Source organism: Pedobacter sp. Leaf41, from assembly GCF_001422545.1.
GTDB lineage: Bacteria > Bacteroidota > Bacteroidia > Sphingobacteriales > Sphingobacteriaceae > Pedobacter.
This window is the reverse complement of sequence record NZ_LMLE01000008.1, coordinates 230,970-288,640: the sequence shown is the minus strand read 5'-3', so window position 1 is coordinate 288,640 and position 57,671 is coordinate 230,970. Positions and strand designations below refer to the sequence as shown.

Genomic DNA, 57,671 nt, shown 5'->3' with positions numbered 1-57,671 from the left:
GCTGTCGGAACGGTACTTATTGGCATTATTTATTTCAATGAGCCTGCAACCTTCTGGCGAATATTTTTTATTTGTACCTTAATTGGATCTATCGCAGGGTTGAAGTTTTTCGCATCGCATTAATCGGTTACCTGTTACCTGTGTTACCGGGCTGGGTGTTTATCGGTTGAAAATTGAATGTTAAAAGTTAAATGGCTGGGTAAATAGTTGGGTGGGTATGCGTTGAGCGTTGAATGTTAAAAGTTATATGGCTGGATGCAAAGACTTTTAAAAGCAATAACCTTTGCGCCCAAACTTGCAACCCGCAACTTATAACTGGTAAATGATAACCGGTAACTGATAATTCATAACTTTTTCTGCAGCCCTGTAACCTCCGAATCACGAATGTAGTCTTACATTCAAATATGGAGCAAACACTTACAGATTTGGTGCTGATTCAAAATGTGTTGAACGGAGATTCCGCTCAATATGCTTTGTTGGTCAAAAGGCATCAACGATTCGTGTTTACGCTTGCTTTACGATTTGCAAAAAACAGGGAAGATGCAGAAGAAATTGCCCAGGATTGTTTTATTAAAGCCTATAAAGCACTGGGAACCTTTAAGCAAACAGCAAAGTTTAGCACCTGGCTGTACACTATTACTTATACCACAGCCATGACTTTCTTGCGCAAAAAGCGATTGGATACTTCGTCCATTAACGATGAAGAAACCTTTTTGCAACTCGAAAACCATACCTCGAGCTTCAATGCAAATGGATACGAAAAGCAAGACAGTCATAAATTTTTGAACCAGGCGATACAATTGCTGATGCCCGATGATGCGGCAATTATAACGATGTTTTACCAAGGAGAACAAAGTTTGGAGGAGATTGGCAAAGCTTTAAATAGGGAGTCTAATACAATCAAAGTGAAATTGCATCGGGCGAGGCAAAGGCTTAAAGAAAAATTACAATATTTGTTACATGATGAAGTAAAAGAGTTACTATGAACACAATAGAACAACAGCTTTGGGATTACATCGATGGTAATTTGGATGCTGCGGAAGCCAAATCCATTGAAGAAAAGATTAATACAAATGCCGAAATCAAACTTCAATATGAAGAATTATTAAGTTTGAATATAGCTTTTGGCAAAATAGAGCTTGACGAACCTTCCATGTCATTTACCAGGAATGTGATGGAAAGTATATCCTTAGCCCCGGCTCCGGTTGCCCTAAAAACGAAAGTGAACACCCGTATTATTTACGGTATTGGGGGGTTCTTTATTTTATCCTTGGTGACGCTATTGGGTTATGCGCTTTTTAATATAGACTTTACAACCACTGACTTCGACTTGAAATTAAATGCTGATTTTAACTGGGAGAAGTACATTAGTCCAACAGTCCTTTATAGTTTTCTTTTTGCTGACTTAGTAATTGGGTTGATTTTTATTGATTATTTGTTGAGGAAACAGATGACTCATAAATAATATCTGCTTCGCAGAAATCGAATGTTCTAAGCAGCAATATGCTGGCTGGATCTGTAGAACTCTGCGAGAGCTGCGTTAGGCTAATCTTTTCAAAATTTCTAGTCCTTCGGGCCATTCGCCAAAGCCAGAAACCGCATTGATATGACCTGCTTTTCCAATATTGATAAATTCGCTGTCCCATTGCGCCGCAAAAAACTGAGCCCTTTCCAGGCTTACCCATTCATCATTTGAACTGGCCACCACAATGGTTTTGAAATTTATTTTACCTAACGGAACACGATCAAAACCCACCGTTGGGAAATTGTAGCGTGATGCCTCAAGATCGCTCGGCGCAACCAGCAAAGCTCCTTTAATTACTTTTTTATACTCTTTGGCCCAATTGGCAATGGCGGTACAACCAAGACTATGACCAATTAAAACCACAGTAGATAAATCGTATTTTGATAGCGTTGATTCAATTTTTTCAATCCAGTCTTTCGCAGCCGGCGCATCCCATTCTTTCTGGTTAATCCGACAAAAATTACTGCCCGAATTTTCGAAATGCGTTTGCCAGTGATCAGGGCCAGAATTGCCCAAATCAGGGATAATAAAGTAATTCGTCATCATGTAGATTAGTCAGAAAGAAATCCTAAAGTTTCAAAATAAAAAAAGCCCCGATTTATGCAATCAGGGCTTCATTGTAAATATGATAGTTAATTAAATTACTTTCACATTAACGGCATTTAAGCCTTTTTTACCGTTAGCAACTTCGTACTGTACTTTGTCGTTTTCACGGATTTCGTCGATAAGACCTGTTGAATGAACAAAAATTTCGCTATCGCCATTCGCAGGTACGATAAAGCCAAAACCTTTAGTTACATTGAAGAATTTTACTGTGCCTTCTTGCATTGTATTAAATATTAAAATTAAGTCTGCAAGGTAAGTTTTAATTTTTAAAATCAAAATAAATTTTAACATTTTTTTAACGTTAAAATTTTGTAAACAGCAGATTACTAAGGCTTTTTAATTGCTTTCCCAACAATCATCACTGTAATTTCGCTATTGTGCGGAATTCCAAGCGTTGTTCCCGGAGCCACATCAAACAGATTTCTGATGTAGATATCTGCCACGCCCTGCATCATTCTTTTCTTAGGTTCTGCCGCTTCGGGTAGCACCCCGTTTACCGACAAAATTTTTAGGGTTCCGGTATAATCCACCAGTGCCAAACACTCATAAGCAAAATCCTTATAAGCCCGATTGATCTCTATCCTATACCTTGGAAAAATATAATCATAAGCAGAAGTCCTCTTTTGTAATTTATCTACGCTGCTAAACTTTTCTACCTTAACAATTTTACTTTTGGGCAGAAACTGAACCGGCTCTGTCGCCGCGAATGCAGTTGTATCAGTGCGGTTTACTTCTGCAGCTCTTTTTTCGATATATATTGTATCTGCCTTTGTAGGCCGTTGCAGAATTTCCGCGGTGGTTTTAAGCTTATTTTTGATGTAACTCTGCGCATAAAAAGTCATGTTTACATCTGATCGAATATCATCAGCGATTACCTTTCCATCTACCTGTACCCGTTGGAACACCAAACTATCTTTACTGATGTGTTTTACTTTGAAAAATTCTTCTGCGAAGTTGTACACATTGCCGTGATCGTATTGTAAGTAAAAGTTTTGCATCCGCTGTTTTTGCGGGCTCCAGGCCGACATCGTATCTTCAGAAACTACCTCAATAATCCAGGAAGGTTTTTGCATAAATCCCTGTTCATTAAACGATAATCCGTTACTAAAACGGCGTTTTACTTCCTCATAACGAATTCCCTTTACGGGCGCAAATTCAAAATCCCTCAAACTGGCATCATTTTTTTTGTTTCTATTGCTACAAGCAGATAGTATCAATATTAAAAAAAAGACTTGTATCGTGTTCTTAATCATGTAAAGGCTAAAATAACTATTTCTTTTTTACTAAAACCACGTTGGCTACTTTACGCTGGCCTTCATGGTCCCACTTCTTATTATCAGTTGGATAATTGATCACACCGCCATCTAGCATTCCAGCTACCCATAAAGTTGTAGATCCTCCACCATCAAAATTGATGGCACTTTTGCAACCCAACCATTTCATCAGTTTACGTAATTCAGGCAAACTCATGCCGGCCGATTTTTCGTTACGCCCATCTACTGTTAACAAAATTATTCTTCCGTTCGGTTTAACACCCAAACAGGTACGTGGGTGGCGCAAACGGGTAAACGAAGTCGTATCTAAAAGCTCATCAACATCATTATAAGTTAATAATGGTCCATTGAGCATGATGTTTTGTTCCATTAATTTTGTTTCCCAATCTGCGGTTCCATCCCATTTTTTAATTGAAATTTTCCCATTATCAATCACCACGGCTGCTTGCTGATGCCGTGCCCTATTCCCGTCTTTATCTAAACGATTGGTGTTGATAATATTACCGTTTACTTTAACAAAATCTACTGAACCTCCGTTTTTCACATCGAAAAAATTTCCATTTAATGCTGCAATCGCGGTATCACGAATGCCAAAATTACTGGTGGTAATCAATTCCTTTTCTTCAGCACCTAAAGCAAAAACGGCTTTTCTTCCTGTATTTTTAATCTCAAGAAATGAAATATTTTCATTTGCTGCAAACAGGTTTTTTTGATCAAAATGATGGCGAAACAATCGAACCTGTTTGGCAACCCGTGTTTTTTGCCATTTGGTTTTTACAACCGTTATCGAATCGAGATTTTGTGCGTAACTAAAAGATGCGATTGATGTGATCAGGATGAGAGGAAATAGTTTTTTAAGCATGGGTTTTGGATTTGCTATAAAATTAAAAAAAACGGAGTATACCTTAATAGGCTTACTCCGTTTTTAAATTTAGAGAATGGTTTGAATGACTAAGTGTTCAGATGATCGGCTTGAAGCCTTTTAACTTTTAAAGATCTTAACACTCCAACCCTTCTAATTATTTCTTGGGATCTAAAATATCTTTAATTCTAACCGTAAGGTCATCGTAATGCGCTTTTGCAATTGCATCTCCAGCTACTGAGCGAGCTTTTGTTGTAGCCTGCAAAGCTTTTAATTCTGCTCTCACTAAGGGGCGAATATCTGATAAACTCACATTGATTGGCGTTAACCCATAACTTGCAGCAGATTCAACTGGGAAACCTGGAGGCAATTCCGATTCAGTTGTCATTAAATAGCCTAAACGATCTACATATGCTCTTTGTAAGTTACGTTTAAATGCATCTGGTCTGCTTGGGGCGAAAACAGAAGTTTTAATATCTTTAAATAACTCAGGTAAAGTATAAGCTTTTGCAGTGCCGTTTTTAGTTTCGTTATCCAATAAACGGGCAATTCGTGGTGCCGCTAAAAGATTAACCAAAGTGTTGGCCTGCACTGCTTTGATTCTATTTAAAAGTGTACCGTTATCAAATTTACTCAATTGATCATTGTTAATTAACCAAAGCGGGGTAGTAAACAATTGTTGATTAAAAAATGAAACGGCTTCTTTTTGTTTTGCTTTTGATAAGTAACTATAAACCGGACCAGTTTGATCATAGGTTTTGAAGTTTTCGCTCATCCCACCAACATTGGTAAGTACGTGGCCCATGTAGCGGTTATATTGACCAACAATTTCAGTATAGATTTCTTTCAAATCGCTGTAGTCTTTACCTTTTTGGTAGGTCCATTTTTCTACGTTTGGAAGAATGCGCTTTAAGTTTGCAATACCATAAGTACTTGCTTTCATCGCATTATCACCCAAATCTTCGCTTTGCAAACGAGGATCTAGCGATGTACCTTGTCTTCCGTAAAAATAAAGTGGGTTACCAGCATTTTTTAAAGTCCATTGGTTTAAGATTTCCTTTTCCTGCTCGGCAGTTTTGTTCCCAGGAATCCAAGAGTAGCCCCATTTAACTGACCACTTATCGTATTCACCAATTTGTGGGTGCATTTTGGTTACGCCATCAATAGGTTGCGCAATGTAATTGAAACGGGCATAATCCATAATAGAAGGTGCAGTTCCATGTTTATCGGTAAATGCTTTCGAACGTAACGAATCTACAGGATAGGCATAGCTAGAACCGAAGTTATGTGGCAAACCTAGTGTATGGCCAATTTCATGTGAAGAAACGAAGCGAATTAATTCTCCCATTTGCACATCAGAAAACTTGGCTTTACGCACTTCAGGGTTAATGGCTGCAGTTTGAACGAAGTACCAGTTGCGCAATAAGCTCATTACGTTGTGATACCAACCAATGTGTGTTTCCAAAATTTGGCCAGTACGCGGATCGCTTACATGTGGCCCATAAGCGTTTGGAATATCAGAAGCAAAGTAACGAACTACCGAATAACGGGAATCTTCTACACTAAACTGTGGATCTTCTTGAGGTGTTGGGGCTTGTTTACCAAAAATGGCGTTTTTGAAACCTGCTGCTTCAAAAGCTACTTGCCAATCGTTAATTCCCTGGATTAAAAATGGAACCCATTTTTTCGGCGTAGCCGGATCAATATAAATGATAATAGGTTTAACAGGCTCCACTAATTCTCCTCTTTTATAAGCTGCGGTATCCTTCGGAACCAAATTCCAACGGTGAATGTAAGCCGTACGTTCTGCCTTTTGTGCATCGGTACCGTAGTCAATTTGAGATTGACCAAAGTAGCCCACCCGACTATCCATGATTCTAGCTTTCACAGGAATTTTCGGCAACAATAACATCGAAGTATTAAATTCGAAAGTTACCGCTCCGTTGCTGTTATCTGTTGGAGATTCTGCAGCACGATAAGTTTTCGCGGTCTTAACTTCGATATTTATCGGAAAAGTTTTTACGGTATCGATATAAGAACGAGTGGCATCATAAGTAATTACTTTGTAAGCTTTACGGATTTGATCGGTAGCACCAATCGCCATAATATCGCCGTTATAAAAGTCAGTTACATCGATTACGATACCCGAAGTATCTTTATTATATGCCTTGATTTCGAAGCTCGCAAGAATCTGCGCAAGATTAGAGTTTTGCACCGACTCGTACATATCACTAGTAGAATCTGCTTTAGTAGCATAACTTGGTACACGGATGTAAACCTGTTTGCCTCTACGTTCCCATTTCCAAACCTGCTCGTTTAATTCTTCACCACCATATTGCTGGTTGCCCACTTTAATACCTACAGGCGCTTTTGCCAATCGCGTAACTACCAGCATTTCACGGTTGATAATAGAATCTGGTATTTCGAAATACCATTTATCATCCACTTTGTGTGTTTTGAATAATCCGTTAGTCGTTTTGGCTTTTGATGTAATCACCTCTGAGTAGGGCTTAATTCCTTCTTTTTTTGGTGCCGCCGCTGCTGCTGTTGCTGGAGTTGCAGGACTAGTTGTGCCCTTTTTCGTTTTTTTTTGTGCTTGTGCTGAATCAATGCCAGCTAAACCAAGCACCATAATACCAGCTAATGCCAGTACTTTCACTTGTTTCTTCATTTATATGTTTATAAGATCTTTATGATAATAAGAGCCCGAAGTTATAGCCTTGTTACCTGATTAACATTGTGTAACTATAAAATTACTAATAGGTTAAATCCTTTTTTCAAGCCTGACTACTTTAAAGAAAACTTTGCTGTCGCGATAAACCTCCAATATAACTGTTTTATCAGCTTTTGATTTGAACATCTCCGTCAGATCATTTAAAGTATAGGCACTGATAGATTTAAAATTTACGCCAATAATTTCATCGTACGGGCATAGTCCTGCTTTTTCGGCTGGCGATCCTTCGTCAATTTCGCCAACGATTACCCTCTTATACTCTGCCTGATCCAGATAAATTACCATACCCACCATATCATGTTGGAAAGGAACTCTAGCCAGGCTATTTGGTTTCAGGTACATAACCTGATCCTGGTAATTTAGCTGTACATCAAATTTTCTTAGCATTTCGGCGCCCAGGTTTCCATTGCGAAAAGTTAAGTCAATCTTTTTTGCAATGGATTCAAAGTCCGGGAAACCCGATACTACGTCATTAAAAATATGTCCCCCCAAATAAAAAGTGCTAATCCTGCCCATATAACCCTTTATTTGTCCGCTCAGGCTCATCCCTAAATTCGCCCTGATAGTTTTCTCAGGAAGCGGGAAAGCATCTCCGTTTAACATTTCCATTGATAAAGCATGGCTGGCCCCTGTATCCATCAGTAACCGTGTGCTTACTTTCCCCTTATTAGGAATGTCTACTTGAACATCCACATAAGGCTTTAAGTTCTCAATAAATATCGGCACCTTGGTTCCTCGATATTTTATCCTCCTGCTTACATCGCTAAATATGATTCTATTCTCGCTGTAACGAATGTCAACGATAAAACTATTGAAGAAACTGAACCCAATTAAACCGTAAATTTTAATCCCTAAATGACCAGATAGATTGAACAAATCTTCTTTAAGTATAGCTGTGGGGATATGATTTACTTTGGCGCTTCCTATTTTAGCCGTAATATTTTGCGATACATAAGCGTCAACCGTTTCCAAACCCAAGCCCGACAATTTAATTTTTCGCATTAAACCAAAATTTAACGTATCAATAATTGATGGATCTGTGATGATCATTGGACCTACACCGGTATCCAGCACGAAATTATAGGGTCCTTTCTCATTTACAAAAACCGGAATGATCATTAAGTTTTTGATACACTTAAAATGAATAGATTGCTTTTGTTTATTTCCTGGAAAGGTAAATTCTTGCGCCTTTGAATACAAACCGAACAAAATAAATGCTACACAAATGGCGAATTTGCGGATATCAAAGTAGATAACAGAAGCATATTTGGTTAACATTAAATTAAATTTAATAAATTAGTTGGTAATTATCATTTCTAAACTTTCAGCATGCCTATTTATAAAATCCATTCTCAGCTTCTTACACTTTCTCTTGCATGTGTATTAGTAATTTCCAGTTGCTCTACCAATAAAATGATTTCCAAAAAGGTAGCTAAAGAATTCAAAAATTCGACGGTGATAAAGCAGTACCAAGTGGGCTTTGCGCTTTATAACATGGACGATAAAAAGATGATTTTTGAGAAAGACGCAGAAAAGTACTTCTCGCCAGCATCTAATACCAAGCTTTATACTTTTTTTGCCAGTTTAAAAATGTTGCCAGAGCAAATGCCAGCTTTGAAATACATCGAACGTAACGATTCTTTAATTTTCTGGGGCACCGGCGATCCGTCGTTTTTACAATTTGCAGTTAAAGATAAATCAGCCTATAATTTCCTTCACGCATCAAACAGAAAACTATTTTTTGCACCAGGAAGGTATTCAGGTGCGTTTTTTGGTGATGGCTGGAGTTGGGATGACTACGATTATTATTATCAGCCCGAGATTACCGAGATGCCTATAATGGATAATATGGTTACTTCCACCTATCAATCTCCAGGTAAAATTAATATTTCGCCAAAAGTTTTTGCACATTGCTTTGAGGTAGATTCGAGCAAAACAACTGGCGGCTTCCAGGTAACCAGAGATTTTTTAACCAATCATTTTCGCTATCCTTTAGTTGCAGTGAAGCCCAATTACAATCAGCAAAACCCTTACAAAACCAGCGTTCAAACAACTTTAGAAGTACTTTCAGATACACTACATAAAAGTGTTGGTGTTGTAAAAATGAAAATCCCTGTCAATGCTAAAACACTTCCAGGTGCCAAACGCGATTCCGTTTTAAAGCACATGATGTTGCCAAGCGATAATTTTATTGCCGAACATTTACTATTGGTTTGCTCCAATCAAATTAGTGACACGTTAAGCACCACAAAAGCCATTCAGCATATCACTAAAAATTATTTATCTTTTTTGCCCGATAAAGTAAAATGGGCTGATGGATCTGGCCTGTCCCGTCAGAATTTGTTTACCCCACGAGATAATATTTATTTACTTGATTCTATTTATCACCTGGTAAATAACAGAGAAAAACTTTTTGATATGCTCCCGGCTGGAGGAAAAAGCGGAACGCTCAGAAATGCCTATCCTAAAACGAATCAGCCTTTTGTCTATGGCAAAACCGGATCACTAGGTGGGGTTCACAATCAAAGTGGTTATGTGCTTACTAAAAAAGGCAAAACGTATATTTATTCTTTCATGAATAATAATTTCATTAACCCCACCAGCGAAGTAAGAGCCGAAATGGTAAGAATAATGACTTACATCCATGAAAACTTCTGATGAAAAGCCTAAAAAATTTAATTGGTGCTGAATACAAGCCTAAGTAAACCCTTAAATCTATGAGAAAAACCTACTTATTGCTAAGCATCGCATTGTTGCTTGGAATTAGCTCCTGCAAAAAAAGTGAGGGTGTTGTAGAACCGCCTCCACCTGTAGATCCCACCGTCCCTACAACACCTTATGTTGCTGACAACAGTTTTAAGGTTGTAGCCTATTTTCCAAGCTACCGCGATCCAAATGGAGTTGCCGATGCAAAATATAAAATGATTACGCATTTGTTTTATGCTTTCCTAAATCCAAATACGGATGGATCTCTAGCTAGCCTCGAACAACCCTCACGGTTTTCGGCGGTAATGCAGAAAGCAAAAGCAAATGGTGTTAAAACAGGCATTTCGGTATCGGGCACCCGCAGCATTTTCATTGAAATGGCTGCTTCAGCAACAGCAAGAAAGCTTTTTGTAAAGAATGTTGTAGCTTTTGCCCGAACCAATAATCTTGATGGCGTAGACATGGATTGGGAATATCCAAGTACCGCAGATGGATCGGCAGATAATTATGTGCTCCTGATGAAAGAACTTTCAGATTCGCTGCACAAATATAACAAGTTTTTAAGCGCTGCCATAACTCCCGGAGTTTATGCCGGCAGCATTCGGGATGGATTAAAAAGCGAAATTTTTCCTGCTGTTGATTTCTTTAATATCATGGTTTATGACGGCATAGGATGGGATAAGAATGAACCCATTCAACATGCTTCTTACAATATGGCGGTGGCCAGCTTAAATTATTGGATGGGCACACGTGGTATGCCAAAAGAAAAGGCAGTTTTAGGAATTCCTGCCTATGGAAAAAACGCTTCGAATGCTTCAAAAGCCTACCGGGATTTTGTAGCCGCCAATGCTGATGTTAATTTGGATTATGCAACAATTGACGGTGTTCAGTATTATTACAACGGCCTAATGACTACGAAGAAAAAAGCCAAACTTGCAAAAGAAACTGCCAATGGCATCATGTTTTGGGAATTCTATCATGATGATAACGGTAACAAATCAATCATTAGGGCAGCCAATGATGAACTAGGCAGAAATTACAATTAATAAATGAACACCAATTTCAGATCATATAAGGGGCCATTCTCTAATAAAATTACCATTGATGGAGAATCCTATCTTTATTTCGGTGGAACTGCTTATCTCGGCATTCCCCAAAATCAGGATTTTATCGATTTATATATCGAAGGAATTAAGAAATTCGGTTTGAATAACGGCACTAGCCGGAGTAATAATATTCAATTTGGCATTTATGAAGAAGGGGAATGTGAAGCTGCCCGGCGATTTTATGCTGAAGACGCCTTAATTACTTCCAGCGGTTATTTGGCTGCACAACTTACCGTTAAAACTTTAGCCACATTTGGAAAGGTGGTTTATGCTCCGTCCACTCATCCAGCATTGTGGATCAACGAATCGCCAGAGGTGTTGTCATCGTCTTTTTCGGAATGGAAAACAGCGGTTGTTGCGCTAATTAATATGGATGAGCAGCGAAACTGGGTGCTCATCAGCAATTCTATAAATAATCTTTTCCCTGAAATGTATGATTTTGATTTTCTGAGAGAAATCGCACCTGAGAAAAATATAATATTGATTGTTGATGATTCTCATGGAATTGGGGTAAACAACGCTGGCTTAGGCGCCTTTGCTAGCTTACCGAAACTTGAAAATTTAACTTGCGTAGTCGTTGCGTCTATGGCAAAAGCTCTTGGGGTAGATGCAGGAATAGTGCTCGGCGATAAAAAAATAATCAGGCAACTTAAAAACAGCAATATATTTGTTGGCGCCTCTCCGCCTGCCGCAGCTGGAATTTATGCATTTATCCATGCCGAAGAAATTTATCGTCACGCTTGGAAAAAGCTTCAGGAGAATATATACAGGTTTAGAAATTCCTTAAATCTAACTTGGAAGTTTGAGCAAGATTTTCCTGCTTACTTTCTCAATTACCCAACGTTAAGCGATGATTTGTTAAGAAAAAAAATCCTGATCTCTTCTTTTCCTTACCCAAACGCAGACAGTGACCCCATAAACAGGATTGTGCTGAGTAGCTGGCATGAGCTGGAGGATATTGAAACTTTAATAAGAGCAGTGGTTTAAGGCTAAGTAACACAAGTATGGCACAAACCAATAAATTTTCTAATCTTTATAAAATGAAACGATTGATTTTTTTCTTCTCGCTATGTCTGCTATTGTCAACTGCTGTTTTAGCGCAAAATACCGAAGTGTGGGTAGTTCGCCATGCTGAAAAAGACAAATCAAACCCTGAAGATAAAGATCCAAACCTTTCGGATGAAGGCAGAATTAGAGCGGGTGACTTAGCTACGTTTTTGAAGAATGTGAAGTTTGATGTAGGATACAGCACAGCATATAAAAGAACGCATCAAACATTAGATTCGTTAATTATCCCAAAGGTTATTAATTACACTGACCCGAAATCGTTGGCAGACTCCGTTAAAAAAAATTATAGCGGTAAAACCGTAATTGTTGCCGCTCACTCGAACACCGTTTTAGAAATTATTGAAGCTTTTGGTGGAAAACGACCAATGGAAATGCTTACTGATGACGATTACGATTATATTTTTCGATTGACCGTGAAAGATGATAAGGCCAAGGTGAAAAAAGATCAGTACGGAAGACCTCACCATCTGTAGTTGGGAGTTGTCGGTTTGGAATTGAAAGCTTGTTTACAAACATTTTAAAACGAATGGCAATCGCATAAATGACTAATGAACAAATGAACTAACCGGCCTTTTAAAGTTTCTCAAACGGAATATCCATCAGATCATATTGTTGCCAGCCAGAAAAATCATAATGCCACCATTCGTTATCTAACACATTCAATTGAAATTTCTTCATGGTGGTAATTAACAAATCACGGTTTTTTTTAACTGCTGCCGGCACCTGCTCGTAGTTGGCTGCAGCTGCTGCCGAAAAACTATCGTAAGGGGTTGCCATTGCCACCTCTTTTCCCGTTTTTAAATCAATTAACGTCAAATCTACGGCACAACCCCTATTGTGTTTTGAACCTTTTGCAGGGTTCGCCACAAAGTTTTTATCGCTGGCCTTTTTATAAAACTCAACAGTGATAGCATAAGGGCGGTAACCATCGAAAATCTTTAGTCCGTAACCTTTTTTATTTAATTCCCTCTGGATTTTTTTTAGCGATTCTACAACCGGTTTGCGGGCAAAGGCTCTCGCCTGTTTGTACATCACCTGTTTCATAAAATTATTCTTCGTAGCATAACGAATGTCTAACTTGATGTTAGGGATTGCTTTTTTAATCTCTATCAATTCATTATTCGGATTGGTTTTTATAGATGCCAGATATTGGTTGTACGAACTCACTACAACCAGTTTCGAGGGCGAACTTTTTTGAGCGAAAGTTGCGAATGAAAAGGTCAGAAATAAGAAAAGGAGTTTGATTTTCATGTTAACGGGTATTATACTTAGGTCGTCATTGCGAGGCACGAAGCAATCTTACTTTCGAAATAGATCGCTTCGTGCCTCGCAATGATGGGTATATGATTATTGATTCGAAACCACTAGCAACTCCAAATCTTTAAATGGCAAATTAAACATATCGGCCAGATCTTTATTGGTACAATTTCCCTGGTAAATGTAAAGTGCTTCGCGGATTCCTGGGTTATTCCAAACCATATTCATCAATCCTCCAAACTCACCAATATCCAGTAAAATTGGAGCAAAAATATTCGTCAATGCGTAAGATGCAGTTCTCGGAACACGGGATGCGATATTCGGAACGCAATAATGAATCACATCATACTTTCTAAAAATGGGATTGGTGTGGTTAGTTACTTCCGAAGTTTCAAAACAACCGCCCTGATCAATGCTAATATCAATCACCACCGAATGTGGTTTCATTTTAGCCACTGTTTCTTCCATTACCACACAAGGACTTCTACCATGACTGGCACGGATGGCACCAATTACTACATCGCAAGTTACAATGGCTTTATTTAAAACAATCGGCTGCATCACTGATGTAAAAACACGACTCCCTAAATTGTTTTGTAAACGGCGTAAACGATAAATCGAGCTATCGAAAACCTTTACTTCGGCACCAAGTGCCAATGCTGTTCTGGCGGCATATTCTCCTACCGTTCCAGCGCCTAAAATTACGATCTCTGTCGGCGGAACCCCTGTAAAACCACCTAACATCAACCCTTTTCCACCGGTAACATTGCTTAAATATTCTGCAGCAATTAAAATTGAAGTAGAGCCTACAATTTCACTCATTGCCCGCACTACACTCAACACATTCCCCTCATCACGCAAGTTTTCGAAACACAAAGCATTAATCTTTTTCTGCATTAATGCTTTCAAATAATCTTGCTTTAAAGTTCCGGTTTGCAATGAAGAAATCAAGGTCTGCCCTTTGTGCATCATCTCAATTTCTTCCAGCATGGGTGGTGCAATTTTCACCAGGATATCAGAATCGAAAACTTCTTTTTTATCATAAGCGATTTTTGCTCCTTGCTCAGCATATTCTGAATCAGAAAAATTTGCAGCTGTTCCTGCGCCACTTTCTAATATTACCCTATGGCCATTGTTAACCAGCAACGCAACCGAAAGTGGTGTTAGTGCAATTCGATTTTCCTGAAAAGAGATTTCTTTTGGTATTCCAATGTTCAGGCTATTTTTCCTGTTTCTGGTTTCTAGTGTCGCCTCTTGTGTTTGCAATAAACCCTGACGAGCGATATCGGCCATTCCTTCGCGTAATCCTGTAGCCATGATGCTTAAAAATATGTTAGTTTTAGGTTGTTCAAGGTACGGAAATTCTATTAATTATTGGAAAACTAAATGTTATACCTTACTGAAACTGAATACTCTCCGATTCTCATCAACAATAGCTATCTCAACTTTTAAAAGATGATCTGGCAATAACTCGGCTACTCTTTCAGGCCATTCAATCAAACAAATGCCTCCACCATAAAAGTACTCTTCGTAGCCTAAATCGTATGCTTCCTGAATATCTTTGATGCGGTAAAAATCAAAATGAAATACCGAACCGTTAGGACTTTCGTATTCATTGACGATAGAATAAGTTGGGCTCGAGACTACATCCTCTACGCCTAACGTTTTGCAAAAAGTTTTAATAAAAGTAGTTTTGCCTGCGCCCATTTCTCCATCGAAAATGAAAATTTTTTCCCCCCTAGAAAATTCTAAAAGTTGTTGCGCTACCTGAGGTAAATCTGATAAACGGTTAATTGCTATCTCCATTTTAAATTAATAAAGGCAAAAGTAATACATAAATGCATTGCTTTTGCCTCCTTGTAACGCTTTAGGATTTGGATATTATCTCGGCGAATACGTTACCACCGGAATAATCATTTCTTCCAACGAAATTCCTCCATGCTGGAAAGTTTCATTGTAATAATTTACAAATTGGTTATAGTTATTCGGATAAACGAAATAGCTATCCTCGCGGGCAAAAATATAACTGCTGCTAATGTTGATTTTTGGCAGCAAAGCATCATGAGGGTTTTTAATTAGAAAAACCTCTTTAGCATTAAAATTCAGGTTTCTACCTTGTTTGTATCTTAAATTTGTGTTTGTTGCCCTATCGCCGATAACCTTAACCGGTTTTTTAACACGAATAGTTCCATGATCGGTGGTGATGATTACTTTCACTTGCTTCTGCGAAATTTTCTTTAACAAATCCCAAAGTGGAGAGTGTTCAAACCATGATAATGTTAGCGAACGGTAAGCCGCATCATCGTTCGCCAATTCACGGATCATCTGCATGTCGGTACGGGCATGACTTAACATATCAACAAAATTGAAAACAATTGCATTGAAATCATTCTGAAGCAGGTTATTGGTTTGCTCAACCAAATCTTTCCCTTGCTCAAATGTTAAAATTTTATTGTAACTGAATTTGCAATCCTTTCTTAAGCTACGCTTGATGTTGTCGGCCAGGAAAGCCTCTTCATGCATATTTTTCCCGCCTTCATCATCATCATTTTGCCAAAGCTGCGGAAAACGCTTTTCCATATCTAAAGGCATTAAACCAGAAAAAATTGCATTACGGGCATATTGGGTTGCTGTTGGCAAAATACTGGTGTACATATCCTCCTCATCAATTCTAAAATATTCAGAAATTAAAGGGTTAATAATTTTCCATTGATCATAACGCAAATTATCAATCAGAATAAAAAATACAGGCGTGGTATCATTAATATGTGGGAAAGCTTTTTTCTTCAACAACTCATTAGAAAGTAACGGCGCCTGGTCCTTGTTTTTAATCCAGTCGAGATAGTTTTCCTCAATAAATTTGGTAAACTGAGTATTCGCTTCCTGTTTCTGCATGGTTAAAATCTCATGCATCTGCGGGTCGTCAAGCTTCTCCAGTTCCAGTTCCCAGAAAACTATTTTTTTGTAAACATCTACCCACTCTTCATAATTCAATCTATCGCCAAGGGTCATCCCCAAACGGCGAAAATCCTGCTGGTAAGCCATTGATGTTTTCTCGCTTACTAAACGCTTGTTATCAATCAGCTTTTTAATCGTTAATAGAACCTGTTTTGGGTTTACCGGTTTAATTAAATAGTCATCAATTTTACTTCCAATTGCATCCTCCATCAGGTTTTCTTCTTCACTTTTGGTGATGAGTACAACAGGCACATCTGGATTAAGATTTTTGATAGCAGAAAGGGTTTCAATGCCACTCATTCCGGGCATATTTTCATCTAAAAAAACAAGGTCGAAATGGGTTTTACCGAAAGCTTCGAGCGCATCGTTACCATTGGTAAAAGTGGTTACTGCGTAACCTTTATCATTTAATAAAAGTATATGTGGTTTTAACAGGTCGATTTCGTCATCGGCCCACAATATTTTAGTTTCTTGCATGTTTTTGTAAAAATAGGTACGTATTGCCTTTTTATTTTGGCGGGTAAATCAATCTATAAATAAAAATAGCAATTTTTGTACCGTATCTATCTATTTAACTATTTTTAACGATTGAATAAGAAGAAAATAATAAACGATCCGGTTTACGGTTTCATCAACATTCCCTCAGAACTGGTTTACGATGTCATTTCGCATCCCTATTTCCAGCGTTTACGTTATATAAAACAACTTGGAATGACGCATTTGGTATATCCAGGTGCTTTACATACCCGTTTTCATCATGCTTTAGGCGCAATGCACCTCATGGGCTTAGCTATCGAAGTTTTAAGAAGTAAAGGCCATACGATAACCGAGGGCGAGGAAGAAGCGGCTATACTGGCTATTTTACTACACGATATTGGTCACGGACCATTTTCGCATGCCTTAGAACACTCGCTGGTTACAGGCATTAAGCACGAAGATATTTCAGCAAAGCTGATGCATGACTTGAATGATCATTTTGGCGGCAAACTAACACATGCAATTGAGGTATTCAACGGAACTTACCCGAAAAGATTTCTTCATCAATTAATTTCCGGGCAACTGGATTTAGACAGGATGGATTACCTGAACCGCGATAGCTTTTTTACCGGAGTGAGTGAAGGGGTAATTAGTTTTGATCGGATTATCAAAATGTTTAATGTATTTGATGATGATTTAGTGATCGAAGAAAAAGGAATTTATTCAATTGAAAAATTTCTGATTGCCCGCCGTTTAATGTATTGGCAGGTTTATTTGCACAAAACGGTTATCGCCGGGGAGATGATTCTGGTGAAATTGCTGGAACGGGCAAAGGAATTATCCGCCGCAGGCGAAGATTTATTCGCAGCACCTTCATTAAAATATTTTTTCGATCACGATATCAGCGAAACTAACTTCTTTTCGCAACACGAAAATCTCGAGCATTTTACCAATCTGGATGATCAGGATATATATGCGGCAGTGAAGGTTTGGGTAAAACATCATGATAAAATACTATCAACGCTTTGCCAGATGCTTACCTCAAGAAATTTATATAAAGTAGAAATGAGCAATGAAAGGGCGCCTTTAGATCGGGTAAATTTTTTAAAAGACGCCACCGTTGCTTTACTTGGAATTAAGCCTGAAGAAGCCAGATATTTTGTGTTTACCGATGCCATACAAAACCGGGCTTACAATGCTGGGGTTGGAAACATCAAGATTTTAATGAAAAATAACGATATTGTTGATATTGCCAAAGCTTCGGATTTATCGAACCTGGAATCCTTGCAGAAAACAGTAGAGAAATATATTCTCTGCTACCCAAGAGGGATTTAAGATTAATTAACAAAATATTTAACTTTTACTGCCGTTTTAAGTCTTACTATTGTGTAAAATATACACGGTTTAACCTTGATAGGTTTTTTTGTTCATATCAATTTAACATTTACCTTTGTACGATGCAATTTACTGCAAAGCAGATAAGCGAGTTTTTAAACGGTTCCATCGATGGTAACCCCGATGCAGCTGTTACCGAACTTTCTAAAATAGAAGATGGTAAAGAAGGCTCCTTGTCTTTTCTTTCTAACCCGAAGTATGAAAACTTCCTGTATTCTACACAGGCTTCGGTAGTGATCGTATCAAAGGATTTCGCCCCTACACAACCCTATACAAGCACATTAATTCGTGTTGATAATCCATATAGTTCATTTACGGTTTTATTGGATAAATACAACGAAGCGGTAAACGCACAAGCGACTCAATCTGGTATTGATAAGTTAGCTTTTGTACATCCAACGGCTAAAATTGGTAAAGATGTTTTTATTGATGCCTTTGCCTATGTTGCCGAAAATGTGGTAATAGGCGATGGAACTAGATTAAATGCACAAACATTTGTTGGAGCAAATTCAAAGGTTGGCGAAAACAGCACTTTTTTCCCCGGTGTAAAAATTTATCACAACTCTATTGTTGGCAATCGGGTAATCATTCATTCCAATACCGTAATTGGAAGTGATGGTTTTGGATTCGCTCCGCAAAAAGACGGAACGTACAACAAGATTCCTCAGATTGGAAATGTTATTATAGAAGATGATGTCGAAATCGGTGCAAATACAACTGTAGATCGTGCTACAATGGGTTCGACTATTGTAAAAAAAGGCGCAAAAATCGATAACCTGATTCAGATTGCCCACAATGTGGAAATTGGCGAAAACACCGTTTTAGCGGCTCAATCTGGCATATCTGGAAGCACGAAAATCGGCCCGAACAGTGTTGTTGGCGGTCAGGTTGGTATTGCAGGGCATTTAACTTTAGCTAAAGGTACCCAAATTGGAGCACAGGCCGGAATTAATTTTAACATCACCGAAGAAAATAAACAATGGCATGGTAGTCCGGCTCAACCCTTACGTAACTGGATGCGTGCCTCGGTAATTTTTAAGCATCTACCCGATGTGGAAAAAAGAATAAACGCTCTAGAAAAAGAATTGGAAAGGCTTACCGCCGAATTGGAAAAGAATACAATACACAATGAACGTTAGACAAAAGACGATTAAACAAGAAATATCAGCTGCAGGTGTTGGTTTACACACAGGCGCTAATGTTACCCTTACTTTTTGCCCTGCGCCTGAAAATCATGGCTTCAAATTTCAACGTATTGATTTAGATGGACAACCGATTATTGATGCTGATGCAGATAATGTAACCGATACTTCTCGTGGAACAACCATTACACAAAATGGTGCAAGCGTGAGTACTGTTGAACATGTAATGGCCTCGCTTGTAGGAATGGACTTAGACAACGTTTTAATTAAACTTGACGGGCCGGAAACTCCAATTATGGATGGTAGTTCCATCCAATTCATTGATTTATTGGAAGAAGTAGGCTTGGTTGAACAAAATGCCGACCGTGAATATTTTACCATTCCTCATAACATCACCTATACAGAAGAAGATAGAAAAGTAGAAATCGTGGCTATGCCTTTAGATGACTACCGTTTTACTTGTATGATTGATTATAACTCGCCGGTTTTGGGCAGCCAACACGCTGGGATCAACACCATTGCCGAGTTTAAAAAAGAAATTGCTTCTTGCCGTACTTTCTGTTTCTTACATGAATTAGAATATCAACTTTCTCATAACTTGATTAAGGGAGGAGATTTAAATAACGCCATAGTCATTGTTGATAAAGAAGTTACGAAAGACGAGTTAAGCCATTTAGCTAAACTTTTTAACCGTGCCGATATTGATGTGGCTCCACAAGGTATTTTAAATAATATGGAGTTGCGCTATCAAAACGAGCCTGCCCGCCATAAATTATTGGATATGATTGGCGATTTAGCTTTGGTAGGTATGCACCTAAAAGGCCACATTATGGCAGCTCGCCCAGGCCATGCCGCTAACGTTGCTTTTGCTAAAAAAATAAAAGCCGCTATTAAAAAGGAAAAGAACAAAAAAATTCAGAAAGTGTACGATCCAAGTGCTAAGCCGTTGTACGATGTTGTACAGATTATGGAAATTTTGCCTCATCGGCAGCCATTTTTATTTGTAGATAAAATTCTGGAGCTTTCTAAAAACCATGTTGTGGGCGTTAAAAACGTAACCATGAATGAAGAGTTTTTTAAAGGGCATTTCCCTGGCGCACCGGTATTTCCTGGTGTAATTCAAATTGAGGCGATGGCACAAGTGGGTGGGATTTTAGTTTTAAGTACCGTTCCGGATCCAAGTAATTACCTTACCTATTTTTTAAAAATCGATAACGTTCGCTTTAGAGCTCAGGTTCTTCCAGGCGATACGATAATTTTCCGCTGCGACTTGCTTGAACCAATCAGAAGAGGTATTGCTCAGATGAAAGGTGTTGGTATGGTTGGCGAAAAAATCGTTGTAGAAGCCGAGATGATGGCTCAAATTTCAAAAGTTAAACAAGCAGAACCAACCCAATAATGATACAACCTTTAGCATACATACATCCTCAAGCCAAAATTGCTGAAAATGTGGTAATTGAACCTTTTGTAGTGATACATAAAGACGTTGTTATTGGAGAAGGAACCTGGATCGGCTCGAATGTAACGATTATGGACGGTGCTCGTATTGGCAAAAACTGCCGAATTTTTCCAGGAGCAGTAATTTCCGGAGAACCGCAGGATTTGAAATTCGCGGGTGAGGTTACTACGGCGGAAATTGGTGATAACACTACTATTCGTGAGTGCGTAACTATAAACCGTGGTACAAAAGATAAATGGAAAACAACCATTGGCAGCAACTGCTTAATCCAGGCTTATTCGCATATCGCACATGATTGCGAGGTAGGCAACAATTGTATTTTCTCAAACAGCACCACTCTTGCCGGGCACATTACTATTGGAAACAATGTTGTTCTCGCTGGCTTGGTGGCTATTCACCAATTTGTTAAAGTGGGTTCTTACGCATTTGTAACTGGCGGTTCATTGGTTCGTAAAGATGTCCCTCCTTATGTTAAGGCTGCTCGTGAGCCGCTTTCTTATGCTGGCATTAACTCTGTTGGCTTGCGTAGAAGAGGTTTTACCAACGAACAGATTGATGAGATTCAGGAAATTTACCGTGTTCTTTTTGTAAAACACAATAACGTAACCAAGGCCTTAGATATGATCGAGGCGGAATTCAAACCAACAGAAATTCGTGATGAAATTGTAGATTTCATTCGCAATTCTAACCGTGGTGTGATGAAAGGTTTCGGAATGGGCAGCTAAGCCTCAAGAAAAAAGACCAAAGCTTAAAGCAATTATTCATGAGTAAGCTAACACTAATCAGAACCAATTCAGACAACCCTGATTTTCGAGAACTGGTTATTTTGTTAGATAAAGATTTAGCCATTAGAGATGGTGATGAACATGCCTTTTACGCTCAATTTAATAAAGTAGATGCGATTAAGGAAGTTGTTGTTGCTTTTGAAAACGAAACCCCTGTTGCTTGCGGCGCAATAAAACCCTTCTCTGGAACAGCAGCCGAAGTCAAACGCATGTTTGTTCATCCTGATTATAGAAAGCAAGGTATTGCAGCCAAAGTTTTATCTGAACTGGAAAATTGGGCTGCAGAATTAGGTTTTAGCCAAGCGGTTTTAGAAACAGGCAAAAAGCAACCAGAAGCCATTGCTTTATACCAGAAAAGTAACTACAAGGTTACACCGAACTATGGTCAGTATATTGGTGTAGACAATAGTATTTGCATGTCCAAATCGCTAAATGTTTAATCCTAATCGCAAAACGCTTAATGAAAATCGTTTTAAATAATGTTGGCAGAAGATTTAATAAGGAATGGATTTTTAGAAATCTCAGCACCGAATTTAGCACTGGTAACAGTTATGCTATTTTAGGCCCCAATGGTTCAGGGAAATCTACTTTATTGAGTGTTTTAACTGGAAGTTTAACACTATCGGAGGGAACGCTCTTGTTTTCGGATGATAGAGAAATTGCCGTAGAGGATATTTACACACACATCAGTTTAGCTGCGCCTTACTTGGAACTGGTAGAAACTTTTACTCTGAAAGAGATAATTAATTTCCATTTCAAGTTTAAAAATTTCGCAGCCGGAGTTGATGCTAAATCTTTGATTTCCATTTTGGGTTTAGAAAAATCAGCTAACAAAGAAATCAAGTACTTTTCATCGGGAATGAAACAACGAACTAAATTGGCTTTGGCCTGCTGTTCTAATTCGCCAATATTATTTTTGGATGAACCCACGAGTAATTTAGACGTTCAGGGGATAACCTGGTACCGAGAATTAATTGAAAACTTCACAAAAGATAGGCTGACAATAATTGGTTCAAACCAAATTCAGGAATATGATTTCTGCACAAAACAGATTCAAATAGCTGATTTTAAATAGCTTACACTCGAAATTCATTCGGAAGAAATTCCTTCTTTTGTCATCATTTTGTATTATAAATTAATTTTAATAAAAATGTTTTGTAATTGATAAATAGTTTCTACCTTTGCACCACCAAAAAGAGAAATAATTATTAATTTATCTCTTCGAGGAAAATGATCATATTCTCCGTAATACGGAAACAAAATATAAGGCTTTAAAAAGCGAAAAATTTTTTCATAGTTTAGTTTGAGGTTTAGGTTGATTATGCCTTTGGAGTGGTTCCCAAAGGCATTTCTTTTACACGAAGGCTTTCTTTTCCGTTGGCTAAGGCAAAACGGGAATGAATGCCAATGGATGTTTTTATTTAGCAAACATTACGGGAACAAGCTTTTGTTTCTCTCTCATGCCCGGCTTGTCTAAATCCGATTCCATGAAAATACGCTTATGGGAAACTTCGTTGGTTTAAAAATCCACAAGGTTTATTTTCCAAAAATATTTAATGATAAATGGGAATGCAGTACCTATAATCAGAGGTTTTGTTCGGAAGGAATTCCTTTGGAACTTTCCAAATCAAAATTGGTTTTTTTAACTTTGATATTCAAAAATTAGCAAAACAAGATTTCATTATAAAATGGCAAAGGCATCAGAAGTAAAAAGCGGAAACGTGCTTCGTTTTAACGGGGAGTTAACAAGTGTAGAAGAATATATTCATCGTACGCCAGGCAATTTGAGGGCGTTTTATCAAGCCCGCATGCGCAACATTAAAACCGGAAAGATTGTTGAATATCGCTTCCGCACCGATGAAGAAGTGACCATTTGCCGTGTTGAAACCAATGATTATCAGTATTTATACGAAGATGGCGATTATCTTGTAGTAATGGATAATAATACTTTTGAGCAGTATAACATCCCGAAATTACTTTTCGGAAGCTCAATTAAATTTCTGAAAGAAGGTATGAATGTAACCATTGCTTTTGAAAGTGACGAGCCGATTGTTGCGCAATTGCCGAACAGTGTGGAGCTGGAAATAACCTACACAGAGCCAGCCGTTAAAGGCGACACATCTACAAGTGCTCAGAAATATGCTACTGTAGAAACTGGCGCCGAAATAAGGGTTCCATTATTTATTAACCAGGGCGACAAAGTAAAAGTAGACACCAAAACAGGCGACTACATGGAGCGGGTGAAGTAGAAAATTTAAGCTCGAAATTTCGCTAAACCTTAAGCCTTATCCCTTAATCGTTTATAGGTTTTTACTAAAATAATTTTACCTTTGCCGACACAAAAAACTGAAACATAAATCCAATTAGGATCACATCATATGGCTAAAGCATCAGAAATTAAAAACGGTAACATCTTACGTGTAAATGGCGAGTTAGTTACTGTTGACGAATGGAATCACCGTACACCAGGTAAAGGCGGTGCTTTTTACACCGGTAAATTCCGTAATATTAAATCGGGCAGAATTGTTGAGGCTCGTATGGGTACAGACGAGGCTGTTGAAATTTGCCGTGTTGAAACTAGCGATTATCAATATCTTTACGAAGATGGAGATTATTTGGTAGTGATGGACAATAATACTTACGAGCAATACAACGTAGAGAAAACTTTGTTTGGTTCTGCAATCAAATTTTTAAAAGAAGGCATGAGCGTTATCGTTTCAATGGAAAGCGATGAAGCGATTATGGGTCAATTGCCAAACTTTGCAGAGTTCGAAATTACCTATTCTGAGCCTGCAGTTAAAGGCGATACTTCTACTAACGCATTAAAAGCGGCAACACTTGAAAATGGTGTGGAGGTTAAAGTACCTATGTTCGTAAATCAAGGTGATAAAATTAAAGTTGATACGCGTACAGGTGAGTATGTAGAGCGTGTAAAATAGATCATAAAATATTAAAACGAGCCCTTGGATTTATTTTCAAGGGCTTTTTTGTTTTAAAAAGACATCGATGAAAAGAAGTTAAATATTTTGAATGTGTGTTTTTCTTTTGCTTTAAGATCCCCAGTCAAGCTGAGGATGACGACGGTTCATAGTTGGTGTTTTATATAGGATCTCATACATGATATTTTAGCATATCTCCTTACAAATCCGTCATTCCCACGCAGGTGGGAATCTTAAAGCGTTCGCTAATTCAACTCGTGTATCTTTGCTTTTTATCGAAAACACCCGAAATTTCAAATGTTTATATTTATCTAAATTTGAACTATGTTAAAATCCGAAATCAGAAAACAAGCTTTAAAAGATAGATTAGCGATTAGCGATATGGAATATGAATCGCTAAATATTGGATTGCTAAATCAATTCATTAAGCTGGATCTTAGAGAAGTGAAGACGCTGCATATATTTTTACCCATCATCGAAAAAAGAGAACCCAATACTTTCTTGATCGTTGAATGGCTGGCGGAAAAACATCCTGAAATCAAAATCATTGTTCCGAAGGCTGATTTTGAAAACGCTTTAATGACCAATCATGAATATCTGGGTGTGGATGATTTACAGAAAAATTTGTATAACATTTTAGAACCGCAAAAAGGCATCGTCCATAACGGTGAAATAGATATGGTTCTAATCCCACTATTGGCTTTTGATAGGTGGGGATATCGCGTAGGGTATGGCAAAGGCTTTTATGACCGTTTTCTCCAAAATATAAATGCTCAAAAAATAGGGCTATCTTTGTTGTCTGCAATTGATAAAATTGATGATGTGAATGAACACGACATCGCTTTAGATTTTTGCATCACACCAACAGAAACTATCAAATTTTAAGCTTTTAATCATGGCACAGGAAATCGTTATCAAAACCGAAAAACAGTATGAAGAGAACATGGTTGCGGTATTTGAATTGCAGGAAAAAGAAGAGCTTACCGCTGAGGATTTGGAGCAAATTGAGCTGATGTTGAAAGCTGGCGAGAAATACGAGGAAGAGCATTTATAGGAATTTTTCTATTTAAATCTTGGTCAATTATTTGTCCGCTTCGGACGATTTAACCTTTCTACTTAGCTATTCATATCAGGGTAAATTCCCGAAACCCGCGGGAATGATTTCAACTCACGACAGCTTTATAGCAGGCCGATCGTTTATTGCCTTTTAAGCTCCTGCAGATTACGCTGATTTTCGCAGAAACAAATTTCTCGAAAATTGACAAACATGGTCCCTTAAATTTCAAATTGACCGAGTATAAAAACATCTTCTCCCTCTAAAAGCGATTCCGCTAGATATTTAAGGAGTTGGTTACCTGTTCTTCAAGCTGTGATGAGTTAAGCGAATTAAAATCCTGACTTGTTACCGACAGATTTATTCCAATTCCAATAAAACAGGGCAGTGATCAGAGTGGATGGCATCAGGCAAAATCCTCACATTTTTCAGCCTACTTTCGAGAGACTTTGTGGCCAGGTGATAATCGATGCGCCAACCCAGGTTCTTCCCTCTCGAACCCGCACGATAGCTCCACCAGGTGTAATGGTGTGGATCTTTATTAAAATGACGGAAAGTATCTATGAAACCATTTTCGAGAAATAACTGCATCCATTCACGTTCTTCGGGCAAAAATCCTGATGAATTGGCATTCGATTTTGGATTATGAATATCAATGGAAGTATGGCAAATGTTATAATCCCCACTTACAATTAAATTAGGTATTTCGTTCCGCAATTCGCCAATGTATCCATCGAAAAAGCGCATGAACTCGTATTTTTTTACTTGCCGTTCGTCGCCGCTCGAACCTGACGGCATGTACAAACTCATGAGGGAAAAATCATCAAAATCAGCTCTTATAACTCGACCTTCTTTATCAATCCATTCCTCTCCACATCCATACTCTACATGACTAGGCTTTATTTTGGTTAGAATCGCCACACCACTATATCCCTTTTTTTCAGCTGGATACCAATAATGATGGTAACCGAGTTGCTCAATTAAAGCTATAATTTCTGGAATTTGTACAGGCAATGCTTTCACTTCCTGCAGGCAAACTATATCAGCATTGGTAGCTTGCAACCAGCCGAAAAAGTTTTTGGTACTTGCTGCTCGAATTCCGTTAACGTTATAAGAGATGATTTTCATCAATGCTTTGTTATCATTTTATCTTTTAAAGAATCCTGCAACAGTTTTTTTTCCAATTTCTTCGCTTCCCTCTTTTTCAAAATGCTAATATCCATTTTAACATCTTGTTTAGGGCGATTATTTTTATCGGTTTGTAGCATAGCGATTTTATCAACCATATCTAAGCCAACCACAATTTCGCCAAAAACGGTGTAATTTCTATCTAAATGCGGTGTACCGCCGATGGTTTTATAAACCTGCCTCTGATATTCCGGTAATTTAAACTTCAATCGTTTTTCTTCGAGAGCATTCAACTGCTCATCAGTAAAAACCTTGCCTTGCACTAAATAAAACTGACTTCCGCTAGATTCTTTTTTGGGGTTAACCATATCGCCCTCTCTTGCAGCAGCCAGAACGCCTTTCTTATGAAATAAACTGTCTCTAAATTCGGCTGGAATGGTATACTTCGGGCCGCCTTCTCCAAGTAAAGAGTCTGGCTTAGCATTTCTCGAATCCGGATCACCGCCCTGAATCATGAAATCCTTTATCACTCTGTGAAATAACGTTCCGTTGTAATAACCATCTTTTGCAAGTTTCAAAAAATTTTCCCGATGTAAAGGGGTTTCATTATAAAGTTTTACAATGCATTCTCCAAACTCCGTTTTTATTCTGATATATTGATTTTTAGGCTTCGCAGCAAAGGCCGAAAACATCGAAAAAGCGCAAACGAATAATAATAATTTCTTCATTTATTTGTGTTTAAGGCTAAATTAAACTAAAAAATGAATTTCAATAAATAATGAGTGTCATTATTCAATTTTTTTTGCCATATCTTTGTATAAATGAAGTTGAAACAAAAAATAGCACTTTCTTTGGCCGTATTCTATGCGGTTAGTGTTATGGGTTTGGCTTTAAGTTTGCATTTTTGCGGCGGCAAACTAGAGAATGTTAAACTGTTTAGCAACGAAATTTCTTGTAAGTTTTGTGCAGATATTCCTGCTGAAAAAATTAAGGATGATGGTTGTTGTAAAAACACGCAGGTAACTGTTAAAGTTAAGGACAGTCACCAAACTGAGGCACAAACACAAATGCCAAAGTTATTTTCTATTCAACTGTTTCTACATCCGCCAGTTTTAGAATTTCTTTCAAATATTACCCCCCCATATTTTAGCAAAATCAGCAATAAAGCACCTCCACTTTCTTTAGGGGTTGCTTTGCATGTTTTCAATTGCATTTTCAGGAATTAGGATTTTTCTTCACGTCTGTTACCTCGAAAGAAGTATAACGGAGTGAGAGAGATCTATATGAATTAGATTTCTCCGTCGTGAATCACTCAGTCGAAATGGCGAGTAATTAAAAATTCTAATTTCAAAAATCATGAAAACAATAAAATTATTCAGCATTATTATGCTAATCTTCGCCGCACAGGTTTCGGCACAACAAATATCAACAGCCGATTTACAGGTAACTGGTTTAACCTGTTCAATGTGTTCCAACGCCACTCAAAAATCTTTAGAAACTTTGGGTTTCATCAACTCTGTTAAACCAGATTTAAACAAAAACATCTTCGTTTTAAATTTCAAGAAAGGCGCTGATATCAACTTAGATATGGTGCGCAAAAAAGTACAGGATGCTGGCTTTTCGGTTGGTGGTTTAACCGCGGACTTCACTTTTAATCAGGTAAAAATAGATGATAAAGGTCAGGCAATTGTTGACGGTAATGTTTATCGTTTTGTAAATGCCAAAAACAAAACTTTAAACGGAACGGTCAAAGCCTCGGTTATTGATAAGAATTTCATTTCTGGTTCTGCATTTAAAAAACAATCGGCTACCGTAAATTCTGATGCGTATGCAAACGGAACCGCTGTTGTAAACGGTAAAAAAATGCGTGTTTATCACCTGGTTCTTTCTTAAAATGAAAAGGATTTTTTTAACGGCGCTGATTTTGATTGGCGCTGCTGGTATGGCTTTTAGTCAGGAGTTGTACGTTTTCACTGAGCCAGCAAGCAATATGTCTACCAAATCAATTGGTGTTCGTATTACCAATGAGGGCATGTTTAACAATCCTGGTTTTGTGAGCAGAACTATTCCAGAAGTCATGTTTGGTTTCAACAAAAACCTGATGATGCATGCACAAGGTTTTCTGTCAGATTTTGACGGTCGTTTTCGTGTGGAGGGTGGAAGTTTATATGCGAAATATCGTTTTTTATCAATTGATGAAAGCCAAAGTCATTTCAGGGCTGCTGCGTTTGGTAGAATAAGTACAAGCAAAAGGCCGGGATTTAGCAGGGATATTAATTTAGAAGGGGATAATAGTGGTTGGCAAGCGGGGTTAATATTTACGCAGCTGTTGCATAAACTGGCAATTTCAGCAACATTAGGTTATTCGAATGCTTTTGAAAAAAACGATAAGGTGCTAAGATTGAATACGCCACAACCTGATCAGATGCTTTCTTATAGTTTATCCTCCGGATATCTGGTTTTGCCTTTCGTGTACAAAGATTACAAGCAACCTAATTTTAATTTGTATTTTGAAATATTGGGCAAGACAGATCCAAACTCAGGCGAATCGTATTTGGATTTAGCCCCTGCCTTTCAGGTTATTTTGAATAGCACAACCAGAATCGATTTGGGCTACCGGTTTCAGGCGACAGGAAATATGGCCAATAGATATACCAAAAACATGTATCTGCTGAGAGCAGAATTTAACTTTTTTAATGCTTTAAAATAAATTAAAGTTGAACGTGAATTAAGCAACTAAAATTAATTTGTTGATTATACAAGCTTCAGCGCAAACAAAACAATATACTCAAGATGAAAAAAATAATGATCATGATGGCTATTATCGCCATTGCAACAACGAAATTAACTTTCGCACAAAGTAAAACTGATGCTGCTTTTAACCAAGCCTTAACGGCTTATTATGATGTGAAGAATGCGCTAGCAACCGATAAGAAAGATGTAGCAGCAGAAAAAGTGAAAGCATTATCAGCAAAAGTAGAGGCCATCCCCCACAACGATTTGCCGGCCACACAACACACATTGTGGATGGAACAGGCAAAAATAATTAAGGCAAAAGCAACTGAATTGGCTACAGGGAAAGATATCAAAGCACAAAGAAAATCTTTTGAAGGAATTTCTTCAGCGATGATTAAAACCGTACGTAACATCAAATTTAACAATGCTACGGTTTACGTTCAACACTGCCCAATGGCGAAAGCAAGCTGGTTAAATGAAAAAGAAAGCATCGAAAACCCGTATTATGGAAGCATGATGTTTGAGTGTGGCGATGTTTCTGAAACGATAAAATCAAACTAGTGAAACTGCATATCGTAAACATGATGTGCAACCCTTGAAAAATCAAAGTAAAAGCCGACCTCAAAAAGCCCGGCTTTTACTTTTAAATAGGAATTTTTATCTCTCGCTTACACCATTCGGCCACCATCAACCACAGTAGCTTATCAGGCACCTTTGTTTTCATTGTCTCTAACTTAGTTTACGGATCAAATGCAAGAAGTTGGCTAACCCTTTTTCCTAACATACATCAAGCTGTAGGAAGATGGAATAAAGTAACTTTAAAGATAATTTAAACATCATGTCAACATTATCACAATTTAGAAGCTTTACCCAACGTTTGCCGCAAACCGATTTAATGCCAACGATTTTTATTGGCCATGGCTCGCCGATGAACGGCATTGAAAACAATGAGTTTAGCCAAAGTTGGGCAGATTTGGCAAAAAACATTCCGGTACCAAAAGCGGTATTGGTGGTTTCTGCACATTGGTATACCCATGGAACTTTTGTTACCGCGATGGATTTTCCTTCAACCATTCATGATTTTGGGGGATTTCCGCAAGCACTTTTCGATGTTCAATATCCTGCACCGGGTGATGCCAAACTGGCCACTGAAATTCCAACATTAGTTCATTCTACACCAATTGGCTTAGACCACGATTGGGGTTTGGATCATGGTACCTGGACTGTTGTAAAACACATGTATCCCGAAGCTAACATTCCAGTTCTTCAGTTGAGTATAGATTATACAAAATCTCCAGAGCAACATTATGAAATTGCTAAAGAGATTTATGCGCTACGCAAGAAGGGTGTTCTGGTTATCGGCAGCGGAAACATGGTGCATAATCTCCGCATGATAAGTTGGGAAATGATTAATGGAGGCGGATACGATTGGGCAAATGAAATGAATGAGAAATTCAAAAATCTTATCGCAAATGGCGATCACCAACCACTCATTAATTACAGGAATTTAGGCACCGATGCCATGTTGGCTATTCCTACGCCAGAGCATTATCTGCCATTGATCTATAATTTAGGATTGAAAAATGATAAAGAAGAGGTGTCTTTCTTTAACGATAAAGCGGTTGGTGGTTCATTAACCATGACATCGCTTTTGGTGGGATAAGAAACCACTGTCATACCGAGGCACGAAGCGTCTGCTGCCGCTTAAAAAAATTCTTCGCTGCGTTCAGAATAGCAAATTAAAATACTGCTCTAAAATTCTATACCATTCAATTATTACTCGCATGCTTGCCGCATGGCTTGTGCTATGTAGATGGCAATTTATCATAGAAGATTAGGGGTTATGTTTTGGAACATGGTATTTGTAATATGTGCTAAATGGTGTTTTCCATGCCATGCGTACATGCCCAACATATTGCCCAAAGTAAATTCTTCCCCATGTTCCGGGTGAATGTATTTTCGCTGATAATCTTCCAATTTTAGCGTTTTTAAAAAAGCCGCCCAGCGCTGATGCAAACCTTTCAAAAGAATAATGGACATCTCAATATCGTCATTTTTCGCCTCTTCTGTTTCTGCCCAGCGTTCTTCATAATAAGGCCTGATGATTGGTATATCCTCTGTTATAATTTGTTTGAAACGAATGTAGGCATTCATGTGGCTATCCGGAAGGTGATGAACAACTTGCCTTAATGTCCATCCTTCGGGGCGATAAGCTTGGTTTAGTTGCTCTTTGCTTAAATTGTCAGTTGCTTTTTTGATTATTTCTGGCAAAGCCTCGATTTCAGCAATCCAGATTTTAGCCTGCCTATCATCAAAAATTTCAGGCATATTAAACTGCCCGACTGGGTATTTAAGTTGTTCTAAATCCATAAAAGCAAATTGTGCTTTTTCAATGAATTTTATAAAATGTTTAGAAATTTACCATTTAAGGTAGGCAAGAAAATGTAAGTTTATTGAACGATATGAAATCTTCGTGTCTTATATGGTCAATCGGATGTATTGTCTTTCTGTTTAAATTTAGTTATAATCAATTCATTTAATTAAAAATTCATTCATTTAAAGCATATTGCAATTAATTTTAGACACCACCAATGAAGAAGTTGTTTTTTACCTTTGCATTTTTAATTCCCTTAATTATTCATGCTCAAACCATTAAAACAGATGTGCTTATTTTAGGTAATTCCAATGCCGCTTTTGCCGCAGGCGTTCAGGCTACGGAGTCGGGTGTAAATGCAATTGTTTTAACACAGCGTGATGGTTTCAACTTAAGCGGTTTCAAAAATTTATCTCAAAATGGCGTTGTGAGGGCCCTCGAAAAGAGAGCCAGAAAATCCTTAAAACTTGCCGATAGTGTTTCGTTACCTGAAATGACCACCCAAATCGTAAACGCAGTAATCAAAAACTGGGCTGATAGCTCAAAACTTCTTGATATCATTAACAATACGCCATACTATGATATTAAACGTTCTGGAAGTGGTTGGGAAGCGAAATTAACCAAAGAAAAAAGTATTAAAGCAAAGGTATTGGTGATAACTGACCAGGTGGAAAAGATACTTCCAGCGTTGAAAATGGAAGCTTTAAAACCAGCAGAAACAAATACTATTAATTATGCGGAAAACTTATATCGTACAACAATTGCTGGCATAAATGTAACATCAGACTATCTTTCACTTTATAATTTGCTGATTCCAAACCAGGAAAACATTTTGTACATCAAACCTGATAATTTTGAAATCGGACAGGCGGCTGGTGCCACCGCAGCGTATGCAGCATTTTACAAAACCAAAACAAGCTTATCAAACTTAAAAAGAGTTCAAGGTGAATTATTAGCTTACAAATTGTCGTTAATGCCTTTTGATGATGTTAAAATTGTTGATTCAAACTGGCTGGCAATCCAAAAAGTGGGCATTACCGGAATTTTAAAAGCGGATATAGAAAAGGGAAAGGTTTATTTTGAACCTGAAAAAGCAGTTACTTACGATGAAATAAAGCAGCCCCTAAAAGATTACTATTACAAAGCTCAAATTTGGTTTGATGATCATCAAAACATTCCAATCGATCTAGATAATACCATTTCAATGGTCTGTTATGTTGGGAATAAAGCCGTTGATGCCACCAGAACTGAAATTGAGAAGAAGTGGAACAAGACTTATAAATTTTCTTCAAAATACGATCTGAAAAAGGTTTTAACACGACGGGAGTTTTCAGTGATCATCAACGAGTATTTAAAGCCTTTTGATTTGATTAACGTGGATAGAACAGGGCGAGTGATTCGATAAGCCTCACGCTGTGAAAGTTTGTGGCTGTAGCCTAGGCACTGCATCCCTCTCCTGAAAGAGAGGGAAAGTTCGTTTGTGTTTTAAACCCATCGATTTTACTCATATTATGAAAATCCCTCTCTTTCAGGAGAGGGGGCGCACAATAGAAGCCAAAGCAAAAAACGTTAACAGGGTGAGGTTGTAACATTTCCATTTCCTTAACACTTTAATTCGAGCATTATCTAAATTGCAGCATCCAAACAAAAATTCATGAAGAAATATATACTTTTCCTATTGCTTTGCTCAAGCGAGTACACTTTCGCACAACAAATTGGTCCATTAACGGTAGAAAAAATTATGCGAGACCCAAAATGGATGGGAAGTTCGCCTACAAATTTCCGCTGGACGGCAGATAGCAAAACTTTATACTTTAACTGGAATCCTGAAAACAAAGCAAAAGAAGCATTATATAAAATATCAACTTCAAATTCAAAACCAGTTAAAGCCGTTGATCAGGAAGATGAAAAATTACTCCACGTAAATTATGTTTACAACAAAGATAAATCGTTGGGTTTGGTAGAAAAGAGCGGCGATATTTATCTTCAAAATTTAAAAACAAAGAAAGAAACTCGGTTAACCAATACGCTGGAGAGGGAAAGTAGCCCTGTTTTTTTAAGCAATGGAGATGTAGTTTACCAATTAGGTGAAAATTTATTTCAGCTTAATCGGGCTACAGCTGAAACTAAACAAATAACCAATTTCGTTAAGGGTAAAGCTCCTGTAAAAACAGGTTCCAAGCCTGCTACGGAACAAGATGGCTGGCTAAAGGCTCAGCAAACAGAGCTATTCGATATCATTAAAAAAAGAAATACAGAAACTCGTGGTGGTACAGGTCGTGGAGGCAGAATTCGCTTCGGAGTACAATCTGGCGATACAAAATCTTTAAAACCGCTTTACACTGATGATCGGTTTTTGAACAACGTCGTCATTAGCCCTAATGGTCGTTTTGTAACCTACAAATTAACGGCACCGGCTCAAAATAACCATAACACCATCGTACCAAATTATGTAACGGCATCTGGTTATACGGAAGATATTCCCGGCAGAACCAAAGTTGGTGAAAACGAAAGTGTATCTCAAGGTTTTATTTACGATAAGCAAAGGGATTCGATATATGCCATTCAAACCGCTACCATTCCAGGGATTAAAGATATTCCTGATTTTTATAAGGAATACCCAAAGGTACTGGATTCGTTAAAAAAGAAAAATGCTGACAGGTTGGTTAATTTTTTCGGTCCGTTGTGGAATGAGAATGGAAGTGCTGCAGTTATGGTAGCAACTTCTACCGACAATAAGGACCGCTGGATTTTAAACTTAGATGCTTCGACAGGCAAATTTAATTTAATAGATCGTCAGCATGATGAGGCTTGGATTGGTGGCCCTGGCATTAGCGGTTTTTTTCAAGGAAGCACGGGTTGGGTAGATAACAACCATTTCTATTATCAAAGCGAGGCCACCGGTTATTCACACCTGTATGTTGCGGATATTTCAACCGGCGCTAAAAAGCAACTCACCTCTGGTAAATGGGAAGTTCAGTCGGTTCAGTTAGCGAAAGACAAACGAAACTTTTATTTTAAATCGAATAAGGAACATCCAGGCATTACAAATTTCTTTAGCATTGGTGTAAACGGTGGTGAGTTAGTTCAAATTACAACCATGAAAGGTTTGAATGACATCACACTCTCGCCCGATGAAAAGTATCTTGCCATCAATTATTCTTATCTAAATAAACCTGGAGAGCTATATATTCAACCGAACAAAATTGGGGCAAAAGCAGTAAAAGTTACGGAGTCTACAACCCAAGAATTTAACTCTTATAAATGGCGTGAACCTGATATGGTTTCGTTTAAAAATCGCTATGGTGCCGATGTTTACGCAAGAGTTTATAAGTCTGATAAGCCGCATCCAAACCATCCGGCAGTCGTTTTCGTTCATGGAGCTGGTTATCTACAAAATGTACACTTCGGTTGGAGTACCTATTTTAGGGAGTTTATGTTCAACAATTTGCTGGCCGACAACGGCTACACGGTAATCGACATAGATTACACTGCAAGTTCAGGTTACGGTCGTGATCACAGAACAGGCATTTACCGCCACATGGGTGGAAAAGATTTAACAGACCAGGTTGATGGTGTGAAGTTTTTGGCAGAAAATTATGGAGTTGATCTTAAACATGTGGGTTTATATGGTGGTTCTTACGGTGGCTTTATTACGCTAATGGCGATGTTTAATGAATCGAACGTTTTTACCAGCGGCGCTGCTTTGCGTTCGGTTACCGATTGGGCACATTACAATCATGGCTACACTTCCAATATTTTAAACGAACCTTTTAACGACCCAATTGCCTATAAACAAAGCTCGCCAATTTACTTTGCTGATAAATTAAAAGGCAATTTATTAATGGCACATGGAATGGTTGATGTGAATGTTCATTTTCAGGATATTGTTAGGATTACACAGCGCTTTATCGAACTTGGAAAAGACAATTGGGAACTGGCTGTTTATCCAGTTGAAGACCATGGCTTCATAGAGCCGAGCAGCTGGACTGATGAATATAAAAGGATATTCAAATTGTATGAAAATACATTGAAGAAATAGGCTTCGGACTATTAAATAAACCATCCCCAACCCCTTCTTGAAAATAAGGAGGGGAGCTGGATATTGCGCTATAAAAATGTTGCCTAATTTATTAGCGGTAGGTTTAACATATTGAACTAAAATTAACGGAAAATTTGCCTAAGCAGTAACAACTCCCCTCCTGTTTTAGAAGGGGCAAGGGGGTGGTAACTTAGCAACCTACATTAATGTTATCTCAAGACCTGCAGGTTTCTATTAGGTAAACCTAACAGAAGCGAAAACTCTTTTAATAAGCAGTGACCCTAAATGCCCTGTCATTGCAAGGTAAGAAGCGATCCTATAACAATCGCTATTAATCTGGCGCTTTAAGATCGCTTCGTTCCTCGCAATGACGTCTACATTAAAACCATATATTCAAAATTTATATTTATTTTAATCATTATAGTTTTTGACTATACCGTCATCGATAAATACAATTAACAAATACCAGATCCAGGTTGATTTGGAGTTGTTTTCGCCGTACCTTTGCGCTATAAAATTAAGACAAAAATTATGGCAATAGTAGGTAAAAAATTTCCGAGTGTTAGTATTGATGCAATGTCAGACATGGGTGATGACTTGAAAATCAATGTATTTGAAGAGGCTGTAAATAAGAATAGCAAGGTGTTATTGTTCTGGTATCCAAAAGATTTTACTTTTGTTTGCCCTACAGAATTACATGCTTTCCAAGCTGCTTTACCTGAGTTCGAAAAAAGAAATACAATTGTAATTGGTGCATCTTGCGATACTAACGAAGTTCACTTCGCATGGTTAAATACACCGAAAGATAACGGCGGAATTGAAGGTGTTACATACCCGATTTTAGCTGATACCCACAGACAATTATCAGGAATTTTAGATATTTTAGATCAGGAAGTTAACTACGATGAAGAAGGAAATGAATCATTCTCTGGCTCAAATGTTTCTTTCAGAGCAACTTACTTAATCGACGAAACTGGTAAAGTTTTCCACGAAAGTGTTAACGATATGCCATTAGGCAGAAACGTGAAAGAATATTTGCGTTTAATTGACGCTTATGCGCACGTTCAAAAACACGGCGAAGTTTGTCCTGCAAACTGGGAAGAAGGAAAAGAAGCAATGAACGCAAACAGAACCGGCGTTGCTGAATATTTAGCTGCTAACTAATTAAATAAAACGTTATGTTTTTAGAATTGACAGAAGATAATCTTCAACAGTATTTGTCCGATAACTCGAAAGTTATGGTTCAGTATGCTGCATCTTGGTGCGGTAACTGCAGAATCATGAAACCGAAGTTTAAAAAACTGGCTGCTGAAAATGAAGACGTAGCTTTCTTAATTGTTGATGCCGAAAAACTTCCAAATTCACGCAAATTTGCAAACGTTGATAATTTACCAACTTTTGCAGCTTTCGAAGGCGGTAATTTGGTAGATCAGGTACAAACCAACAAAGCGGAAGGTTTAATTGAACTTTTTAACAAGATTAAGTAATGAAAATTCCGGTTATAAGACAATTATTTCAAAATACCACTACTGCTCAATTGGAAACCACTTTAGAAGTTTTAGAGGCTTTCTGTGAGTTTAGAGGGGTTAGCGAGCACGAAGTTGATGTTGCTGGCGAAATGATTACCAATATTTGTGGTGCGCTTGAGGTACACCAGATGGTAAGCGATGGTGCGGCTGAAAAAGATGCACTTAACGCTTTCGGTCAAAAAGTAATGGGCTCGATTGATAGATAGTTTTCTAATCAGGCTCTTTAAAATATCAAACCCTTTGTGTTTTCGCAAAGGGTTTTTTTGTTTTTGGGCGCAACGCCCTTGCTTGATTTTCTTCACCTACTCCGTCATGCTTTCCCGGAAATTCGCGATCAGAATCTTCCCGGCTTTGCCGCTTTGCCATTAAGACCCCGAAAGAAGTTCAGGGTGACGACCGTTCATATTTATATCAATTTGAGTTGCATGGGGAATCTCTTACCATAATTGTGTGATCGCTGAACGTTACTTTTCTTCAACTATTTTAGGGATTCTTCACTGCGTTCAGAATGACAAGTTCAAAAAAAGGTCTGTGAAAGACACAGACCTTGCTAACTAAAACTTATATTTCCTTAAATGCCTTATATGTTAAGCAAATTTGCTTCAAAATCTACGAGGTTTACAAAATCTCTTAAGCCAAATTCCTACCGGCATTTACAATACCGAAAACCGTTCTAACCGCTAATTTTTCCAAAGCTGTTTGGTCCTTTTCATTTTGATCATGCTGCAATTTTTCCAAAGCGAAATGTTGAATTAAAACCAACGGTAAAATGATTTTCTCGCGGGTAGCGATAGATTTTTTATCCACAGGATAATTTGCCATTAAAGTTTCTTGCCCTGATAGTTTTAAAAGCATCTCTTTGGTTAATTCAAATTCATGATGTAGTTGAGCCCAGAAAGCGCCAAAAGTTTTATCATTGGCTAAATGAGCTGTAATAACGAAGTCTGATTTGCTCATGCTCATCATGCAGTTATCCACAATGGTTTTTAAATAATCAGAATCTTCGTAAACCTTAACTACTTTACTCCAATTGCCCGCTTTCTCCTGGTTTTTCATAGCTGTTCCCATTCCGTAAAAGCCAGGAACATTTTGCTTCAGCATACTCCAGGCGGTAACAAAACTAATCGCTCTCAAATCTTCGAGCTTCATTTCCCCGCCACCGTTTCTTTTAACTGGTCGGCTGCTAATATTTGCCTGTGAAAGTAGTTTCAAAGGGGAAAGTTTTTCGAGATAACTCACAAAAAGCGGATGCTCACGTAGATCGACGAAAGCCTTGTATCCATCATCGGCCATTTCATCAAGCAAGGCCTTATTTTCAGGATCTAACAAAACATTGTGTTTCTCTTTTAATCCAGACGAAATACCCGCATTGATTAATTGTTCGATATTAAATTCTGCACTTTCAATTGAACCATACTGCGAACTGATGGTTTGTCCCTGAACGGTTAACTGTATGTTTTTATTGGCAATTTCTTTTCCCATTGAAGCGTAGAAACGGTGCGTTTTACCCCCACCACGAGAAGGCGGACCACCGCGACCATCAAAGAATGCCAGCTGAATATTATGTTTTTTAGAAACCTCAGAAAGTGAAGTTTTACCATTGAAAATTGACCAATTTGCCATTAGATAACCACCGTCTTTGGTACTGTCAGAATAACCGAGCATAATGTCTTGCTTATTTCCACGGTTAGCCAAATGCGCTTTGTAAAACGGGTTGCTATACAGCGTATCCATAATTACTGCAGCACCTTTCAAATCGTTAACGGTTTCAAAGAGTGGCACAAAATCAATGGTGAGGTTGTCTTTGCTCCAGCCATTCCAAAGGAAAAGCTCAATCAACTGTAAAATGTCGCTGGCTTGCTGGCAATTACTAATGATAAATCGATGGCAAGCTTTTTCTCCATTCCGTCTCTGAATGCCCTTAATTTCTTTGATGGTTTGAATGGTATCTTCAATCAAAGCATCTCCTTCACTAGCATAAACAGGCTTTGCTTCTTTAAAAGAGATAAGTTTTAGTTTTTCGATCTCTGATAATTGATCGTAATTTTTAGGGTATAAAGATGATATTGGCTTATTTTGACGGCAATAAGCATGAACGCTTCTCAATACCCTGCTATCCTGACGAATGTCTAATGAGGCAAAATAATTACCGTATAAATCAATTTTGCGGATTAAATCGTTAACTAAATCAACAAATAAACCTTCGTGCTCTTGCAAAAGCGTATCCTTAATTTTATTTAGGTTTTCGCGTAACTCATCAGAAATATCATGCAGTTCGCAGCTTTGATCAAAAGCATTCTGATAAAGCACATCATGTAATTTCGAAATATTTTCTTCTACACCTCTAAAGGTAATGCGGCGTTTAATTACTCTAAAATCACGATAGTAACAACGGAACAGGATTTGCCGCAACATCTTGGAAACCTCCAGCGTCGTATCAGCATGGATGTTTGGATTGCCATCTCTATCCCCGCCTGGCCAGAACCCTAGCTCCAAAATCTTCTTAGTTTCAAGATTATATTCGTCTAAATTTTGGTCGATCTCCTCTTGAATGTTTGCCGCAGCGAAGTAAAAGGTATTTTCTAAAAACCAGGCAAGATTTAGAGCTTCATCAACCGGAGTTGGCGATTTCTTATTGAAAAATGGTGTCTTACCGAGTTGTTGCAGCAAAGAATTCATTGCCGTAATATCGTTATCACGAATAGCTTTGGTTAAGTCAGTAATAATTGCCAGAACATTACCAGGATAAAATTGAGTGGGGTGAGCCGTTAAAACCAAACGTAGCGATAACTCATCGATAAGCTTTTCAATTTTGGCCAACATGGGCTTATTGTCCGCATTCTTTTTTAAAATGAAAGCGAGCGTACTTTGCTCATCTGTAGTGTTTAACTTCGTAAATGAGGCATCTTCAACGGCATCAAAAAGCACAACCTGGCGCTCTATGTATTGAATAAAGCGGAATAGTAAATCGATAATGTCTTTCCTATCCGTATAACTTGTAAACTTGGCGAAAAACTCTTCGATAATTTGAGCTGGCTTCTGGCCGTTTTCTATCCCTTCTTCGCAACTTTTAAAAAATAGGGGCAATAATGTTCCGGTATCCTTTATTTTATAAAATGGAAGGGTTAAAAACAAACTATTAAAGAGTTCGAATTTTGAGATAACCTCATTATTAAAAATTGATTCTCGTTGTGTTGTTAAACGAAGTTTTGGCATAGCTTAAACAATAGTTTTGTATACGGTAATACTACAAAAAATGCATAAGGTATTAAAATTCTAGGGCTTACAATTTGGATAATTATAGAATAATTTTTAATTTTAGAATCTTATTTGGCTACTATGTAGCCATGTAAGAACATTTGCAATGTTTAAGGGCATTGCATTGATTGTTAATTTTTTGGGTTAAAACAGCCGATGTAATAAAATACACCGGCTGTTTTTGTTTTCTGACATTTTTTACGCCACTTGTTTGCCAATTTTAGTGTGCATCGGTAACAATATTTGCGTTTTTCTTAAATTTTTGCAGATATAAGAGTGGGATCGAGAACAACATAATTAATCCTGCAACCCAGTAAGCATCATTATAAGTGAGCAACATCGTCTGTTTAATCACGGTTCCTTCAATTGCTTTCATTGCCATCAATTTAGCATCAATGAAGGATGAGCCTTTGGCCATAAAACCACTCGTTAAGGCATTCAATTTTTGAATAAATGCAGGGTTATATTCGTTAATGTTGGCAAGTAAAGTACTTCTATGAAAACCAGAACGAATGTGGATTAATGTTGTTAAAGCAGCAATACCGAATGATCCACCTAATTGCCTGCTCATGTTATTCAAGCCCGATCCTTGTCCAATTTCAGCACCAGATAAATCCTGCATCGCCAGGGTGGTTAATGGAACGAATAACAAGGCCATTCCAAATCCTCTGATTACCAGTGGCCAGAAAAAATCTCCTGTTCCTGATGCCAGGGTAGAATTGCTCAACATCCAACAGAAAACGAAGAATAAAAACATTCCTCCTGTTGCCATAAATTGTGCTGGTACACCTTTTTTAAGCATAATACCAATAAAAGGCATCATGGCAATGGTACAAATACCGCCAGCAATGAAAAGCTTTCCGGTTTGTAAAGGGGTAAACCCTAACAAGTTTTGGGCAAAAACTGGAAACACGAAAACGGAACCATATAAACCAAATCCTAAAATAAAGGATGTGAACATCCCGATGGAGAAACTTCGCTTTTTCATAATCCGAAGATTCACAATAGGGTGATCGGTGGCAGTTTCACGCCAGATGAATAATAATAACCCAAAAACCGATACTACCGCTAATGCTGTTATGTATGGAGTAGAAAACCAATCTTCACTTTCGCCTTTTTCCAATACGGTTTGTAAACTACCTACCGCTACGGCGAGTAAGGCTATTCCCCACCAATCGACTGGTTTACCCTGCCCATCTTTCGGCGTCTCTCGAATAAATGTGTAGGTACAGTAGGCGGCGAGTATCCCGACAGGAATATTTACGTAGAAAATCCAAGGCCAATCGGCAATTTCTAAAATGTAACCACCAATGGTTGGGCCAACGGTTGGACCAACAACAGCTCCTAAGCCAAACAAGGCCGTTGCAATACCCACATCTTCGCGAGGCCAGGTTTCTATCAAAATGGCTTGTGCGGTTGAAATTAAACCTCCCCCGGCTACACCTTGTAAAATCCTAAATAAAATTAGCTCATTTAATGATGTGGCATTACCGCACAAAAATGAAACGAGTGTAAAAACAATGATAGAGGTTAAGAAATAATTTTTACGCCCAAAACGGCTTCCCAACCAACCCGACATGGGTAGGATGATTACATTCGCAACGGCGTAACCAGTAGATAGCCAGGCGATATCCTCCAGGGTAGCGCCCAAGTTTCCCTGTATTTGTGGGATGGCCACATTCACAATGGTTGTATCAATCAGCTCCAGTAAAGAAGCGGTGATCACTGTGAATGTGATAATCCATTTTTTTAAACCTACTTCGGCCATTTTGATATTAATTAGTAGAAACCGAAGCTTTAACGCTCATTCCTGGGCGTAGTTTAGCTAACATTTCTTTTGATGGATGAATTTTAATTTTTACCGGAATACGCTGAACAACTTTTACAAAGTTACCTGTAGCATTGTCAGGAGGCAATAACGAACCTTTTGCGCCAGTAATTGGTGAAAAATTATAAACCTCCCCTTCAATTTTCTCTTCTGGATAGGCATCAACTTCAATCTCAACTTTTGATCCTGTTTTAATTTTCTCCAACTGCGTTTCTTTAAAGTTTGCCGTTACATAAATACTTCCATCGTTTACTACAGCAAATAACGACTGCCCTGGCTGAATAAGCTGTCCTTTTTGAACATTCTTTTTAGATACAATACCGCTTGCAGGCGCTTTGATATCAGTATATGATAGTTGTAGTTTTGCAAAATCAATATCACTTTGGCGCTGACTAATTACATTGCTGCTTACCGCTAATTGCGATTGAGTAGTTCCAACCTGTTTAACCGCAGCCTGATATTGATCTACCGCAGCACGATAAGCTGCCTGAGCAGATTCTTGAGTCGCTTTAGCTTGATCAAATGCCTGTTGCGTAATGGAACCATCTTTTACCAAATTTGCATAACGGGCAAAATCTTTGTTTGCTAAGTTCAATTTCACTTTCGCTGCATCAACATTTGCTTTTGCAGTACTTGTATTTGCCTGTGTTGCGATAATTTGCGATTGAGCAACACCTACCCCGGCATTAGCGCCTTTCTGTCCCGCTTGTGCCTGTTCTAATTTAACTTTGTAATCGGCATCATCAAGTTTAACCAGAATTTGCCCTTCTGTAACATGAGTGTTTTCTTCAAAATTGATATCCTTTACATAACCGCCAACGCGGGCAACAACAGGACTGATATCTCCGTCTATTTGGGCATCGTCGGTATCAACGTGTTTGCTAAAATAAGTCCATTCTTTGATACCAAATATGATACCTATAACTAGTAAAACACCTAAAATAATAGGTACTACTAAATTCTTTTTTTTCTTCTCAGTTGTCATTGCTGTATTTATTGCGTTATTTTTCCTGTTGATTTTAGTAAAGTATAGTAAGCCAAGCCAGCGTCGGCTTTTGCTATTTCTAAGTTTATTTTTGCCTGATATAATAAAGTTTCAGCATCAATTCTATCGGTAACTGAAGCCACATTATTTTTATATTTCGAAGCCAATAACTTATCGTTTTCGGTAGCTTGAGCAATAGAGGTTTCCAACACCTGAATCTTGTTCATTGCTACCTGATAGTTTTGAAAGTTTTTATTGATGTCTGTTTTTACATTGTCTGATAAAATATCTTTCTGGATAGAAATTTCGCTCTGCTGAATTTTAGCTTCACTCACTTTATTTCTGTTTGTCCATAGGCTACCAATATTCCATGAAACGGTTGCACCCACAGTTACTGGTAACAAATATTGATTTACTGGCGGGATAAAACTGCCACTCGGATTGATGTAATACAAATTCGCACCTACGCCAACGGTTGGTAAAGTATTGGCTTTAATGGTTTTGATGTTATAATCGGCTACTTTATTCTGAACATCAAGTTGTTTTAACTCCTGGCGATTTGCCATAGCCAGATTAATGTAATCGGCCAGCGAACTTGCTGTTTTCAAACCTGCTGATGGATCTACAATTTTAACTTCAGTATCTTCAGGCAAGCCCAACAAAATATCGAGATTATAGTTAATTACCTTGCGATTGCTTTCTATGTCCATTTGCGTAAGCGTTACATTTGCCTGTTGCAACTGGAAACGCAATACATCGTTTTTAGTCACAATGCCCTGCTCAAAGAAACGTTGCGCCTGTTTAATTTGTGCTGCAATTGATTCTAAATTTTGCTGAACCACTTTTTTGCTTTGCTCAATTTTGTACAGGTTATAGTAAGTGTTAATTACCGCATAAGTAATCTCCTCTTTGCTTTTATCAGCATCCAAACGGGCAACATCGGCTAATAATTTGGTCGATTCTTTTGCGTATTTTAGCTTTCCGCCTCCATATACCAGCTCCTGTACGGCTGCAGTACCTACAAACGCATCGGCTCTGCGGGGTAAATTAAAGGCAGTTGTACCTTCTCCTAAACTAAAAGTATGCGTTGGTATTTCGGCATGATTGTACATAAAGCTGGCATTGGCCGTTGGAAGTACATTGTCTTTTACCACTTCCAATTGCGCTACCGCCTGGTCTATTTTGTTTTGGGAAAGTTTTAGGTTTTTACTATTGGCAATGCCAAGTTCAATAGCTTGATTGATGGTTAACTCCTTTGAGCTTTGAGCAAATAAGGCCGCAGGAATTAATGATGCCGCAAGCATTAATCTAATCGATTTGGGTATCATTTTTTTGATGTTAAATAAACTGTTACAAGGTTTTGCAAATGGGCGATTACTCGCTCTTTAATAATTTTGTTCTCTTTCGGGTTAGATAAGTCAATGGCTTTATCTTTAGAAATTTTATGTGGAGCAATAACAACGTTTGTTAAGGTTCCCATAATGGTGGCAATAATCATCCTTACATCAACATTGCCGAAACTTCCATCCTCAATTCCATCTATAATAATCCTGTCCAGAAGCGACATGTTTCTACTCATCGCATTTTTAATCTTATCATACATATCTGGCCGTTGAGTAAGGGAAAGCTCTCTATGCATCATTTTGTGAAATGCAATGTTCGAAAATATCCTGTTTGCATAACCTTCAATCACTTTGTGCAATTTTTCTAAGGCCGATATTTTATCTTCATTAATAATCTTTAATTGAGAGGCGAAACCCTCAATGCGATTATTCATTATTTCTATAAAAACTCCTTCTTTCGACCCGAAATAATAATTGATCATTGCCATGTTGGCTCCAGATTCCTTCGAAATCTGCCTGGTTGACGTGCCCTCATATCCTGTTTCGCAAAACAGTTTTTCGGCTGCATCCAGAATGGCTTGTTTTTTATCTACTTTTTCTGTCTTCATCTTTTGATGGCACAAAATTAATCAATCGTTTGATTAACTTCCAAATGTAATGCTACTTCTTTTACATTATCTTGATAAAAGCTTAATTTTAAGGCTATAAAAATGCGCTATGAGAAAAAAGACATCCCTGCTTGTTTTAATGTTGTTTATTATTTTTTCATTATTCTCCTTTCGGGATAAAAATCCGGAGCAAAGCTGGATCAGGATTAACCTGCTCGGTTATCCGGTAAACGGATCAAAGGTGGCGGTTTGGGCTAGTAAATCCGATCAAACTCCTGCCTTGTTTGAGTTGATAGATGAAAAAACTAAAAAGGTTGTTTACACCTCGCTTAACGTTAAACCGTTTGGCGCCTATGGTCCTTTCAAACAAACGGCACGAATTAATTTTTCTGGCTTTGATAAACCAGGGAGGTTTTACATCAAAGCCGATGGCGTTTTATCACCGCTAGTTATTATTAATGATGATGTTTACAAAGGGGCGGCCGATTTTTGTCTTCGTTACATGCGCCAGCAAAGGAGTGGCTTTAATCCCTATTTAAAAGATAGCTGCCATACCCACGATGGTTTTTCGCTATATGGCGCTAAAGCTGGAATAAAAGATAGTACCCATTTCGATGCTTCTGGCGGCTGGCATGATGCGAGTGATTATCTCCAATATTCCACCACTTCGGCCAATGCCACTTATCATTTACTGATGGCCTATCGGGATTTTCCTGCTGTTTTTACCGATGAAAAACAGGCCAATGGTTTAGATGGAAAAAACGGCAAAGCCGATGTTTTGGACGAGGCAAAATGGGGATTGGATTGGCTGTTAAAAATGCATCCAAAGAAAAAAGTAATGTTTAACCAGTTGGCTGATGACCGTGACCATATTTCGATGAGGATTCCGAAAGAAGATAGCCAATACGGAAAGGGCTTTGAACGCCCGCTATATTTCATCAATGGTGAACCGCAGCAACGTGGCAAATTTTTGAATGCCACAACGGGAACAAGTTCTACCGCAGCAAAGTTCGCCAGCGCTTTCAATTTAGGCGCAAAGTTATTCAAGGGTACCGATCAGAAATACTCGGTTCTGCTTGCCAGGAAGGCGAACTCGGCATTGAGTTTCGCATTGCAAAAACCTGGTGTTACACAAACTGCATCTGTTAAATCGCCTTATATTTATGCGGAAGACAATTGGGTTGACGATATGGAACTGGCTTTGGCTTCAGTTGGCTTTGCAAAGTCAGATTTAAAAGCATCTAAGTCGGCCTTAGCTTACGCCGACCGCGAAAAAGTAACACCCTGGTTAGCTAAAGATACTGCAGCACATTATCAATATTATCCTTTCGTCAACCTCGGTCATTATGAACTTGCGAAACAACTCACCGGTGCAGAAAGACAGAAAATTGAAAGCTATTATAAGGAAGGAATCGAGCAAGTTTGGGCAAGGGCAAAAACAAATGCCTTTTATCGGGGCGTCCCTTTTATCTGGTGTAGCAATAATTTAACCGTGGCCTTTGCCATGCAATGTAAATGGTATGAAGAATTAACGGGAGATAATGAGTTTACTACACTGGAACAAGCTAACTTCGATTGGATTTTTGGTTGTAATCCATGGGGAACAAGCATGGTTTATGGTTTACCCAACTGGGGTGATACACCAGCAGACCCACATTCGGCATTTACCCTTTTAAAAAATTATCCTATCGACGGAGGTTTAGTTGATGGCCCGGTTTACACCAACATCTATAATAGTTTAATTGGCATCAAATTATCAGAGGCTGATGAATATGCCGAATTTCAAAGCGACTTAGCTGTTTACCACGACGATTATGGTGATTACAGTACCAATGAACCCACCATGGATGGTACGGCTTCGTTAATTTACCTGCTGGCGGCAAAAGAAACTCAGGCGAAAACAGCCAGCAACAAAACCTATAGCTTAGGGGCTAATGTTCGCGGAGATTCGACTTTGAAAAAGGTTTCGCTGGTGTTTACAGGTGATGAATTTGCTGATGGAGGAGAGAAAATACTCCAAACGCTAAAGGATGAAAATATAAAAGCATCGTTCTTTCTGACCGGAAATTTTTATAGAAACCCGAAGTTTAAATCACTAATAAAAAGATTAAAGTCTGCCGGGCATTATCTGGGAGCGCATTCGGATAAACATTTGCTTTATTGCGATTGGAAAAATCGCGACAGCCTACTTGTTACCAAAAAACAATTTGATGAAGATTTGGATGCAAATTACGCAGCCATGGCTAGTTTTGGGATTAAGGAAAGGGATGCATTGTATTTTCTTCCTCCATACGAATGGTACAATGAAAAGATAACCAGCTGGACCCGTTTAAAAGGCTTGCAGCTTGTCAACTTTACACCAGGAACGCGATCCAATGCAGATTACACCTTTCCTGAAATGAACTCAAGTTATCGTACAACAGAAGAGATCTATAAATCCATTACCAACTTCAATGAACAAAAGGCCAATGGATTAAACGGATTTTATTTGTTGTTACACATTGGCACTGTTGCCAAAAGAAAGGATAAGTTTTACGACCGCCTGCCCGACTTAATCCGCTATTTGAAAAAAGATGGCTACCAGTTAAGTAGAATTGACAATTAATTATGAATATTGATAATCATAGAAGAACCAAATTTTAAAATAAATATTAACTTTGCCTCCAAATAACAAAAAACATGAGTGTACAAGAAAACAGCAGCAATAATTTCAACTGGTTATATTATGCTTTAGGTTTATTCTTCGGAATTTTAACTGGAGCTGTAATTACGCAGAACTATATTTTCGCATTATTAGGTGGCGTTTTGGGTTTGTTAACTGCAGGCTTATTTTTAAATGCTATAGTAAAAGGCAGAAAATACTAATCCATCCCGAATTAGTTTAACATTACTAACTCATACAGCAAATGAAAAGAATATTCATTGTTGTTTTCGCTCTTTTGTGCTTCGGAGTAAAAGCTCAAGAAAGTTCCTCAAATGAGGTTAAGTTTCCGGCGGCAGATCCGAGTCCGGCAGATATAGTTTACTTTCCTTTAAATGCTCCAAAAGCGAAGGATGCCACTAAACCGGTAATCAAAATCGTTTATTCTCGCCCACAACGAAAAGGTCGTGATATTTTTGGTGTTTTAGAGCAGTACGGAAAGGTTTGGCGTTTCGGGGCTAATGAAAATACCGAAGTTCAATTTTTCAAAAAAGTAACTATTGGAGGTAAAAAAATAAAAGCTGGCACATATAGTTTGTTTGCGATTCCAAATAAAGACAGCTGGACAATTATTGTAAACAGCCAAACCGATAAATGGGGCGCTTTTTCTTATGATGAAACAAAGGATGTTGTAAGGACAAATGTACCTGTTAAGGCATTAGCAAAACCAATAGAATACTTTTCGTTAACTTTTATTGCAAAGGAAGGTGGCGCAAATCTAATTATCGGCTGGGATAAAACCCAGGCAGAGCTGCCAATAACGTTTTGGAATAAATATTGATAAAATATCAAAGCCCCGACTAAGATCGGGGCTTTTTTTTCAATCCGAATGAAGCTTTAAAAATTTACTTTTTTGCTGCACATCTAACCAAAATGAATATAATTCCTTTCCAAAACCATCAACCCTAAATGGGCGCTGTTTTTACGCATTACCCATGTAAGGATCACTTGTAGTAATTTGCCCGGTTTCTATCTTCCCTGAATAACGATGTTTAAAAATCGAATTGCCTATGTTGATGATGCTGAGATCGTACCAATTGCCATTTTTTGAAAGGTTAGATACCAAATTGGTGGTGGCTTTTGGCTTAAGCAAAACAGTTCTGGTGGCGGTCTTGTATTTGTTATCGATAATTTGAATGCTTACTGCGCTTGAACTTCTGTTTTCGATAGAAAAAATCAAATTACCGGTTAACTTTTTGCTCACCAATCCACTTTGTTCAGGCATTGCTTTTATCACTATCTGCGGGTTTTGTTTATTACCTGTAAAGTGCCTGTAAAAACCATTCGGACCAGTAATTCGGAAATCGTATACACCATTATCAAAGTCTTCAATATTAATTTTTTCTGATAATTTATCTCCTGATTTAACGGCGTAAGCCCAGACTTTTCCTTTAACGCCTTTGAAACTTTCGCTAGTAATCATTGTAAAAGGTACACCAACAGTTTCGGTTTCATTTCCAAAAAGCGATTTTGCAGATTGAAAAGTGAGCTCTACCTCACTGTTTACCAAAGAAGCATCTGCATTTATTTGATAAGGAAGTGCGCAAGCAGGTTTTGTTCCCTGTTCTTGCTTCGGCGCATGTATGGAAGTTTGGCTTGAAAAAGCTTCGAACTTGTTAATTTTCGCGATATCATTTTTGTTTAAAGCAGTTGGGCCAACTTGTGCCGGTTTATTTTTTGCATTACCAATCTTTGCGACTACGGCTTCGCGATTTAATGGTTCTGGCGATTTAATTTCCTCTCCATTGTAGGGCCGAAAAGCCGATGTTAAATCGCCACAAATGTTTCGCCTCCAATCGCTAATATTATTGCTTTTGATGTTTTTCCCTGTCTTTTTACTTAACCACTTCTCCATAAACATTAAAGAAGAGGTATGATCAAAAACCTGCGAATTTACAAATCCGCCTTTACTCCAGGGTGAGGCAATAACCATGGGCACACGGTAGCCCAAGCCAATCGGACTGCTTTTTCTTCCCTCAAAATCTGTTGCGTAATTTATCCCTTCAGATACCTTTCCGGTTGACTTGTCATCTGGATTTGGCACCACGAATGGAGGTTGATGATCAAAATAACCATCATTCTCATCATAGGTTAAAACGAAAATAGTTTTCTTCCACACTTCAGGGTTTTTGGTTAAAATATCCAGCGCTTCACTTACATACCAGGTGCCATAAAGCGGCGAACTCGTATGGTCTGAAAAACGCTGAGGCGCCACCAACCAGGAAACCGCAGGAAGTTTTCCGCTATCAACATCTTTTCTAAATTGATGAAAAATATCGCCTTTCGGAATATTTATCGTTTCAGATTTTCCTTCATCGTTAGTGAATGTGAATGGCACTAATTCCAAATAATCTTTCTTGTTAATGTTTGTTTGGAAAGCCTTATCAATCAGGTTTTTTTCCCGCTGGGATAATTTATCATATTTTGCCTGCACTTCTTCGGGAGTTAATGCCGGTGTAACCGTCTTATCGCCATTTTTTCTGAAATATGCAGAAAGCTTAACATTGTGCCTTTTTACATATTCAACAGGGTTATCGCCATAGTTGCCCAACCAGTCATCAACCTCACCCTCCGGAAGTTTTGAAGTCCAAAGTTCATTTTGATAGATACGCCAATCAACACCGTTATCTTCTAAAGTTTCCTGAAAGGTTGGCCAGTCTACAAATACGTTATTATGCGATTCCGCCTGGTCATTATTTACTACCGCCACGCGGTTTGCGCTTTTCTCTCCCCTAATTGTCCCTGTAAAAAAGAATAATCTATTAGGTGTTGTTCCTGTTAGAGATGAACAAAAATGTTGGTCGCAAACGGTAAATGCATCAGCCAAAGCATAGTAAAAAGGGATGTCATTTCTATCATAATAAGATAACGTCATCGCCGATTTAACAGGAAACCACTTATCATAACGCCCTCCGTTTCGGGCTGCAACCTGATCGTTCCAGGAGTGAGGTAAACCACCCTGCCAGGTAATTTTCGTTTTGTTGATATCAACGTGAAAAGGCGCATAAGTGTAACCTTGCCCGTCCTTTTGCAGCCAGACTTTATTACCATCGGGCTGGATGTGCGGATGAGGATCATTAAAGCCACGTACCCCTTTCATTTTACCAAACATGTGGTCGAAGGAACGGTTTTCCTGCATTAAAAATACGATGTGCTCGGCATCGTAAAAAGTACTACCAGGTTCGGCATTTATTGCCATAGCCTTTAACACCGAGCTGGGCAAGGCATCAGCCATACCCGTAGCCCCAGCGAACAATGCCGCCTTTTTTAAAAATTCTCTACGTGAGCCCATAAATTATACCAATATAGCTTAGATACTGCAAGTTATGAATAAGTAGCGAGTCTGTTAGCGGGAGTCTTAATTCTTGATGTAAAAAACTTATGAACGCAATTTGTGTAAATATTATTTAAAACCCTATTTCTGGTAAACCCTCACATAATCCACTTTCATCGTTGCTGGAAAAATAGCATCATCAACTCCGTTTTTTCCTCCCCAATTTCCGCCAACAGCTAAATTCAAAATCACATGAAAGTTTTGATCAAATGGCCAATCGGCAGGACCTTTACCTGTATTTTTGAAGGTTAAATATTTTTGATCATCTACAAAAAATTCAATTCTGTCTTTAAACCACTCTACCGCGTAAATATGATAAGCATTGTAAGGATTTATCTTTACGCCTTTGCCTACCTGAGTTTTAAGTACGTGATTAAATTTCTCAGTGTGTACCGTTCCATAAACACTATCGGGCTCATAACCTACATGCTCCATAATGTCTATTTCCCCACTTTTAGGCCAACCACCGTATTTCCAATCGGTAGGAAGTGCCCAAATAGCCGGCCACAAACCCCTTCCTTTTGGCAACATTGCCCGCACCTCTACCCTGCCATATTTGAAATCAAATTTATTTTTACTCACCAATCTGGCTGATGTGTATTTATTGGTTTCTTTATCTGCTTTAACTGCAGTGATGTTCAAACTTCCTTTAACATTTTTGGCGTTGGCAGTATCAGCCTCGGTATAGTATTGAAGCTCGTTATTTCCCCATCCTTTTCCACCAACGTCATAACCCCAATTTTTGCTTAGCGGCAAGCCTTTGTCATCAAATTCATCTGCCCACTTTAACTTCCAACCTAATGCAACTGGTGCTTTTTTTATTTCTTCAAAAGTCAATTCTGGCTCGTTTGTAGTTATATAATCAACATTGTGCGCCAATAACCATTGCATTTCTGGAGCAGTGTTTACTGTCCAGGCATTTACTGTTAAGCCTAATTTGTGTGCATTTTCTATCCAGCCATCTTTTTGATAGATGCTATAGTGGTAATCAACGCCAGTCAGTTTGTCGGCCTTCATTTGTTCAGCGCTGATCTCTCCTCTCAGGTAAGCTACTTTTGCTTTTGGAAGAACCTCCAGAATGCGTTTGCAATAATCATAGTCGAAACTAATATATTCTGTCCAATCTAAAACTCCTACTTTTTTAACCATATCGATACAGGCATTAGTAAGCTCAATACCTCGTTCTTTGCTAACTAGCGATGGTTTTATTTCTAGAATCAATTTGGTTGTTTTTTGTTTCTTACCTTCTTTTAGGTAAGCTTCTAAAGTTGGGATTTTCTCGCCATTGCTCATGGTTTTGGTTAAAAGTTCTTCATATTTAACCTTCTCAATTGTCAAACCTTGAAATTCACCATCGTGGTTTACAACAAGTACTTTATCGGCGGTCATCCATACATCGAATTCCGAACCATAACAACCTAATCTCACTGCTTCATTCAGGGATGCAATGGAATTTTCGGGAAATTTATTTTTTTTCCATGCACCGCGATGTGCAATCACCTGATTTTTATTCCAGTTAAATTTTTGGGCAAAAGAGGTGGTAAAAATAAATACCATGCTTGTTAAAATAAGTGCTCGTTTCATATTTGGGGTGATTGTACAAAAAATCAAAAGTAGATTTTTATTGGAATACCAGTTTAAAATCTATGTAACCTTTGTATTAATTATCCAAGATAAATATTTTTAGATTAATCGTGCCGATGGCTAAAGCCGAACGGAAATGAAAAACCACCCCTTCCCGCTCCTTGAAATAAGGAAGGGATTGAATTGTTCTTGTTAAATATTGAAACCAATATTTAAGTGGGTGGGTTAACCCATAAGGCCAATGATAGATTTAAAAATTGCCTTTGCAGATACCGCTCTCTTTCTAAAATAGAAGGGGTTTTGGGTGGATGTTACGCCAAAAGCAACAAACTTTATTAAATAAACCCGATTGCCGCGAATCCCGATTCTTCATCGAGAGCAGCAAAAAGCGGGACTGAAAACCTCCATGAAACACTACACATTGTTTTCCAAACCTTTATTATATCTTTCAAATAAACAATTTGAAATAAACGCGTTACCTTAATGGGGTTTCTTTTAATTGATGGGAACAATTTTTACATTTACGTTGATATGGTAAGCAATAATTACAACGATTTGTTGAGGAAGATAGATGAATTTATCCGTAAATTTTATTTAAATAAGATTTTACGTGGTGCCATTTATGCCGCCGCAATATTGCTCGGTTTGTATTTGCTTGTTTTCTTAAGTCTATATTATCTAAACCCAACTGCAGGCTTAAAAACTTTTATTTTCTTCGCTTACTTATTACTGGGCTTACTATTGATAGGTTTTTTAATTATAAAACCTCTGCTCTCGATGTTGAAATTAGGCAAACATCTGTCTTTCGACGAAGCTTCAGTAATTATTGGGAACCACTTTTCCGATATTAAGGACAAGCTTTTAAATACTTTACAACTCCATAAACTTTCCGAAAATTTGCCAGAAAATAATCAGTTAATTATGGCGAGCATCGATCAGAAAATTCTGGAGTTGAAACCCGTACCATTTTATACCGCCGTTCGGATAAACGATAATCGGAAATACTTGAAATACCTGTTCGTTCCGCTTTCTATTATTTTATTAATTGCCCTGATTGCACCTGCCATTCTTCGCGAGGGAACCAATAGTTTCTTCAAATATGATGAATACATTGCTCCGAATGCACCTTTTAGTTTCACGGTTTTGAACAAAAATCTAGCTGTTACGCAGGGCGATGATGTAACGATAAATTTGAAATTGGCTGGTAATGAATTGCCTGCCGAAGTCTATGTTGAAGATGGAAAAAACACTTATAAACTTAAGAAGGAAACCCTCAGCCAGTTCAATTACAACATTAAAAATATTCAGAGTGATAAAAAACTGATTTTTAAAGGCGGCGGATTTAGTTCTTCAGTTTTTATGGTGACCGTGAAGCCTCGTCCGGAGTTATTGAATGCATCGGCAACTTTAAATTATCCATCTTACTTAGGCAAAAAAGCTGAGGTGATTGCTAACGTTGGCGATATCCTTCTACCCGAAGGAACTCGTGTGACCTGGAGTTTCAAAACCGGCCAAAGCAATTCGCTGCTATTTACGCTAAATGGTAAAGAAATTGTGTTGAAGGTGGATGATGATGAATCAGCATTTAATGCCACGATCCGCAATAATTCAAAATATAGCATTAGCCCAAAAAATGATTTTGTAACGCTTTCGGATTCTCTATCTCATCAAATTACGGTAATTAAAGATCAATCTCCAGCTATTCAAATCGAGGAAAAGCCCGATTCAATTAGCAATAAAGCCATTTATTTCAGTGGACAGGTTACGGATGACTATGGTTTTAGTAGATTGAGTTTTAAGTATAACATTAGGGAAAACAATAAGGTAATTAGTACGGTCAGCAAAAATATCTCTATCAAAACCAATATAACTGAAAATAGATTTTTCTTCTTCTGGGATTTAAAATCGGCATTGGCAAAGCCTGGCCAAGAAATAGAATATTATTTTGAAGTAGCTGATAATGATGGTGTTAATGGCTCAAAAATTACCCGTTCGGAGATTAAAACATTTAAGCAGCCTACAAAAAAAGAAACAGCTGAGCAAGTAAGCGCTAACAGCCAGGCGTTAAAGCAAAAAGTACAATCGGCTATTCGTTTAGCCAATACTGTCGAAAAAGAGAGTAAAAAAGTTGCCGAAAGCTTAATCGATAAAAAGCAGATCTCATTTGAAGATAAAAAGCAAATTGAGGCTTTGCTGGATAAACAAAAACAACTGGATGAGGCAGTGAAACAAATTAAAGAGCAAAACGATAAAAATATTCAGCAGCAGGAAGACCAATTGCAAACAGAAGAGCTTTTGGAGAAGCAAAAGCAGATTAAGGATTTATTTGATCATGTATTGGATGAAAAAACAAAGGAGCTTTTGAAGAAACTTCAAAACCTAATGAATGAGAAAAATAAAGACCAAACGCAAAATGAACTTTCAAAGATGCAATTGGATAATAAAACGCTCAAAAATGAACTCGACAGAATTTTAGAACTTTACAAACAGCTAGAATTTGAGCAAAACTTGCAAAACGACATCGATCGTTTAAATGAATTGGCTAAAGAGCAAAAGGCACTGAGCAAGGAAACGGTTGATAAAAAGCAAGATAACGAATCGCTTAAACAAAAGCAGAATGCCTTAAATAAGGAAATGAAGGATTTAAAGGATGATTTGAAGAAACTGGAAGACAAAAATCAGTCGTTAGAAAAACCTAATCCCTTCGAAAACCCTGAAAAAGAGCTGCAGGATATTGAAAAAGATCAACAAGATAGTAAGGATGCGCTAGATAAAAAAGATTCGAAAGGCGCTAGTCAGAAGCAACAAAAAGCTGGTGAGCAGATGGAAAAACTTTCGAAAAAAATGAGCGAAATGCAGCAGCAAGGCGAGGAAATGGAAAACAACCTAAATGCGAAAGAGTTACGTAAGCTCCTTGAAAACTTGCTGAATACTTCTTTTGAGCAGGAAAAGGTGATGTTAACTTTAAAAAAAATGACTTCAGCTGATCCATCCTATATTGGCAACGTTCAAAAGCAACGCAGCATTAAAGATAACCTGAAAACCATCGCTGACAGTTTGTACGCGTTGAGTAAGCGTGTTCCTCAAATTGAATCGACGGTGAACGAGGAGATGAATAAGATTAATTTCAATGTTGATAAAAGTTTGGAAAGTCTTGGCGAGCGAAGAACTCCAGAGGCCAATCGCTATCAGCAGTATACCATGACATCAATTAACAATTTGAGTTTGATGTTGAGTGAGGCTTTGAATCAATTGCAGAACATGCAAAAAAACGCGAAGCCTGGAAGTGGCAAAAAACAGAAACAGGGTATGAAGCAGCTCTCGCAAATGCAGGAGCAGCTAAATAAAAGTATGCAAAAGGTTCGTGAGCAGATGCAAAAATCTGGGGGTAATCAAGGCAAGGCGGGCAAAGGCGAAATGAGCCAGGAGTTTGGAAAAATGGCACAGCAACAGCAGATGATTCGCCAGGCTTTGGAAAAAATCAACCGTGAAGAAAATAAAAACGGTTCGGGAAAAATGGGCAATCTAAATGAGGCCATTAAGGAAATGAAGCAAACAGAAAGCGACTTGGTGAATAAACGTTTACAGCAAGAAACCTTAAATAGACAGAAAGACTTGTTAACCAAGCTTTTGGAAGCAGAAAAAGCAGAACGCGACCAGGAAGAGGATTCAAAACGAGAGAGTAAAGCAGCGAAGGAATTTCCACCATCTTACCAAAAAATGGTTGATGACTTTAAAAAGCAACAACAAAATGGAAACGATATGTTGCAGAAATTGCCTCCTGGTTTGAATTATTATTATAAAAATAAAATCGCCGAATATTTGAAATCATTGAATATGGTGAGGTAGGATAAATCAATCCCTCATGTTTAATTCATTTCAGCATCGAAATGTAGAAAGACCCTGAAATGAATTCAGTATGACAGCCTCATGCATAACTTCTATTCTCCCCTAATTTTTATTTCTTAAATTTGCGGCTTTAAACATATCCACATGCCTGCAATTTCATTTTTTACAGAATCGGTTACTTACAATCTTCCTCAAAAACTTAAGGTTAAGAAATGGATTAAAGCAACGATTGAAAAGGAGGGCTTTAGATTACAGGAACTCAATTTCATTTTCTGCAGCGATGAATATTTACTAGGTATTAACCAACAGTATTTAAATCACGACACTTATACTGATATTATTACTTTCGACAACTCTGATGAGGAAAAGTTGATTGTCAGTGATATTTTCATCAGCATTGAACGTGTAAAAGAAAATGCAAAAACTTTCAAAACAACAGAATTTGATGAAGTTTGCCGCATCATGATCCATGGAACTTTGCACTTACTGGGCTATAAAGACAAGGGTAAAGCAGCAAAAACGCTAATGACACAAAAAGAAAATGAATATTTAAGCTTCAGAGTAGATTTAAATTTTCTATAAATAACAATACCAAAGGAGAATCACTTTTTTGTACCAGGATTTTGGCAGAGTTTCCTCCATATTTATTGATGCTAACTCCTGTACAATCCACGTCAAATGATTTACCTTTCCAGGCTCTTGATGTAACCTTGTAACAGCTCGAACTTGCATCTTCTATCAAATACGGAAATATGGTCTACGGCCATTTAGCTCCATTAAATACCAAATATTTTGTTGGTTGAGGTAGATCTACCATATCCATCATTTGATATACTTTATCTTCAAACCTAGTAGCCGTGTAAATTTTATCAACTTGAGCATGTTGAAGGTATGCCGTATCAAAGCTTAGGTTTTTATATTCGAATGATTTCAGCTTTTTAATCTGGCCAACAACTAATTTACCAAGTACAAATCTATAGACCTTATTCCCGTCTCTATCGGCGTCAAAAATTAGTGTATTATTT

At 38.0% G+C, this 57,671-nt stretch carries 53 protein-coding genes (2 of these 53 cut by a window edge); 32 read left to right on the top strand and 21 right to left on the bottom strand.

Going from position 1 to position 57,671, the window contains the following annotated elements; translation table 11 throughout:
• The 3 genes from ASE92_RS13645 to ASE92_RS13635 form a co-directional block, all read left to right on the top strand.
• Positions 1-123, top strand: partial view of a multidrug efflux SMR transporter gene (locus ASE92_RS13645; protein ID WP_056850663.1) — the end only. Its footprint begins 198 nt before the window's first position; only the last 123 of its 321 coding nucleotides appear in the window; its start codon lies off the left edge, out of view; its stop codon occupies positions 121-123.
• 281 nt (positions 124-404) lie between these two features.
• Positions 405-986 carry an RNA polymerase sigma factor gene (locus ASE92_RS13640; RefSeq protein WP_056850662.1) on the top strand — a complete coding sequence of 194 codons (582 nt, stop codon included), beginning with the start codon at positions 405-407 and terminating at the stop codon, positions 984-986.
• Entirely contained in the window at positions 983-1,465 is a 483-nt protein-coding gene (locus ASE92_RS13635) for an anti-sigma factor (protein ID WP_056850661.1), read from the top strand. The genes ASE92_RS13640 and ASE92_RS13635 overlap by 4 nt, the downstream gene beginning before the upstream one ends.
• Before the next feature lie 75 nt (positions 1,466-1,540).
• Here ASE92_RS13635 and ASE92_RS13630 read toward each other — a convergent pair whose 3' ends face one another.
• The 6 genes from ASE92_RS13630 to ASE92_RS13605 form a co-directional block, all read right to left on the bottom strand.
• Positions 1,541-2,071, bottom strand: coding sequence for an alpha/beta hydrolase (locus ASE92_RS13630; RefSeq protein WP_056850660.1), 531 nt, complete (start codon positions 2,069-2,071; stop codon positions 1,541-1,543).
• 90 nt (positions 2,072-2,161) lie between these two features.
• Entirely contained in the window at positions 2,162-2,353 is a 192-nt protein-coding gene (locus ASE92_RS13625) for a cold-shock protein (protein ID WP_025141747.1), read from the bottom strand.
• 104 nt (positions 2,354-2,457) lie between these two features.
• Positions 2,458-3,384 carry a hypothetical protein gene (locus tag ASE92_RS13620; RefSeq protein WP_056850659.1) on the bottom strand — a complete coding sequence of 309 codons (927 nt, stop codon included), beginning with the start codon at positions 3,382-3,384 and terminating at the stop codon, positions 2,458-2,460.
• Positions 3,385-3,400: 16 nt separating this feature from the next.
• Positions 3,401-4,267: a phosphodiester glycosidase family protein gene (locus ASE92_RS13615; protein WP_056850658.1), complete on the bottom strand. Its 867-nt coding sequence runs from the start codon at positions 4,265-4,267 to the stop codon at positions 3,401-3,403.
• Positions 4,268-4,424: 157 nt separating this feature from the next.
• Positions 4,425-6,938, bottom strand: a complete 2,514-nt coding sequence (locus ASE92_RS13610; RefSeq protein ID WP_056850657.1) for a zinc-dependent metalloprotease — start codon at positions 6,936-6,938, stop codon at positions 4,425-4,427.
• Between the two features lie 93 nt (positions 6,939-7,031).
• The gene (locus ASE92_RS13605; RefSeq protein WP_056850656.1) at positions 7,032-8,279 is read right to left on the bottom strand and encodes an aspartyl protease family protein; all 1,248 of its coding nucleotides are present in this window, start codon (positions 8,277-8,279) and stop codon (positions 7,032-7,034) included.
• A 51-nt stretch (positions 8,280-8,330) separates the two neighbouring features.
• On the opposite strand from ASE92_RS13605, the gene ASE92_RS13600 reads away from it, so the two are divergent.
• From ASE92_RS13600 to ASE92_RS13585, 4 genes are read left to right on the top strand one after another with little or no spacing between them, the layout of a single operon-like run.
• The gene (locus tag ASE92_RS13600) at positions 8,331-9,659 is read left to right on the top strand and encodes a D-alanyl-D-alanine carboxypeptidase (RefSeq protein ID WP_056850655.1); all 1,329 of its coding nucleotides are present in this window, start codon (positions 8,331-8,333) and stop codon (positions 9,657-9,659) included.
• 59 nt (positions 9,660-9,718) lie between these two features.
• Complete coding sequence (locus ASE92_RS13595; protein WP_056850654.1) at positions 9,719-10,753, top strand: glycosyl hydrolase family 18 protein; 1,035 nt, start codon at positions 9,719-9,721, stop codon at positions 10,751-10,753.
• A 3-nt stretch (positions 10,754-10,756) separates the two neighbouring features.
• The gene (locus ASE92_RS13590; RefSeq protein ID WP_056850653.1) at positions 10,757-11,800 is read left to right on the top strand and encodes an aminotransferase class I/II-fold pyridoxal phosphate-dependent enzyme; all 1,044 of its coding nucleotides are present in this window, start codon (positions 10,757-10,759) and stop codon (positions 11,798-11,800) included.
• A gap of 53 nt (positions 11,801-11,853) precedes the next feature.
• On the top strand, positions 11,854-12,354 hold the full coding sequence (locus tag ASE92_RS13585) for a histidine phosphatase family protein (protein WP_162237763.1): 501 nt from the start codon (positions 11,854-11,856) through the stop codon (positions 12,352-12,354).
• Between the two features lie 100 nt (positions 12,355-12,454).
• On the opposite strand, the gene ASE92_RS13580 is transcribed toward ASE92_RS13585, so the two are convergent.
• The 4 genes from ASE92_RS13580 to ASE92_RS13565 form a co-directional block, all read right to left on the bottom strand.
• Entirely contained in the window at positions 12,455-13,132 is a 678-nt protein-coding gene (locus ASE92_RS13580) for a M15 family metallopeptidase (protein ID WP_056850651.1), read from the bottom strand.
• Between the two features lie 96 nt (positions 13,133-13,228).
• The gene (locus ASE92_RS13575) at positions 13,229-14,455 is read right to left on the bottom strand and encodes an alanine dehydrogenase (RefSeq protein ID WP_056850650.1); all 1,227 of its coding nucleotides are present in this window, start codon (positions 14,453-14,455) and stop codon (positions 13,229-13,231) included.
• Between the two features lie 72 nt (positions 14,456-14,527).
• The gene (gene tsaE, locus ASE92_RS13570) at positions 14,528-14,944 is read right to left on the bottom strand and encodes a tRNA (adenosine(37)-N6)-threonylcarbamoyltransferase complex ATPase subunit type 1 TsaE (protein WP_056850649.1); all 417 of its coding nucleotides are present in this window, start codon (positions 14,942-14,944) and stop codon (positions 14,528-14,530) included.
• Positions 14,945-15,019: 75 nt separating this feature from the next.
• Positions 15,020-16,573 (bottom strand): PglZ domain-containing protein, encoded by a 1,554-nt coding sequence (locus tag ASE92_RS13565; protein ID WP_056850648.1) that lies wholly within the window; start codon positions 16,571-16,573, stop codon positions 15,020-15,022.
• 111 nt (positions 16,574-16,684) lie between these two features.
• Between ASE92_RS13565 and ASE92_RS13560 the strand changes: the two genes are divergently transcribed.
• From ASE92_RS13560 to ASE92_RS21185, 10 genes are all read left to right on the top strand, one after another.
• Positions 16,685-17,908: an HD domain-containing protein gene (locus ASE92_RS13560; protein ID WP_056850647.1), complete on the top strand. Its 1,224-nt coding sequence runs from the start codon at positions 16,685-16,687 to the stop codon at positions 17,906-17,908.
• Positions 17,909-18,030: 122 nt separating this feature from the next.
• Positions 18,031-19,107, top strand: a complete 1,077-nt coding sequence (gene lpxD, locus ASE92_RS13555; RefSeq protein ID WP_056850646.1) for a UDP-3-O-(3-hydroxymyristoyl)glucosamine N-acyltransferase — start codon at positions 18,031-18,033, stop codon at positions 19,105-19,107.
• Positions 19,097-20,509 carry a bifunctional UDP-3-O-[3-hydroxymyristoyl] N-acetylglucosamine deacetylase/3-hydroxyacyl-ACP dehydratase gene (locus ASE92_RS13550; RefSeq protein ID WP_056850645.1) on the top strand — a complete coding sequence of 471 codons (1,413 nt, stop codon included), beginning with the start codon at positions 19,097-19,099 and terminating at the stop codon, positions 20,507-20,509. Before lpxD ends, ASE92_RS13550 begins: the two co-directional genes overlap by 11 nt.
• A complete protein-coding gene (gene lpxA / locus ASE92_RS13545; RefSeq protein ID WP_029274294.1) occupies positions 20,509-21,294 on the top strand; it encodes an acyl-ACP--UDP-N-acetylglucosamine O-acyltransferase in 786 nt (261 codons plus the stop codon). Before ASE92_RS13550 ends, lpxA begins: the two co-directional genes overlap by 1 nt.
• Before the next feature lie 38 nt (positions 21,295-21,332).
• Positions 21,333-21,794: a GNAT family N-acetyltransferase gene (locus ASE92_RS13540; RefSeq protein WP_056850644.1), complete on the top strand. Its 462-nt coding sequence runs from the start codon at positions 21,333-21,335 to the stop codon at positions 21,792-21,794.
• A 20-nt stretch (positions 21,795-21,814) separates the two neighbouring features.
• Positions 21,815-22,429, top strand: a complete 615-nt coding sequence (locus ASE92_RS13535) for an ATP-binding cassette domain-containing protein (RefSeq protein ID WP_056850643.1) — start codon at positions 21,815-21,817, stop codon at positions 22,427-22,429.
• Between the two features lie 613 nt (positions 22,430-23,042).
• Positions 23,043-23,603, top strand: a complete 561-nt coding sequence (gene efp, locus ASE92_RS13525) for an elongation factor P (RefSeq protein ID WP_056850641.1) — start codon at positions 23,043-23,045, stop codon at positions 23,601-23,603.
• Between the two features lie 129 nt (positions 23,604-23,732).
• The gene (gene efp, locus ASE92_RS13520; protein WP_056850640.1) at positions 23,733-24,293 is read left to right on the top strand and encodes an elongation factor P; all 561 of its coding nucleotides are present in this window, start codon (positions 23,733-23,735) and stop codon (positions 24,291-24,293) included.
• A 324-nt stretch (positions 24,294-24,617) separates the two neighbouring features.
• On the top strand, positions 24,618-25,178 hold the full coding sequence (locus ASE92_RS13515) for a 5-formyltetrahydrofolate cyclo-ligase (RefSeq protein WP_056850639.1): 561 nt from the start codon (positions 24,618-24,620) through the stop codon (positions 25,176-25,178).
• A 10-nt stretch (positions 25,179-25,188) separates the two neighbouring features.
• A complete protein-coding gene (locus ASE92_RS21185; protein ID WP_157255749.1) occupies positions 25,189-25,347 on the top strand; it encodes a hypothetical protein in 159 nt (52 codons plus the stop codon).
• Positions 25,348-25,707: 360 nt separating this feature from the next.
• Here the strand turns inward: ASE92_RS21185 and ASE92_RS13510 are convergent, their stop codons facing one another.
• Positions 25,708-26,475, bottom strand: a complete 768-nt coding sequence (locus tag ASE92_RS13510; RefSeq protein ID WP_056850638.1) for an exodeoxyribonuclease III — start codon at positions 26,473-26,475, stop codon at positions 25,708-25,710.
• Positions 26,475-27,203: a peptidylprolyl isomerase gene (locus tag ASE92_RS13505; RefSeq protein ID WP_056850637.1), complete on the bottom strand. Its 729-nt coding sequence runs from the start codon at positions 27,201-27,203 to the stop codon at positions 26,475-26,477. Before ASE92_RS13505 ends, ASE92_RS13510 begins: the two co-directional genes overlap by 1 nt.
• Positions 27,204-27,296: 93 nt before the next feature.
• Here ASE92_RS13505 and ASE92_RS13500 point away from each other — a divergent pair, with 93 nt between their 5' ends.
• The 5 genes from ASE92_RS13500 (at position 27,297) to ygiD (ending at position 30,874) form a co-directional block, all read left to right on the top strand.
• Positions 27,297-27,701 (top strand): hypothetical protein, encoded by a 405-nt coding sequence (locus ASE92_RS13500; protein ID WP_056850636.1) that lies wholly within the window; start codon positions 27,297-27,299, stop codon positions 27,699-27,701.
• Between the two features lie 130 nt (positions 27,702-27,831).
• A complete protein-coding gene (locus tag ASE92_RS13495; RefSeq protein ID WP_056850635.1) occupies positions 27,832-28,368 on the top strand; it encodes a heavy-metal-associated domain-containing protein in 537 nt (178 codons plus the stop codon).
• Position 28,369: 1 nt separating this feature from the next.
• The gene (locus tag ASE92_RS13490; RefSeq protein ID WP_056850634.1) at positions 28,370-29,185 is read left to right on the top strand and encodes a hypothetical protein; all 816 of its coding nucleotides are present in this window, start codon (positions 28,370-28,372) and stop codon (positions 29,183-29,185) included.
• Between the two features lie 83 nt (positions 29,186-29,268).
• Complete coding sequence (locus ASE92_RS13485) at positions 29,269-29,772, top strand: DUF3347 domain-containing protein (protein ID WP_056850633.1); 504 nt, start codon at positions 29,269-29,271, stop codon at positions 29,770-29,772.
• Between the two features lie 277 nt (positions 29,773-30,049).
• The gene (gene ygiD, locus ASE92_RS13480) at positions 30,050-30,874 is read left to right on the top strand and encodes a 4,5-DOPA dioxygenase extradiol (RefSeq protein WP_056850632.1); all 825 of its coding nucleotides are present in this window, start codon (positions 30,050-30,052) and stop codon (positions 30,872-30,874) included.
• A gap of 161 nt (positions 30,875-31,035) precedes the next feature.
• On the opposite strand, the gene ASE92_RS13475 is transcribed toward ygiD, so the two are convergent.
• Positions 31,036-31,581 (bottom strand): YfiT family bacillithiol transferase, encoded by a 546-nt coding sequence (locus ASE92_RS13475; RefSeq protein ID WP_056850631.1) that lies wholly within the window; start codon positions 31,579-31,581, stop codon positions 31,036-31,038.
• A gap of 221 nt (positions 31,582-31,802) precedes the next feature.
• Between ASE92_RS13475 and ASE92_RS13470 the strand changes: the two genes are divergently transcribed.
• The 5 genes from ASE92_RS13470 to ASE92_RS13450 all read left to right on the top strand — a co-directional run bounded on the left by ASE92_RS13470 (position 31,803) and on the right by ASE92_RS13450 (position 37,362).
• A complete protein-coding gene (locus ASE92_RS13470; RefSeq protein WP_056850630.1) occupies positions 31,803-32,990 on the top strand; it encodes a hypothetical protein in 1,188 nt (395 codons plus the stop codon).
• A gap of 249 nt (positions 32,991-33,239) precedes the next feature.
• Positions 33,240-35,627: a prolyl oligopeptidase family serine peptidase gene (locus ASE92_RS13465; RefSeq protein ID WP_056850629.1), complete on the top strand. Its 2,388-nt coding sequence runs from the start codon at positions 33,240-33,242 to the stop codon at positions 35,625-35,627.
• Positions 35,628-36,158: 531 nt separating this feature from the next.
• Complete coding sequence (locus tag ASE92_RS13460) at positions 36,159-36,791, top strand: peroxiredoxin (protein ID WP_025141704.1); 633 nt, start codon at positions 36,159-36,161, stop codon at positions 36,789-36,791.
• A 14-nt stretch (positions 36,792-36,805) separates the two neighbouring features.
• Positions 36,806-37,114 (top strand): co-chaperone YbbN, encoded by a 309-nt coding sequence (locus ASE92_RS13455; protein WP_056850628.1) that lies wholly within the window; start codon positions 36,806-36,808, stop codon positions 37,112-37,114.
• Positions 37,114-37,362 (top strand): hypothetical protein, encoded by a 249-nt coding sequence (locus ASE92_RS13450; protein ID WP_056850627.1) that lies wholly within the window; start codon positions 37,114-37,116, stop codon positions 37,360-37,362. Before ASE92_RS13455 ends, ASE92_RS13450 begins: the two co-directional genes overlap by 1 nt.
• A gap of 424 nt (positions 37,363-37,786) precedes the next feature.
• On the opposite strand, the gene ASE92_RS13445 is transcribed toward ASE92_RS13450, so the two are convergent.
• From ASE92_RS13445 to ASE92_RS13425, 5 genes are all read right to left on the bottom strand, one after another.
• On the bottom strand, positions 37,787-40,372 hold the full coding sequence (locus ASE92_RS13445; RefSeq protein ID WP_056850626.1) for a phosphoenolpyruvate carboxylase: 2,586 nt from the start codon (positions 40,370-40,372) through the stop codon (positions 37,787-37,789).
• A gap of 262 nt (positions 40,373-40,634) precedes the next feature.
• Positions 40,635-42,182, bottom strand: a complete 1,548-nt coding sequence (locus tag ASE92_RS13440; protein ID WP_056850625.1) for a DHA2 family efflux MFS transporter permease subunit — start codon at positions 42,180-42,182, stop codon at positions 40,635-40,637.
• A 7-nt stretch (positions 42,183-42,189) separates the two neighbouring features.
• Complete coding sequence (locus tag ASE92_RS13435) at positions 42,190-43,227, bottom strand: HlyD family secretion protein (protein ID WP_056850624.1); 1,038 nt, start codon at positions 43,225-43,227, stop codon at positions 42,190-42,192.
• An 8-nt stretch (positions 43,228-43,235) separates the two neighbouring features.
• Positions 43,236-44,555 (bottom strand): TolC family protein, encoded by a 1,320-nt coding sequence (locus ASE92_RS13430; RefSeq protein WP_056850623.1) that lies wholly within the window; start codon positions 44,553-44,555, stop codon positions 43,236-43,238.
• The gene (locus tag ASE92_RS13425) at positions 44,552-45,178 is read right to left on the bottom strand and encodes a TetR/AcrR family transcriptional regulator (protein WP_056850622.1); all 627 of its coding nucleotides are present in this window, start codon (positions 45,176-45,178) and stop codon (positions 44,552-44,554) included. The genes ASE92_RS13430 and ASE92_RS13425 overlap by 4 nt, the downstream gene beginning before the upstream one ends.
• 109 nt (positions 45,179-45,287) lie before the next feature.
• Between ASE92_RS13425 and ASE92_RS13420 the strand changes: the two genes are divergently transcribed.
• The 3 genes from ASE92_RS13420 (at position 45,288) to ASE92_RS13410 (ending at position 48,660) form a co-directional block, all read left to right on the top strand.
• Entirely contained in the window at positions 45,288-47,783 is a 2,496-nt protein-coding gene (locus ASE92_RS13420; RefSeq protein ID WP_056850621.1) for a glycoside hydrolase family 9 protein, read from the top strand.
• Between the two features lie 74 nt (positions 47,784-47,857).
• Positions 47,858-48,043 (top strand): hypothetical protein, encoded by a 186-nt coding sequence (locus ASE92_RS13415; protein WP_056850620.1) that lies wholly within the window; start codon positions 47,858-47,860, stop codon positions 48,041-48,043.
• Positions 48,044-48,084: 41 nt separating this feature from the next.
• Positions 48,085-48,660 carry a DUF2911 domain-containing protein gene (locus ASE92_RS13410; RefSeq protein WP_056850619.1) on the top strand — a complete coding sequence of 192 codons (576 nt, stop codon included), beginning with the start codon at positions 48,085-48,087 and terminating at the stop codon, positions 48,658-48,660.
• 141 nt (positions 48,661-48,801) lie between these two features.
• Here ASE92_RS13410 and ASE92_RS13405 read toward each other — a convergent pair whose 3' ends face one another.
• Together ASE92_RS13405 and ASE92_RS13400 are read right to left on the bottom strand one after the other, a co-directional pair.
• On the bottom strand, positions 48,802-51,171 hold the full coding sequence (locus ASE92_RS13405) for a phosphocholine-specific phospholipase C (protein WP_056850618.1): 2,370 nt from the start codon (positions 51,169-51,171) through the stop codon (positions 48,802-48,804).
• Positions 51,172-51,294: 123 nt separating this feature from the next.
• Positions 51,295-52,797: a family 16 glycosylhydrolase gene (locus ASE92_RS13400; protein ID WP_056850617.1), complete on the bottom strand. Its 1,503-nt coding sequence runs from the start codon at positions 52,795-52,797 to the stop codon at positions 51,295-51,297.
• A gap of 483 nt (positions 52,798-53,280) precedes the next feature.
• Between ASE92_RS13400 and ASE92_RS13395 the strand changes: the two genes are divergently transcribed.
• A complete protein-coding gene (locus ASE92_RS13395) occupies positions 53,281-56,646 on the top strand; it encodes a DUF4175 family protein (protein WP_235527372.1) in 3,366 nt (1,121 codons plus the stop codon).
• Positions 56,647-56,790: 144 nt separating this feature from the next.
• Complete coding sequence (ybeY, locus tag ASE92_RS13390) at positions 56,791-57,228, top strand: rRNA maturation RNase YbeY (protein ID WP_056850616.1); 438 nt, start codon at positions 56,791-56,793, stop codon at positions 57,226-57,228.
• Between the two features lie 175 nt (positions 57,229-57,403).
• Here the strand turns inward: ybeY and ASE92_RS13385 are convergent, their stop codons facing one another.
• Positions 57,404-57,671: the 3' portion of a hypothetical protein gene (locus tag ASE92_RS13385; protein ID WP_056850615.1), read on the bottom strand. The gene runs 44 nt beyond the window's last position; 268 of the gene's 312 nt are visible here — the last part of the coding sequence; the start codon falls outside the window, past its right edge; it ends in the stop codon at positions 57,404-57,406.

Excerpts from the sequence above, each read along its gene's own strand:
- ASE92_RS13410 (WP_056850619.1), top strand. The coding sequence starts at position 48,085 with ATGAAAAGAATATTCATTGTTGTTTTCGCTCTTTTGTGCTTCGGAGTA.
- ASE92_RS13635 (WP_056850661.1), top strand. The coding sequence starts at position 983 with ATGAACACAATAGAACAACAGCTTTGGGATTACATCGATGGTAATTTG.
- ASE92_RS13450 (WP_056850627.1), top strand. The coding sequence starts at position 37,114 with ATGAAAATTCCGGTTATAAGACAATTATTTCAAAATACCACTACTGCT.
- ASE92_RS13490 (WP_056850634.1), top strand. The coding sequence starts at position 28,370 with ATGAAAAGGATTTTTTTAACGGCGCTGATTTTGATTGGCGCTGCTGGT.
- ASE92_RS13445 (WP_056850626.1), bottom strand. The coding sequence starts at position 40,372 with ATGCCAAAACTTCGTTTAACAACACAACGAGAATCAATTTTTAATAAT.
- ASE92_RS13615 (WP_056850658.1), bottom strand. The coding sequence starts at position 4,267 with ATGCTTAAAAAACTATTTCCTCTCATCCTGATCACATCAATCGCATCT.
- lpxD (WP_056850646.1), top strand. The coding sequence starts at position 18,031 with ATGCAATTTACTGCAAAGCAGATAAGCGAGTTTTTAAACGGTTCCATC.
- ASE92_RS13535 (WP_056850643.1), top strand. The coding sequence starts at position 21,815 with ATGAAAATCGTTTTAAATAATGTTGGCAGAAGATTTAATAAGGAATGG.
- ASE92_RS13505 (WP_056850637.1), bottom strand. The coding sequence starts at position 27,203 with ATGAAGAAATTATTATTATTCGTTTGCGCTTTTTCGATGTTTTCGGCC.
- ASE92_RS13455 (WP_056850628.1), top strand. The coding sequence starts at position 36,806 with ATGTTTTTAGAATTGACAGAAGATAATCTTCAACAGTATTTGTCCGAT.
- ASE92_RS13430 (WP_056850623.1), bottom strand. The coding sequence starts at position 44,555 with ATGATACCCAAATCGATTAGATTAATGCTTGCGGCATCATTAATTCCT.
- ASE92_RS13465 (WP_056850629.1), top strand. The coding sequence starts at position 33,240 with ATGAAGAAATATATACTTTTCCTATTGCTTTGCTCAAGCGAGTACACT.
- lpxA (WP_029274294.1), top strand. The coding sequence starts at position 20,509 with ATGATACAACCTTTAGCATACATACATCCTCAAGCCAAAATTGCTGAA.
- ASE92_RS13540 (WP_056850644.1), top strand. The coding sequence starts at position 21,333 with ATGAGTAAGCTAACACTAATCAGAACCAATTCAGACAACCCTGATTTT.
- ASE92_RS13515 (WP_056850639.1), top strand. The coding sequence starts at position 24,618 with ATGTTAAAATCCGAAATCAGAAAACAAGCTTTAAAAGATAGATTAGCG.
- ASE92_RS13425 (WP_056850622.1), bottom strand. The coding sequence starts at position 45,178 with ATGAAGACAGAAAAAGTAGATAAAAAACAAGCCATTCTGGATGCAGCC.
- ASE92_RS13605 (WP_056850656.1), bottom strand. The coding sequence starts at position 8,279 with ATGTTAACCAAATATGCTTCTGTTATCTACTTTGATATCCGCAAATTC.
- ASE92_RS13400 (WP_056850617.1), bottom strand. The coding sequence starts at position 52,797 with ATGAAACGAGCACTTATTTTAACAAGCATGGTATTTATTTTTACCACC.
- ygiD (WP_056850632.1), top strand. The coding sequence starts at position 30,050 with ATGTCAACATTATCACAATTTAGAAGCTTTACCCAACGTTTGCCGCAA.
- ASE92_RS13610 (WP_056850657.1), bottom strand. The coding sequence starts at position 6,938 with ATGAAGAAACAAGTGAAAGTACTGGCATTAGCTGGTATTATGGTGCTT.
- ASE92_RS13435 (WP_056850624.1), bottom strand. The coding sequence starts at position 43,227 with ATGACAACTGAGAAGAAAAAAAAGAATTTAGTAGTACCTATTATTTTA.
- ASE92_RS13440 (WP_056850625.1), bottom strand. The coding sequence starts at position 42,182 with ATGGCCGAAGTAGGTTTAAAAAAATGGATTATCACATTCACAGTGATC.
- tsaE (WP_056850649.1), bottom strand. The coding sequence starts at position 14,944 with ATGGAGATAGCAATTAACCGTTTATCAGATTTACCTCAGGTAGCGCAA.
- ASE92_RS13585 (WP_162237763.1), top strand. The coding sequence starts at position 11,854 with ATGAAACGATTGATTTTTTTCTTCTCGCTATGTCTGCTATTGTCAACT.
- ASE92_RS13620 (WP_056850659.1), bottom strand. The coding sequence starts at position 3,384 with ATGATTAAGAACACGATACAAGTCTTTTTTTTAATATTGATACTATCT.
- ASE92_RS13500 (WP_056850636.1), top strand. The coding sequence starts at position 27,297 with ATGAAGTTGAAACAAAAAATAGCACTTTCTTTGGCCGTATTCTATGCG.
- ASE92_RS13600 (WP_056850655.1), top strand. The coding sequence starts at position 8,331 with ATGCCTATTTATAAAATCCATTCTCAGCTTCTTACACTTTCTCTTGCA.
- ASE92_RS13625 (WP_025141747.1), bottom strand. The coding sequence starts at position 2,353 with ATGCAAGAAGGCACAGTAAAATTCTTCAATGTAACTAAAGGTTTTGGC.
- ASE92_RS13420 (WP_056850621.1), top strand. The coding sequence starts at position 45,288 with ATGAGAAAAAAGACATCCCTGCTTGTTTTAATGTTGTTTATTATTTTT.
- efp (WP_056850641.1), top strand. The coding sequence starts at position 23,043 with ATGGCAAAGGCATCAGAAGTAAAAAGCGGAAACGTGCTTCGTTTTAAC.
- ASE92_RS13395 (WP_235527372.1), top strand. The coding sequence starts at position 53,281 with ATGGGGTTTCTTTTAATTGATGGGAACAATTTTTACATTTACGTTGAT.
- ASE92_RS13580 (WP_056850651.1), bottom strand. The coding sequence starts at position 13,132 with ATGAAAATCAAACTCCTTTTCTTATTTCTGACCTTTTCATTCGCAACT.
- ASE92_RS13460 (WP_025141704.1), top strand. The coding sequence starts at position 36,159 with ATGGCAATAGTAGGTAAAAAATTTCCGAGTGTTAGTATTGATGCAATG.
- ASE92_RS13470 (WP_056850630.1), top strand. The coding sequence starts at position 31,803 with ATGAAGAAGTTGTTTTTTACCTTTGCATTTTTAATTCCCTTAATTATT.
- ASE92_RS13565 (WP_056850648.1), bottom strand. The coding sequence starts at position 16,573 with ATGCAAGAAACTAAAATATTGTGGGCCGATGACGAAATCGACCTGTTA.
- ASE92_RS13485 (WP_056850633.1), top strand. The coding sequence starts at position 29,269 with ATGAAAAAAATAATGATCATGATGGCTATTATCGCCATTGCAACAACG.
- ASE92_RS13595 (WP_056850654.1), top strand. The coding sequence starts at position 9,719 with ATGAGAAAAACCTACTTATTGCTAAGCATCGCATTGTTGCTTGGAATT.
- ASE92_RS13405 (WP_056850618.1), bottom strand. The coding sequence starts at position 51,171 with ATGGGCTCACGTAGAGAATTTTTAAAAAAGGCGGCATTGTTCGCTGGG.
- ASE92_RS13550 (WP_056850645.1), top strand. The coding sequence starts at position 19,097 with ATGAACGTTAGACAAAAGACGATTAAACAAGAAATATCAGCTGCAGGT.
- ASE92_RS13495 (WP_056850635.1), top strand. The coding sequence starts at position 27,832 with ATGAAAACAATAAAATTATTCAGCATTATTATGCTAATCTTCGCCGCA.
- ASE92_RS13575 (WP_056850650.1), bottom strand. The coding sequence starts at position 14,455 with ATGGCTACAGGATTACGCGAAGGAATGGCCGATATCGCTCGTCAGGGT.
- ASE92_RS13630 (WP_056850660.1), bottom strand. The coding sequence starts at position 2,071 with ATGATGACGAATTACTTTATTATCCCTGATTTGGGCAATTCTGGCCCT.
- ASE92_RS13590 (WP_056850653.1), top strand. The coding sequence starts at position 10,757 with ATGAACACCAATTTCAGATCATATAAGGGGCCATTCTCTAATAAAATT.
- ASE92_RS13510 (WP_056850638.1), bottom strand. The coding sequence starts at position 26,475 with ATGAAAATCATCTCTTATAACGTTAACGGAATTCGAGCAGCAAGTACC.
- ybeY (WP_056850616.1), top strand. The coding sequence starts at position 56,791 with ATGCCTGCAATTTCATTTTTTACAGAATCGGTTACTTACAATCTTCCT.
- efp (WP_056850640.1), top strand. The coding sequence starts at position 23,733 with ATGGCTAAAGCATCAGAAATTAAAAACGGTAACATCTTACGTGTAAAT.
- ASE92_RS13475 (WP_056850631.1), bottom strand. The coding sequence starts at position 31,581 with ATGGATTTAGAACAACTTAAATACCCAGTCGGGCAGTTTAATATGCCT.
- ASE92_RS21185 (WP_157255749.1), top strand. The coding sequence starts at position 25,189 with ATGGCACAGGAAATCGTTATCAAAACCGAAAAACAGTATGAAGAGAAC.
- ASE92_RS13415 (WP_056850620.1), top strand. The coding sequence starts at position 47,858 with ATGAGTGTACAAGAAAACAGCAGCAATAATTTCAACTGGTTATATTAT.
- ASE92_RS13640 (WP_056850662.1), top strand. The coding sequence starts at position 405 with ATGGAGCAAACACTTACAGATTTGGTGCTGATTCAAAATGTGTTGAAC.